The 55,774-nt window shown below is 68.4% G+C and carries 54 protein-coding genes (1 of these 54 cut by a window edge); 10 read left to right on the top strand and 44 right to left on the bottom strand.

What is annotated here, in order from left to right; translation table 11 throughout:
* The 5 genes from H0523_RS17710 to H0523_RS17690 form a co-directional block, all read right to left on the bottom strand.
* Positions 1-858, bottom strand: the 5' portion of a protein-coding gene (locus H0523_RS17710; protein ID WP_054431624.1) for an NAD(P)/FAD-dependent oxidoreductase. 435 nt of this gene lie to the left of the window's left edge; the window shows 858 of its 1,293 coding nt (coding positions 1-858); the start codon lies at positions 856-858; its stop codon lies off the left edge, out of view.
* A 47-nt stretch (positions 859-905) separates the two neighbouring features.
* Entirely contained in the window at positions 906-1,595 is a 690-nt protein-coding gene (locus H0523_RS17705; RefSeq protein ID WP_054431625.1) for an amino acid ABC transporter permease, read from the bottom strand.
* A gap of 2 nt (positions 1,596-1,597) precedes the next feature.
* Entirely contained in the window at positions 1,598-2,290 is a 693-nt protein-coding gene (locus tag H0523_RS17700; protein WP_054431626.1) for an amino acid ABC transporter permease, read from the bottom strand.
* A gap of 37 nt (positions 2,291-2,327) precedes the next feature.
* Positions 2,328-3,119 (bottom strand): ABC transporter substrate-binding protein, encoded by a 792-nt coding sequence (locus tag H0523_RS17695; protein ID WP_054431627.1) that lies wholly within the window; start codon positions 3,117-3,119, stop codon positions 2,328-2,330.
* A gap of 197 nt (positions 3,120-3,316) precedes the next feature.
* On the bottom strand, positions 3,317-4,072 hold the full coding sequence (locus H0523_RS17690) for an amino acid ABC transporter ATP-binding protein (RefSeq protein WP_054431737.1): 756 nt from the start codon (positions 4,070-4,072) through the stop codon (positions 3,317-3,319).
* Between the two features lie 128 nt (positions 4,073-4,200).
* On the opposite strand from H0523_RS17690, the gene amaB reads away from it, so the two are divergent.
* Positions 4,201-5,703, top strand: coding sequence for an L-piperidine-6-carboxylate dehydrogenase (amaB, locus tag H0523_RS17685; protein ID WP_054431628.1), 1,503 nt, complete (start codon positions 4,201-4,203; stop codon positions 5,701-5,703).
* A gap of 67 nt (positions 5,704-5,770) precedes the next feature.
* Here amaB and H0523_RS17680 read toward each other — a convergent pair whose 3' ends face one another.
* Positions 5,771-7,216, bottom strand: coding sequence for an amidase (locus H0523_RS17680; RefSeq protein WP_054431629.1), 1,446 nt, complete (start codon positions 7,214-7,216; stop codon positions 5,771-5,773).
* A 33-nt stretch (positions 7,217-7,249) separates the two neighbouring features.
* Positions 7,250-8,758, bottom strand: a complete 1,509-nt coding sequence (locus H0523_RS17675) for an alanine/glycine:cation symporter family protein (protein WP_180180108.1) — start codon at positions 8,756-8,758, stop codon at positions 7,250-7,252.
* A 265-nt stretch (positions 8,759-9,023) separates the two neighbouring features.
* On the opposite strand from H0523_RS17675, the gene H0523_RS17670 reads away from it, so the two are divergent.
* Complete coding sequence (locus H0523_RS17670; RefSeq protein WP_054431631.1) at positions 9,024-10,307, top strand: phospholipase A; 1,284 nt, start codon at positions 9,024-9,026, stop codon at positions 10,305-10,307.
* A gap of 28 nt (positions 10,308-10,335) precedes the next feature.
* On the opposite strand, the gene H0523_RS17665 is transcribed toward H0523_RS17670, so the two are convergent.
* The 4 genes from H0523_RS17665 to H0523_RS17650 are packed head-to-tail and all read right to left on the bottom strand — an operon-like array spanning position 10,336 to position 14,528.
* Positions 10,336-11,271, bottom strand: coding sequence for a dihydrodipicolinate synthase family protein (locus tag H0523_RS17665; RefSeq protein WP_054431632.1), 936 nt, complete (start codon positions 11,269-11,271; stop codon positions 10,336-10,338).
* Positions 11,272-11,276: 5 nt separating this feature from the next.
* Positions 11,277-12,449, bottom strand: a complete 1,173-nt coding sequence (locus tag H0523_RS17660) for an L-rhamnonate dehydratase (RefSeq protein WP_054431633.1) — start codon at positions 12,447-12,449, stop codon at positions 11,277-11,279.
* A 56-nt stretch (positions 12,450-12,505) separates the two neighbouring features.
* Positions 12,506-13,546 carry a 4-hydroxythreonine-4-phosphate dehydrogenase PdxA gene (locus H0523_RS17655; protein WP_054431634.1) on the bottom strand — a complete coding sequence of 347 codons (1,041 nt, stop codon included), beginning with the start codon at positions 13,544-13,546 and terminating at the stop codon, positions 12,506-12,508.
* A gap of 7 nt (positions 13,547-13,553) precedes the next feature.
* A complete protein-coding gene (locus tag H0523_RS17650) occupies positions 13,554-14,528 on the bottom strand; it encodes a Bug family tripartite tricarboxylate transporter substrate binding protein (RefSeq protein ID WP_054431635.1) in 975 nt (324 codons plus the stop codon).
* A 120-nt stretch (positions 14,529-14,648) separates the two neighbouring features.
* Between H0523_RS17650 and H0523_RS17645 the strand changes: the two genes are divergently transcribed.
* Positions 14,649-15,575, top strand: a complete 927-nt coding sequence (locus H0523_RS17645; RefSeq protein ID WP_054431636.1) for a LysR family transcriptional regulator — start codon at positions 14,649-14,651, stop codon at positions 15,573-15,575.
* Positions 15,576-15,948: 373 nt separating this feature from the next.
* On the opposite strand, the gene H0523_RS17640 is transcribed toward H0523_RS17645, so the two are convergent.
* From H0523_RS17640 to H0523_RS17595, 10 genes are all read right to left on the bottom strand, one after another.
* On the bottom strand, positions 15,949-16,185 hold the full coding sequence (locus tag H0523_RS17640; protein WP_026383281.1) for a hypothetical protein: 237 nt from the start codon (positions 16,183-16,185) through the stop codon (positions 15,949-15,951).
* Between the two features lie 19 nt (positions 16,186-16,204).
* On the bottom strand, positions 16,205-16,441 hold the full coding sequence (locus H0523_RS17635; RefSeq protein WP_054431637.1) for a FixH family protein: 237 nt from the start codon (positions 16,439-16,441) through the stop codon (positions 16,205-16,207).
* Between the two features lie 22 nt (positions 16,442-16,463).
* Positions 16,464-17,954, bottom strand: coding sequence for a cytochrome c oxidase accessory protein CcoG (ccoG, locus tag H0523_RS17630; RefSeq protein WP_054431638.1), 1,491 nt, complete (start codon positions 17,952-17,954; stop codon positions 16,464-16,466).
* Between the two features lie 74 nt (positions 17,955-18,028).
* Positions 18,029-18,982 (bottom strand): cytochrome-c oxidase, cbb3-type subunit III, encoded by a 954-nt coding sequence (ccoP, locus tag H0523_RS17625; RefSeq protein WP_054431639.1) that lies wholly within the window; start codon positions 18,980-18,982, stop codon positions 18,029-18,031.
* On the bottom strand, positions 18,979-19,155 hold the full coding sequence (locus H0523_RS17620) for a cbb3-type cytochrome oxidase subunit 3 (protein ID WP_080977556.1): 177 nt from the start codon (positions 19,153-19,155) through the stop codon (positions 18,979-18,981). The genes ccoP and H0523_RS17620 overlap by 4 nt, the downstream gene beginning before the upstream one ends.
* Positions 19,155-19,883, bottom strand: coding sequence for a cytochrome-c oxidase, cbb3-type subunit II (ccoO, locus tag H0523_RS17615; RefSeq protein WP_054431640.1), 729 nt, complete (start codon positions 19,881-19,883; stop codon positions 19,155-19,157). Before ccoO ends, H0523_RS17620 begins: the two co-directional genes overlap by 1 nt.
* Before the next feature lie 10 nt (positions 19,884-19,893).
* Positions 19,894-21,381 carry a cytochrome-c oxidase, cbb3-type subunit I gene (gene ccoN, locus H0523_RS17610; protein ID WP_054431641.1) on the bottom strand — a complete coding sequence of 496 codons (1,488 nt, stop codon included), beginning with the start codon at positions 21,379-21,381 and terminating at the stop codon, positions 19,894-19,896.
* A 206-nt stretch (positions 21,382-21,587) separates the two neighbouring features.
* Positions 21,588-21,749 carry a cbb3-type cytochrome oxidase assembly protein CcoS gene (gene ccoS, locus H0523_RS17605; RefSeq protein ID WP_006390533.1) on the bottom strand — a complete coding sequence of 54 codons (162 nt, stop codon included), beginning with the start codon at positions 21,747-21,749 and terminating at the stop codon, positions 21,588-21,590.
* Positions 21,746-22,720 (bottom strand): P-type ATPase actuator domain-containing protein, encoded by a 975-nt coding sequence (locus H0523_RS17600; RefSeq protein WP_054431642.1) that lies wholly within the window; start codon positions 22,718-22,720, stop codon positions 21,746-21,748. The genes ccoS and H0523_RS17600 overlap by 4 nt, the downstream gene beginning before the upstream one ends.
* 127 nt (positions 22,721-22,847) lie before the next feature.
* A complete protein-coding gene (locus tag H0523_RS17595; RefSeq protein ID WP_054431643.1) occupies positions 22,848-24,116 on the bottom strand; it encodes an adenosylmethionine--8-amino-7-oxononanoate transaminase in 1,269 nt (422 codons plus the stop codon).
* A gap of 113 nt (positions 24,117-24,229) precedes the next feature.
* On the opposite strand from H0523_RS17595, the gene bioF reads away from it, so the two are divergent.
* From bioF to bioD, 3 genes are read left to right on the top strand one after another with little or no spacing between them, the layout of a single operon-like run.
* On the top strand, positions 24,230-25,414 hold the full coding sequence (gene bioF, locus H0523_RS17590; protein WP_054431644.1) for an 8-amino-7-oxononanoate synthase: 1,185 nt from the start codon (positions 24,230-24,232) through the stop codon (positions 25,412-25,414).
* On the top strand, positions 25,414-26,079 hold the full coding sequence (locus H0523_RS17585) for an alpha/beta fold hydrolase (protein ID WP_054431645.1): 666 nt from the start codon (positions 25,414-25,416) through the stop codon (positions 26,077-26,079). Before bioF ends, H0523_RS17585 begins: the two co-directional genes overlap by 1 nt.
* Positions 26,076-27,503: a dethiobiotin synthase gene (bioD, locus tag H0523_RS17580; protein WP_054431646.1), complete on the top strand. Its 1,428-nt coding sequence runs from the start codon at positions 26,076-26,078 to the stop codon at positions 27,501-27,503. Before H0523_RS17585 ends, bioD begins: the two co-directional genes overlap by 4 nt.
* A gap of 37 nt (positions 27,504-27,540) precedes the next feature.
* Here bioD and H0523_RS17575 read toward each other — a convergent pair whose 3' ends face one another.
* Positions 27,541-28,305 (bottom strand): alpha/beta fold hydrolase, encoded by a 765-nt coding sequence (locus tag H0523_RS17575; RefSeq protein WP_054431647.1) that lies wholly within the window; start codon positions 28,303-28,305, stop codon positions 27,541-27,543.
* 126 nt (positions 28,306-28,431) lie between these two features.
* Here H0523_RS17575 and H0523_RS17570 point away from each other — a divergent pair, with 126 nt between their 5' ends.
* Positions 28,432-29,211: an AraC family transcriptional regulator gene (locus tag H0523_RS17570; RefSeq protein WP_054431648.1), complete on the top strand. Its 780-nt coding sequence runs from the start codon at positions 28,432-28,434 to the stop codon at positions 29,209-29,211.
* A gap of 127 nt (positions 29,212-29,338) precedes the next feature.
* Here H0523_RS17570 and aceA read toward each other — a convergent pair whose 3' ends face one another.
* Complete coding sequence (gene aceA, locus H0523_RS17565) at positions 29,339-30,658, bottom strand: isocitrate lyase (RefSeq protein ID WP_006390545.1); 1,320 nt, start codon at positions 30,656-30,658, stop codon at positions 29,339-29,341.
* A 322-nt stretch (positions 30,659-30,980) separates the two neighbouring features.
* On the opposite strand from aceA, the gene queF reads away from it, so the two are divergent.
* On the top strand, positions 30,981-31,805 hold the full coding sequence (queF, locus tag H0523_RS17560) for an NADPH-dependent 7-cyano-7-deazaguanine reductase QueF (protein ID WP_054431738.1): 825 nt from the start codon (positions 30,981-30,983) through the stop codon (positions 31,803-31,805).
* 75 nt (positions 31,806-31,880) lie between these two features.
* On the opposite strand, the gene H0523_RS17555 is transcribed toward queF, so the two are convergent.
* Positions 31,881-32,885, bottom strand: a complete 1,005-nt coding sequence (locus H0523_RS17555; RefSeq protein WP_054431649.1) for a cytochrome-c peroxidase — start codon at positions 32,883-32,885, stop codon at positions 31,881-31,883.
* Between the two features lie 182 nt (positions 32,886-33,067).
* Positions 33,068-33,976 (bottom strand): LysR substrate-binding domain-containing protein, encoded by a 909-nt coding sequence (locus H0523_RS17550; RefSeq protein WP_054431650.1) that lies wholly within the window; start codon positions 33,974-33,976, stop codon positions 33,068-33,070.
* Between the two features lie 139 nt (positions 33,977-34,115).
* On the opposite strand from H0523_RS17550, the gene H0523_RS17545 reads away from it, so the two are divergent.
* Positions 34,116-35,192, top strand: a complete 1,077-nt coding sequence (locus tag H0523_RS17545; RefSeq protein WP_054431651.1) for a tartrate dehydrogenase — start codon at positions 34,116-34,118, stop codon at positions 35,190-35,192.
* A gap of 105 nt (positions 35,193-35,297) precedes the next feature.
* On the opposite strand, the gene H0523_RS17540 is transcribed toward H0523_RS17545, so the two are convergent.
* From H0523_RS17540 to H0523_RS17485, 12 genes are all read right to left on the bottom strand, one after another.
* Positions 35,298-36,584, bottom strand: a complete 1,287-nt coding sequence (locus H0523_RS17540; RefSeq protein WP_054431652.1) for an MFS transporter — start codon at positions 36,582-36,584, stop codon at positions 35,298-35,300.
* Between the two features lie 196 nt (positions 36,585-36,780).
* Positions 36,781-37,353 carry a CDP-diacylglycerol--glycerol-3-phosphate 3-phosphatidyltransferase gene (gene pgsA / locus H0523_RS17535; protein ID WP_006390551.1) on the bottom strand — a complete coding sequence of 191 codons (573 nt, stop codon included), beginning with the start codon at positions 37,351-37,353 and terminating at the stop codon, positions 36,781-36,783.
* Between the two features lie 80 nt (positions 37,354-37,433).
* The gene (uvrC, locus tag H0523_RS17530; protein ID WP_006390552.1) at positions 37,434-39,263 is read right to left on the bottom strand and encodes an excinuclease ABC subunit UvrC; all 1,830 of its coding nucleotides are present in this window, start codon (positions 39,261-39,263) and stop codon (positions 37,434-37,436) included.
* Complete coding sequence (gene nagZ, locus H0523_RS17525) at positions 39,226-40,281, bottom strand: beta-N-acetylhexosaminidase (protein ID WP_054431653.1); 1,056 nt, start codon at positions 40,279-40,281, stop codon at positions 39,226-39,228. Before nagZ ends, uvrC begins: the two co-directional genes overlap by 38 nt.
* A 43-nt stretch (positions 40,282-40,324) precedes the next feature.
* On the bottom strand, positions 40,325-40,762 hold the full coding sequence (gene acpS / locus H0523_RS17520) for a holo-ACP synthase (RefSeq protein ID WP_054431654.1): 438 nt from the start codon (positions 40,760-40,762) through the stop codon (positions 40,325-40,327).
* 35 nt (positions 40,763-40,797) lie between these two features.
* Entirely contained in the window at positions 40,798-41,538 is a 741-nt protein-coding gene (locus H0523_RS17515; RefSeq protein ID WP_054431655.1) for a pyridoxine 5'-phosphate synthase, read from the bottom strand.
* Positions 41,535-43,028 carry an efflux transporter outer membrane subunit gene (locus H0523_RS17510; protein WP_054431656.1) on the bottom strand — a complete coding sequence of 498 codons (1,494 nt, stop codon included), beginning with the start codon at positions 43,026-43,028 and terminating at the stop codon, positions 41,535-41,537. Before H0523_RS17510 ends, H0523_RS17515 begins: the two co-directional genes overlap by 4 nt.
* Positions 43,025-46,246, bottom strand: a complete 3,222-nt coding sequence (locus H0523_RS17505; RefSeq protein ID WP_054431657.1) for an efflux RND transporter permease subunit — start codon at positions 46,244-46,246, stop codon at positions 43,025-43,027. Before H0523_RS17505 ends, H0523_RS17510 begins: the two co-directional genes overlap by 4 nt.
* A 63-nt stretch (positions 46,247-46,309) precedes the next feature.
* Positions 46,310-47,584, bottom strand: coding sequence for an efflux RND transporter periplasmic adaptor subunit (locus H0523_RS17500; protein ID WP_180180107.1), 1,275 nt, complete (start codon positions 47,582-47,584; stop codon positions 46,310-46,312).
* A 293-nt stretch (positions 47,585-47,877) separates the two neighbouring features.
* Positions 47,878-48,318: a helix-turn-helix domain-containing protein gene (locus H0523_RS17495; protein WP_054431659.1), complete on the bottom strand. Its 441-nt coding sequence runs from the start codon at positions 48,316-48,318 to the stop codon at positions 47,878-47,880.
* Positions 48,319-48,473: 155 nt separating this feature from the next.
* Entirely contained in the window at positions 48,474-49,670 is a 1,197-nt protein-coding gene (locus tag H0523_RS17490; RefSeq protein WP_054431660.1) for a DUF3734 domain-containing protein, read from the bottom strand.
* A 19-nt stretch (positions 49,671-49,689) separates the two neighbouring features.
* The gene (locus tag H0523_RS17485) at positions 49,690-50,286 is read right to left on the bottom strand and encodes a DUF4136 domain-containing protein (protein ID WP_082385459.1); all 597 of its coding nucleotides are present in this window, start codon (positions 50,284-50,286) and stop codon (positions 49,690-49,692) included.
* 197 nt (positions 50,287-50,483) lie between these two features.
* Between H0523_RS17485 and H0523_RS17480 the strand changes: the two genes are divergently transcribed.
* Positions 50,484-51,278, top strand: coding sequence for a TOBE domain-containing protein (locus H0523_RS17480; protein WP_054431661.1), 795 nt, complete (start codon positions 50,484-50,486; stop codon positions 51,276-51,278).
* An 89-nt stretch (positions 51,279-51,367) separates the two neighbouring features.
* Here H0523_RS17480 and H0523_RS17475 read toward each other — a convergent pair whose 3' ends face one another.
* The 7 genes from H0523_RS17475 to H0523_RS17445 form a co-directional block, all read right to left on the bottom strand.
* Complete coding sequence (locus tag H0523_RS17475) at positions 51,368-52,054, bottom strand: ATP-binding cassette domain-containing protein (protein ID WP_054461018.1); 687 nt, start codon at positions 52,052-52,054, stop codon at positions 51,368-51,370.
* Positions 52,051-52,734, bottom strand: coding sequence for a molybdate ABC transporter permease subunit (modB, locus tag H0523_RS17470; protein WP_054431662.1), 684 nt, complete (start codon positions 52,732-52,734; stop codon positions 52,051-52,053). Before modB ends, H0523_RS17475 begins: the two co-directional genes overlap by 4 nt.
* A 31-nt stretch (positions 52,735-52,765) precedes the next feature.
* The gene (modA, locus tag H0523_RS17465; protein WP_006390565.1) at positions 52,766-53,524 is read right to left on the bottom strand and encodes a molybdate ABC transporter substrate-binding protein; all 759 of its coding nucleotides are present in this window, start codon (positions 53,522-53,524) and stop codon (positions 52,766-52,768) included.
* 119 nt (positions 53,525-53,643) lie between these two features.
* Positions 53,644-53,994 carry an adenosylmethionine decarboxylase gene (speD, locus tag H0523_RS17460; protein WP_054431663.1) on the bottom strand — a complete coding sequence of 117 codons (351 nt, stop codon included), beginning with the start codon at positions 53,992-53,994 and terminating at the stop codon, positions 53,644-53,646.
* The gene (locus H0523_RS17455; protein ID WP_180180106.1) at positions 53,991-54,164 is read right to left on the bottom strand and encodes a hypothetical protein; all 174 of its coding nucleotides are present in this window, start codon (positions 54,162-54,164) and stop codon (positions 53,991-53,993) included. Before H0523_RS17455 ends, speD begins: the two co-directional genes overlap by 4 nt.
* A 3-nt stretch (positions 54,165-54,167) precedes the next feature.
* The gene (locus tag H0523_RS17450) at positions 54,168-55,637 is read right to left on the bottom strand and encodes a DUF4178 domain-containing protein (protein WP_054431664.1); all 1,470 of its coding nucleotides are present in this window, start codon (positions 55,635-55,637) and stop codon (positions 54,168-54,170) included.
* Between the two features lie 13 nt (positions 55,638-55,650).
* A partial coding sequence (locus H0523_RS17445) for an SHOCT domain-containing protein (protein WP_180180105.1) occupies positions 55,651-55,774 on the bottom strand: 124 nt, incomplete at its 5' end.

The raw sequence follows: 55,774 nt of genomic DNA, 5'->3' as shown, positions 1-55,774 counted from the left end.
GCCGGCGCGGCGGTCGTCGCCGATGGCGGCCTGGGTGCGGATGGCCTCGCGCACCCGCTCGCCCAGCGGCTCGGTCAGCATGATGTAGGTGGCGATCGGCAGCATCGCCCGGCGCAGCGCCGGCACCACGTCGCCGGTATAGCCGCCGGTGGCCAGCACCACGGTGCGCGCGTCGACCTGGCCGGCGGCGGTCCGCAGCTGGCGCGACGGCCCCTCGAAACGCGCCTGGGTGACGGGCGAATCCTCGTGGATGCGCACGCCCAGCCGCGCGCACTCGCGCGCCAGGGCGCGGGCGTAGTTCAGCGGATGGAAGTGGAACGACGACAGGTCCTCGATGCCCTGGAAGTAGGCGTCCGACAGCAGCCGCTCGCGCACCTCGGCGCGGCCCAGCAGGCGCACGTCGCGGCCGAAGTCGCGCCACTGGTCCTCGCAATAGCGCCGCAGCGCGTCGCTGGCCTCGTAGCGCACCACCCGCAGGCGGCCGTCGACCTTGTGGGCGTCGGCGATGCGCAGGTCGCGGATGTTGTCGCGGATGATGTCGACGCCCTCCATCGACAGCCGGTACAGCTGGCGGTAGTGGTCTTCGTCCACGTGCTTGCGGATGGCGTCGGCGCCGGCCGAGAACGCGGGCGACACCGAGCCGCCGTTGCGGCCCGAGGCGCCCCAGGCGATGCGGCGCCCTTCCAGCAGCGTCACGGCGTGGCCGCGGCGGGCCAGTTCCAGCGCCGTGGTCAGGCCGGCCAGCCCGCCGCCCACGACGCAGACGTCGGTCTCGGCCGCGCCCGCCAGCGGCGGGTAGTAGGTCTGCGCATCGCCCAGCGTGCGCTTGTAATAGGTGTCGATGTACTCGGTAGCCATGGTCGTGGGTCAGGGCCCGTGCGGGACTCTCGTCGATATGGGCGGGCCTAGTTCAGCCCGGCGCCCTGCAGCCCGCCGGTCAGGCGCTTCTCCAGCCAGGTGGCCAGGCGCAGCAGCGGATAGCAGTACAGGAAGTAGATGGCGGCGATCATGCTGTAGATGAACAGCGATTTCGCCGGGAAGGTGATGATGAAGACCTCGCCCTGCCGCGTCAGCTCGGTGATGCCGACCACCGACAGGATGGCGGTGCTCTTGATCAGCATGACGTAGACGCCGCTCATGGGCTGCACGATCAGGCGCATGGCCTGCGGCAGGATCACCAGCCGCAGGATCTGCAACGGCCGCAGGCCCAGCGTCATGGCGCCCTCGGTCTGGCCGCGCGGCACGGCGCGGATGGCGCCGCTGACGATCTCGGCCACGTAGCACGAGGTGTAGACCGACAGCGACACGAACGCGGCCGTGCCCGACTCCCAGTGCAGCAGCTCGATGCCGGTGCTGGGCAGCACGAAGTAGAAGATGTAGAGCTGCACCAGGAACGGCGTGCCGCGCAGCACGTGGATGTACAGCCCCAGCAGCTGGTGCAGGCCGCGGATGCGGTAGCTGCGGATGACGCCGATCACGAAGCCCAGCAGCGAGCCCGCGATGATCGCCATGAACGAGATCTTCAGCGTCTCCCAGAAGCCCTTGAGCAGGAACGGCAGCACGACGCCGGCGGTGGACAGGTAGGAATCCAGCATGCTTACCTCGCGTTCCAGGCGGGACCGGCCAGCCACAGGCTCACGCCGCGCGACAGCATCAGCATCACGGCGTAGATCAGCAGATAGCCGGCGGCGATGGTCAGGAAGCTCTCGGTGGGCACGATGCGATCGCTGTTCATCTGCACGCCCGCGGCCACCAGTTCGAACACCGTGATCAGCGACAGCAGCGAAGTGTCCTTGATCAGCACGGCGGTCTGCCCCAGCAGCGGCGGCAGCGTGTTGGCGAAGGCCTGCGGCAGCACCACGTAGCGCAGGCGCTGGTGGTAGTTCATGCCGCAGGCCTTGGCGCCTTCGATCTGGCCGCGCGGCACCGACTCGATGCCGACGCGGATGATCTCGCTCATGTAGGCGGCGTGGTGCAGCGTCATGGCCAGGATGCCCAGCAGCATCTCGCTCCAGCCCTTGGCGCCGGGCACCAGCATCGGCACCGCGTAATACACCAGGTAGATCTGCACCAGCAGCGGGGTCGAGCGGATGAACTGCACGTAGCCCGCCACCGGCCGCCAGACCGCGGCGCGCGGCGACATGCGCGCCAGCGCCAGCGGAATGCCGGCCAGCACCGACAGCACCAGGCTGACGCCGGCCGCGATCAGGGTGTTGGCCAGCCCGGTGGCGAACTGGCCCGTGTACTGGCTGACGATGCGCCAGTTGTAGTAGTCGATCAGCCAGTCCATTCAGGTCCTGTCGGTCAGTGGTGGGAAGCGCGCGCGATCAGTGGTCTTTCTTCCAGTCGGTCGAATACCAGTACTTGACCTGTTCCGGCAGCGTGTTGTCGGCGGTCTTGAGCGTCTGCCAGTTGTCGAGCCAGAACTTCAGGCGGAAGGCGTTGGGGCCGACGGCGAAGGCCAGCGGCTCGCGCACCATGATGCCGTCCAGCACCCGCAGGTTGCCGAAGTCGACCAGGAACTGGTTGGCGGTGGACAGGGACATGATGCCGGCGTCCAGGCGGCCGGTGGACAGCGCCTGGCCGACCGGCGCGCTGCCGCCGGAGAATTCCTTGAGCGTGGCCTTGGGCAGCATCTTCTTGCCGACCTCGGCATAGGTGCTGGCGCCCAGCGCGCCGACGGTCACGCCGTCCTTGTCCAGCTCCGCGTACGACTTGTACGGCGAATCCTTGGGCACCACGGCGACGGTGTCGGCGTAGAACATCGGCGCCGAGAACAGCACCTGGGCGGCGCGCGCCGGGGTCGGCGTCATGTCGGCGGCCACCATGTCGGCCTTGCCCGACAGCAGCGCCGGGATCAGGCCCTTCCATTCGTAGTCCTGCAGCACCAGCTTGACGCCCAGGTCGTCGGCCATGCGCTTGGCCACCTCGACCGCCAGGCCGGTGCGCTTGCCGCTCTTGTCCATGAAGCTCATCAGCGGGCCGGAGGTCTGCACCGCCACCCGCAGTTCGCCGCGCTTGATGATGTCCGACAGCTCGTCGGCCCGGGCCGGCTGCGCGATCGCGGCCACGGCCAGCGCGACGCCGGCGGCTCCCAGCCATTGTTTGATTTTCAGCATTTGCTTCCCCTTCTGGATGAATGACGTGTGTCGTTCCGGGCGTACACCTGATGCCGGCGGCGCCCGGTCAGGCCGGGCCGGCCCTGCTTGCTGCGTACTGCGGTTGCTGCGTGATGCGGATGCGGCGTGCTGCGTGAAGCGAAGACTGCGTGATGCGTAGATACGAACGGCCACGCGGGCCCGGCGCCGCCGGCCCGCTACAGAATCTTTTCCAGGAAGGCGCGGGTGCGCGCCTCTTTCGGCTGGCCGAAGACCTCGGCCGGGGTGCCGGACTCGACGATGCGGCCGGCGTCCATGAACAGCGCGCGGTCGCCCACGTCGCGGGCGAAGCCCATCTCGTGCGTCACCACCGCCATGGTCATGCCGTCGCGCGCCAGGGCGTGCATCAGCTCCAGGATGCCGCAGACGGTCTCCGGATCGAGCGCCGAGGTGGCTTCGTCGAACAGCATCAGCTTGGGATCCATCGCCAGGGCGCGGGCGATCGCCACGCGTTGCTGCTGGCCGCCGGACAACTGGCTGGGATAGCGCGCGCCGAAGTCGGCCATGCCGACCCGGTCCAGCAATTCGAGCGCGTAACGCTCGGCCTGGGCCCGGTCGCGGCCGCGCACCACGCGCTGCGGCAGGGCCACGTTGTCGAGCGCGGTGCGATGCTGGAACAAATTGAAGTGCTGGAACACCATGCCGACGTCGGTGCGCCAGCGGTTGACGTCGGTGGCCGGGTCGGTCAGCGACACGCCGTCGACCCGGATGGTGCCGCTGTCGATGCGTTCCAGGCCATTGAGGGTGCGCAGGAAGGTGCTCTTGCCCGAGCCCGACGGCCCCACCACCACCAGCACCTCGCCACGGTCCAGGCGGCAGTCGATGCCCGCCAGCGCCAGATGATCGGGCTGGCCTTCGCGCTGATAGGTCTTGGTGACCGACTCGACTAGCAGCAGGGGTTCTGACACGCGCATCGCCTTCAAAAAAAGGTTTCGCATTTCACGCTGGAGTTTCGTATAGTAAATTTATTTCCAGAATCGCCACTTAGGCATAACCCTTAAGCGAAGGCTCGCCCCTTCGCCGGCATCTCCAAGGAACCGGTATGGACACGCCCCAAGACATCCTGCGCGCACTCGGCCTCAATCCCGCGACCCTGACCGGCGGCACGCTCGTCGCCCGCAGCCCGATCGACGGCGCCGAGCTGGCCCAGGTCCACGAGCACACGGTGGCGCAGGCCCATGCGGCCATCACCCGCGCCCGCCAGGCCAGCCTGGCCTGGCGCGACGTGCCGGCGCCGCGCCGCGGCGAACTGCTGCGCCTGTTCGGCGAAACGCTGCGCCAGCACAAGCGCGAGCTGGGCCGCCTGGTCAGCCTGGAAGCCGGCAAGATCGTGGCCGAGGGCGAAGGCGAGGTCCAGGAAATGATCGACATCTGCGACTTCGCCGTGGGCCTGTCGCGCCAGCTGTACGGCCTGACCATCGCCTCCGAGCGCCCCGGCCACCGCATGATGGAAACCTGGCATCCGCTGGGCGTGGTAGGCGTCATCAGCGCCTTCAACTTCCCGGTGGCGGTGTGGTCGTGGAATGCCGCGCTGGCGCTGGTGTGCGGCAACGCCGTGGTCTGGAAGCCGTCGGAAAAGACGCCGCTGACCGCGCTGGCCTGCCAGGCGCTGTTCGCGCAGGCGGTACAGCGCTTCGGCGACGCGCCGGCCGGCCTGTCGGAAGTGCTGATCGGCGGCCGCGACATCGGCGAGGCGCTGGTGGATTCGCACGCCGTGGCGCTGGTGTCGGCCACCGGCTCGACCCGCATGGGCCGCCAGGTCGGCCCGCGCGTGGCGCAGCGCTTCGGCCGCGTGCTGCTGGAACTGGGCGGCAACAACGCCATCATCGTCGGCCCCACCGCCGACCTCGACATGGCCGCGCGCGGCATCGTCTTCGGCGCCATCGGCACCGCCGGCCAGCGCTGCACCACCACGCGCCGCCTGATCGTGCACGAAAGCGTGGCCAACGACCTGCTGCAACGCCTGCACAAGGCCTATGCCAGCGCGCCCATCGGCAACCCGCTGGACGGCAAGAACCTGGTCGGCCCGCTGATCGACCGCGCCTCGTTCGACGCCATGCAGGCCGCGCTCAAGGCCGCCGGCGAACAGGGCGGCAAGGTCACCGGCGGCGAACGCGTGCTGGCCGACCAGTACCCGGACGCCTGGTACGTGCGCCCCGCCATCGCCGAGATGCCCGGCCAGACCGACGTGGTCTGCCACGAGACCTTCGCGCCGATCCTGTACGTGATGCGCTACAGCGACTTCAACCAGGCGCTGGCGCTGCAGAACGGCGTGCCGCAAGGCCTGTCGTCGGCCATCTTCACCAACGACCTGCGCGAGGCCGAGACCTTCCTGTCGGCCTCGGGTTCGGACTGCGGCATCGCCAACGTCAACATCGGCACCTCGGGCGCCGAGATCGGCGGCGCCTTCGGCGGTGAAAAGGAAACCGGCGGCGGCCGCGAGTCGGGTTCGGATGCCTGGCGCAACTACATGCGCCGCGCCACCAACACCATCAACTACTCGCGCAACCTGCCGCTGGCGCAGGGCATCAAGTTCGGCGAATAAGCCGCGTGGTACGTGGCCCCATGACCCGTGCAGGCAACGCCGTGCGGGCATCATGGGGCCACCGGCGTCAATCGCCGAACGCGAAGGGCATCCTGGCGTGATGCTCGATGTCCTCGGCCACCTGCATGCACAGGTCCGCGCGGAAGTCGGCGGCGAACAGTTGCACGCCCTGGGGCACATGGCCATCACGCAGTCCCGTCGGCACGCTCATGGAGGGATAGTTCAAGGCCACCAGCGACAGCAGGGGAATCTGCGCCGGGAGCAGCACATTGCGGAAGTGGTCGGCGCCTTTCAAGTCATCCCCCCACCGGAACGGCTCCTGCCCCGAGATCGGCAGCATGATCACGGGATACACCGCCAGGATCTCGTTGTAGCGCCGCCTCAGTTCATCGCGCTTGGCAATGGCGAGGATGTATTCGCGCAGGTCCTTGGCGCCCCCATACACGTCGCACATATCCCGCCATGCCCGCTGGATGTCGCGGGAACCCAATTCGGCAACGACCTCGCCCATCATGGTGGTTTTATCGGCGACCACGATCTTGCTCCAGACTTCCGTCGCCAGCAGGAAATCCGGCAGCGTTATCTCTTCGACCACATAGCCATCCTGCTCCAGCCAAGCCGCGGTCTTGCGCAGATTGTCCTTGATGACGGGTTCGATCCGCATGCCCTCTATTTCCGTCACCAGCGCGATGCGCTTGATCCTGTGTTCGTCATAGGTCAGCGGCGCGGGCACCCAGGCCTGATCCCGGATGCTCTTGCGTGACAGCACCTCCAGCCCCAGGCGGATGTCATTGACGCAACGCGCCAGGGGGCCTTCGACCGAAAAGAACGCACTGGCAAACGCCCGGCCGCCGGGACTGCCGGGATCGAATTGCGGCACCGTGCCCCAGGTCGGGCGCAACCCGTACACCCCGCAGGCATACGCCGGATAACGAATCGAGCCGCCGATATCGTTGCCATGCCCGATGAAACCCATGCCCGAGGCCACGGCGCTTGCCGCGCCGCCGCTGCTGCCGCCGGGCGTCAATGCCTCGTCCCAGGGATTCAGCGTGCGTCCGAACAGCGGATTCTCGGAGAAAAAACGCAGCGCGAATTCCGGCAGATTGGTCATGCCGAGCGTGACGCAGCCCGCGGCGTTGAAGTTTTCCGCGATCGTGCTGTCGTGCTGGCTGACACGATTCCTGAAGACGCCGCCGTTGGTGTTTCTCTCGCCCTTCACATCGACGTTGTCCTTGATCGTGACGGGAACGCCATGCAGGGGCGACAACAGCGTTCCGCGCGCCAACAGCTCGTCGGCCTGCCTGGCCTGAAGCAGCGCCTTGTCCGTCATCAGGTTGATGATGGCATTCAGCCGCGGATTGACCTGCTCGATGCGATCGAGCACGCTTTGGGTCGCCTCGACCGAACTGACCGCCTTGTGGCGAATGGCCCGCGCGATTTCGGTGGCCGTCCACTGCCAGAGCGGCGTGGCGGGCAGGCTTTTCCTGACTGCCGTGGTGTCGTTGAAATGCATGACGGACTCTCCTTGTCCTGACGATCGATCTTCTCAGTCCCAGCATTCCGCGTTTTCAATGCCAAGTTTCCTGGCGCTGAAGGTCGGATTGATGCCCTGTCTCTTTTGGTTCAGAAAGTCATCCACGCTGACCTTCACCACCTTGAACAACAGAAACACGGCGACGATATTGATGGTGGCGCACAGGCCCATCACCACATTGGCCGTGTTCCATGCCAGGTCCAGCGAGGCCTGCGCGCCGATGAACAGGACCCCTATCGTGACGATCCGGTATGCGTTCACCGTCAGGCGCTTATCCGAGATGTACTTGAGGTTCATCTGGCCGATGTAATACGAACCCACCAGCACCGTGGCGGTCAGCACCACGATCAGGAAGGTCATGTAGTAGTTGCCGAACACGCCCAACGACTCGCGCATGGCGGATTGCACCAATGGCAGGGCCGTCAGCCTCTGCCCGTCCGCATCGGTCAGCGCATTGCCGTAACTGTCGCTGAACAGCACGAAAAGCACGCTCAGCGAGGCAATCAGCGTATCGACGAACACGCAGAATGCCTGGACGATCCCCTGCTTGACCGGATGGCTGGTATGCGCGGCCGCGGCCGCCCCCGGCACGGAGCCCAGCCCGGCCTCGTTGGCGAACATCGCCCGCTTGATGCCGATGACGAGCACGCTGCCGGCAAAGCCGCCCAAGATGCTGCCGACGTCAAAGGCGCTGTCGAGTATCTGTCCGAGTATCCGTCCGGCCTTGTCCCAGTGGATGGCGATGCTGTACAGGGCGATCAGGATGAAACCCACGGACATGAACGGCGTGACATAGCTGGTGAATCTCGCGATGTACCTGCCGCCGCCAAAGAACATGATCGACGCGAACACGACGATGCCGGCGCCCACGTACAGGCTCAGATGGCTCGCGCCGGCGGCCGCCGCCGGCACCCAGGGTTCGAAGGAGGTGTAGATGGTGTAGCTGAACAGCACGGAAAACGACCAGCCTGTCAGGATCATCAGCGCGCTGCTGACAATGGCGAGCTTCCTGGCGCCCAGTCCTTTCGCCAGGTAGTACGGCGCCCCGCCCTTGAAGCCGTCGCCATCGCGGCTCTTGTAGACCTGCCCCAGGGTGTTTTCCGCCACGGAAATGGCGCCGTTCAGGAACGCCGCCAGCCACATCCAGACGATCACGCCCGGGCCTCCCTGCACCACGGCGACCGCCATGCCGACGATCGTGCCGATGCCGACGCGCGTCCCCATGGAGATCATCAAGGCCTCATAGGGCGAAATATGGCTCTTGTTCCCTTTTGCGCCGTGGTCTTTTTCGGTAATCACGGAGAGCGCATATTTCGCCATCAAAACCTGGGGAAACTTCAACCGGATGCTGTAATAGATGCCGACAGCCAGCAGGATCACGATGAAATAGCGGCCCCAGATGATGTCGTCGAGCCAGTTGATGTATGCCTCCAGATGGAGCAAGCAGCCATGGCAGACGGAGGATTCCATGTTCAGCGCCCGTTTTTCTAGTGATTTTCTTGATGGCCATTCGGTGCGCATGGCCAATCGTTGGGGACCGAGGAACCTGGCGACGACGCGACGGAATGCGAAGACACGCTTGAATCCGGCGATCCCGGACATTCATGCGTTGAAGTCTATCTTCAAAGCATTTGGCTGCTAGCCGGCATAAGTCTTATAAGCGGGCGGGTGATGCGGCGCCCCGTTCCCCCGCGCATGTTGCAAGTCCTACATTCGATAAGCCCGACTTACAAAATGTAGGCCGGGGCGATGCTACATTGCTTCGTCACAATTCAAACGGCCTTCCATGACCATGTCCCGACGCATCGCCCTTCCCTTGCGCACCCTCACCGCCGCCCTGGCCCTGGGCCTGGGCGGCACCGCGGCCGCCGGCGTGTCGTACCGGCTGGACCGGCCGTCCGCCGCCCCCGGCGACACCGTCACCATCGAGGCCGTGTATTTCAACGAAGGCAATGCCCGCGCCACCTGGGAAGCGCCGCCCGAGCTGGTGCTGCAGTGGCGCGGCCAGGATGGCCAGATCGTGCGCAGCCTGGCCAAGCTGCAGGGCGGCAAGGCCAATTACAGCGTGCCGGTCAACAATTTCGCGCGGATGGCCTGGAGCGCGGAAGTGCCCGCCAGCGCGCGCGGCCTGCAGGCCGTGTCGATCGAGGGCCAGCCGGCCATGATGGCGCTGGACGCCACCGGCCGCGACAGCGGCACGCTGGCCAGCACGCCCGCGCCCGGCCCGGTGGTCGACCCGCGCACCGGCCAGCCCGTGCCGCCGGCCGCGGTGGCCGCGGCCGGCGCGTCGCCCGAAGGCGGCCCGGCGCCAGACACCGTGGCCGTCTCGAGCTACCAGCAATCGGCCTTCGATCATTTCCGCAGCGCGATCTCGGAATACAAGCCGGTGTACTTCGACATCGGCACCCGCGGCCAGACCACCGCGCGCTTCCAGATCAGCGCCAAGTACCGCCTGTTCAGCCCGTCCGGCAACCGCCCGGCGACCTGGGGCGAGAATTTCTACCTGGGCTATACCCAGACCTCGCTGTGGGACCTGCAGGGCGATTCCATGCCCTTCATCGACACCACCTTCAACCCGAGCCTGTTCTGGCTGTCGGACAACATGTGGCAATCGGAGAACCAGAGCTGGCGGCTGGGCATGAACACCGGCGTCGAGCACAACTCCAACGGCAAGGCCGGCGACGACTCGCGCTCGGTCAACGACGCCTACATCCAGCCGCAGTTCAACTACCGCTTCGACGGCGGCAGCACGCTGACCTTCGCGCCCAAGGTCAAGGCCTATTTCGGCGTGGCCAGCGAGAACTCCGACTACGCCGACTACGCCGGCCGCGTCGACTGGAACCTGCGCTGGGCGCAGGACAACGGCGCGGTGGTCTCGGCCATGTACCGCCAGGGCGACCAGCGCCGCCGCACCACCCAGCTCGACTTCGCCTGGCCGCTGCAGCGCACCTGGCTGAACATGAACGGCTACCTGCACCTGCAGTACTTCAACGGCTACGGCGAAACGCTGCTGGGCTACAACCAGCGCAACGAATCGCAGTTCCGCATCGGCCTGTCGCTGGTGCCGTAACGCCTGCGCCCGTCCCCGGCCGGGCGCCCTAGCGCGCCCAGCGCAGCACCAGCGGATCCAGCCGCCGCGCCACCTCCAGCAACCCCTGCCGCACCTCCGGCCGCATGGCCGGGAACGGATGGCGCGGCGCGTCGCAGGCGATCACGCCGCCGGCCTTCATGAGGGCCTTGGCGGTCAGGATGCCGCCCTGGCGGTTCTCGTAGTTGATCAGCGGCAGCCAGCGCTCGTACAGGGCATAGGCCTCGTCGCGGCGGCCGGCGCGATGCGCCTCGATGATGGGGCGCAGCCCATCGGCGAAGCCGCCGCCCGTCATGGAGCCGGTGGCGCCGGCATCCAGGTCCGGCAGCAGCGTGATGGCCTCTTCGCCATCCCACGGCCCTTCCACCGCGGCGCCGCCCAACGCGATCAGGTCGCGCAGCTTGCTGGCCGCGCCCGCGGTCTCGATCTTGAAGTACGACACCTGCGCGATCTCGCGCGCCATGCGCGCCAGCAGCGCGGCGGACAGCGGCGTGCCGGCGACCGGCGCGTCCTGGATCATGATGGGGATGTCGATGGCGTCCGAGACCTGCTGGAAGAACCCGACCACCTGTTCCTCGGCAACGCGGAGGGTGGCGCCGTGGTACGGCGGCATGATCATCACCATGGCCGCGCCCTGCTCCTGCGCCCGGCGGCTGCGCGCCGCGCACACCTGGGTGCCGTAGTGCGTGGTGGTGACGATCACCGGCACCCGGCCCGCCACGTGTTCCAGCAGCGCGCGCGTGAGGATCTCGCGTTCGTCGTCCGACAGCGAGAACTGCTCGGAGAAATTGGCCAGGATGCACAGGCCATCCACGCCGCTGTCGATCATGAAATCGACGGCGCGCTTCTGGCCCGGCAGGTCCAGCCCGCCCGCTTCGGTGAAGATGGTGGGCACCACCGGGAAGATGCCGCGATAGCGCGGCGCCGGCACAGTCGTCGTGGTCATGGCGCTCACTCGATGATGTTGAAGTCTTTCAGGTATTCGGTCTTCAGGCTCAGGCCCAGGCCCGGCTTGTCGTCGTCCAGGTCGATGAAGCCTTCCCTGGCCACCGGCTCGCCGTCGAAGATGTAGTAGAAGAGTTCGTTGCCCACTTCCACGTCGAACATCGGGAAGTACTCGCTCATGGGCGAAGCCAGCGTGCTCATGGTCAGGTGGTAGTTATGCATCTGGCCGGCGTGCGGGATCACCGGCACGCTGTAGGCCTCGCACAGGGCGTTGATCTTGTGCGCGGCGGTGATGCCGCCGACGCGGTTTGTGTCGTACTGCACCACCGACACCGCCTTGCGGTCCAGCAGCTGCTTGAAGCCGTACAGTGAGAACTCGTGCTCGCCGCCCGAGATGGGGATGGACGTCAGCTGGTTCAGCTCCGCATAGCCGTCGATGTCGTCGGCGATGACCGGTTCCTCCAGCCAGCGCGGCTCGAACTTCTCCAGCTTGGGCAGCATGCGCTTGGCGTATTCCAGGTTCCAGCCCATGTAGCATTCGAGCATCAGGTCGGTGTCGTAGCCGATCACCTCGCGCACCGCCTCGACCGACTTCAGGTTCTCCGACACGCCGCGCTGCAGGTGCGCCGGGCCGTAGCCGAAGCGCATCTTGAAGGCGGTGAAGCCCTGGTCCAGGTAGGTCTGGGCCTCTTCCTGCATGGCCTTCAGGTCGGTGCGGTAGAGCTTGGAGTAATAGACCGGGATCTTCTCCTTGGTGCGCCCGCCCAGCAGCTTGAAGACCGGCTTGCCGACCGACTTGCCCAGGATGTCCCAGATCGCCAGGTCCACGCCCGAGATCGCCGCCATGGTCACGCCCTTGCGGCCCCAGGCGTGGGTGGCGCGGTACATGCGCTGCCACAGGTATTCGTAGTCCCACGGGTCCTGGCCGATCACCAGCGGCGCCAGGTACTGGTCGATGATGGCCTTGGCCACCCGTGGCGCCAGCGCCACGTTGCCCAGCCCGACGATGCCGTCGTCGGTCTCGACCTCGACCACGGTCCAGCCATGGAAGCGGAAGGTGCTCATGGTTTCCTGCGGCGAATACAGCAGGTCCATGGCGTTGGAGCAGAAGTTGCCTTGTGGCGGCACGGTCTTGCCGGTCCATTCAAAGACGCGCGCGCGGACGGATTTGATCTTCATGGGGGATTCCTGCGAAAAGAGTCGAACGATGCGATGAACGGGAAAGCGCGGCCGCCTCAGGCCGCCGCGCGCGCGGCGCGGTGCGACAGCCCCATGCGGCAGGCGATGCGGAAGGCCTGCCAGGTGGCGTCGACGTTGGCGCGTCCCTGGCCGGCGATGTCGTAGGCGGTGCCGTGGGCCGGCGTGGTGATCGGGATCGGCAGGCCGCCCTGCACCGTCACGCCGCGCGAGAAGCCCAGCAGCTTGATCGCGATCTGGCCCTGGTCGTGGTACATGGTGACGATGGCCTGGAACTCGCCCGCCTGCGCCTTCAGGAAGATGGTGTCGGCCGGGAACGGGCCCTGCGCCGGCAGCCCTTCCTGGTTCAGCTGGCGCACGGCCGGGGCGATGATGTCGACCTCTTCGCGCCCGCAGGTGCCGCCGTCGCCGCCATGCGGATTGAAGGCCGCCACGGCCACCCGCGGCGCGGCCACGCCATTGGCCTGCAGGGATTGGTAGATCAGCCGCGTGGCGGCCTTGATGCCGTCGATGCTGAGCGCGGCGGCGGCGTCCTTGAGCGGAATGTGCGAGGACACGCGCGAGGTCCACAGCTCGCCGAGCGTGTTGAACTCGCAGAAGTAGCCGGTCACGCCCAGGTACTGCGCGAAGTGGTGCAGCTCGTCGTCGTGGCGCAGGCCGCCCTGCTTCATCGCGTGCTTGTTCAGCGGCGCGAAACAGATGGCGTCGATATGGCCGGCCAGCGCCGCGTCCATGCAGGCGTCCAGCACCCGCAGCACCGAGGCGCCGCCGGGCGCCTGCGCCTGGCCCAGGTTGACGTCCTCGCGCCGCACGGTCTGCATCGCCAGCCACGCCGGCACGCCGGTGTCCGGCCGCGCCCGCACGGCGTCGAAGCCGGCCACCGGCTGCGTGGCCACCTGCACGCCGGCCACCCGCTGGCCTTCGCGCCACAGCCATTCATCGCCCACCAGCACGATGTTGGCCAGTTGCGTCGCCTCGGGCCGCGCCAGCAGGCGCGCGATCAGTTCGGGGCCGATGCCGGCGGGGTCGCCCAGCGTCAGGGCGATGACGGGCTTGGCGGAGTTGCTGTCGATGCTCATGCTGCGTTCATTCCACGGAAATATGGTTCTTCTTGATGATGGCGGCGTAGCGCTGGTTCTCGGCCTGGTGGAACTGCGCGAACTGCGCCTGGCTCATCGGGCTGATGTCGGCGCCGATGGCCAGCAGGCGCGTCCGGGTCTCGGGCATGGCCAGCACCGCGTTGACCGAGTCATGCACGCGCTGCTGCACCGCCGCCGGGGTGTTGCCGGGCATGTAGATGCCGTACCAGGCGCTCATCTCGACGCCGCTGACGCCGGCCTCGGCCATGGTCGGCACGTCGGGCAGCTGCGGGTTGCGCCTGGCGCTCAGCACCGCCAGGGCGCGCACCTTGCCGCTCTTGATGTGCGGGATGACGGACGACGCGGTCTCGAAGGCGATCTGCACCTGGCCACCCATCAGGTCGACCATCGCCGGACCGCTGCCGCGATAGGGAATGTGCGTCATCTGCACGCCGGTGGCGTCCTTGAACAGCTCGGCGGCGATGTGCTGGGTGCTGCCCGAGCCGCTGCTGGCGAAGTTGTATTCGCCCGGCTTGCGCTTGAGCAGCGCGATCAGCTCCTGCACCGATTGCGCCGGCAGCTGGTTGTTGACCACCAGGATGTTCGGCACCGCGCCCACGAACACCACCGGCGTCAGGTCGCGGTCGTTGTCGTAGCCCAGCTTGAGCAGGTGCGGCGCGATCGCGTGCGCGGTGGACACGCCCATCACCATGGTGTGGCCGTCGCCCGACTTGGCCGCCAGGTCCGCCGCCAGCGTGTTGGACGCGCCCGGCTTGTTCTCCACCACCACGGTCTGCTTGAGCATTGGCCCGAGCTTGTCGGCCACGGCGCGCGCCATGGCGTCGGTGCCGCCGCCGGGGGCCGAGCCCACCAGCAGGCGCAGCGGCCGGGTCGGCCAGTCGGCGCTCTGCGCCTGGGCGGATGCGGCGGCGGACAGGCACAGCACGCCCGCCGCCAATGCGGCATAAAGCCGAGTCTTCATGGTTGTCTCCTTGGGGGCTTATGGCCCGTAGCGGGCTTTGTTATGCCTGCATCTTAGAAACAACCGCTGTTTCCGTAAAATGAAACTTTTGCACCAACCGTTCACTACAGGCGATCAATCATGGAACGCGTCCCGAACGTCCCCGCGCTGCTTTCGCGCCTGCGCATGCGGCAGATCGTGCTGCTGCTGGCCATCGAGGAACGCGGCACCCTGCGCGCCGCCGCCGCGCAGCTCAACATGACCCAGTCCGCCGCCAGCAAGATGCTGCACGAGCTGGAACTGGCCATCGGCCAACCGCTGTTCGAACGGGTCGGCCGCGGCCTGGCGCTGACCGCCGCCGGGGAATGCGTGATGGAGTATTTCCGCGGCATGCGCGGCACGGTGTCGTCGCTGGCGCGCGAACTGGAAGAATTGCGCCTGGGCAGCGCCGGCAAACTTTTCATCGGCAGCATCATGGCCGCCTCGCCGGGCCACCTCACCGACGCCCTGCTGCGCCTGAAGCAGACCTACCCGCTACTGGCCGTGGAGATCTCCACCGGCACCAGCGACCTGCTGATCGAACGCCTGAACGAGGGCAAGCTCGACGTCGTCATCGGCCGCATGCTGACCCTGTCCGAAAGCCACTACGTCTTCCGCCCCATCGGCGACGAGGCCCTCTCCGTCATCGCCGCCGTCGACCACCCCCTGACCCGCCGCAAGCGCATCAGCTTCGACGCGCTGCAGGCCTACCCCTGGATCCTGCAACCCCACGGCAGCCCCATGCGCGACGTCCTGGAACAGGAATTCCGCGCCCACGACACCGCCCTGCCCAAGGGCCTGATCGAGTCCGCCTCGATCCTCACCACCACCAACCTGGCCATGAAGTCCGACATGCTGGGCGTCATCCCCGACTCCGTCGCCAGCCGCTACGCCCGCCACGGCCTGCTCGCCATCATCCCCTACCAACTCCAGCACACCCTGACCGCCTTCGGCAGCATCATCCCCAAGGACCGCCCGCTGAGCGCGCCCGCCAGGCACTTCGTGGACCTGCTGCACGACACGGAATAAAGGCGCGCCACACCCAGGGCAAATACCACCAGCCCCCGACGCAACACACCGCGTAAGCCCCAAAAGGCCGCCCGCGCGGCCGACCTGGGGCGGGCCCCGCAAACCTCTCCATGCCCCCGCCGATCTGACAACGCGACGCCCCAAGACTCTCGCAGCCCCTCGCGGCGGGCGAGTCGGTGGCGGGCAACCTCGATGCGCCCGAGGGAATCCGAAGGAGTCGCCGCAGGCGAGGACGAGGATGACAACGGGGCAGTCCGGAGCGAACGCTCCGGACCGCAATCGTGGGCGCCCGCCACCGACTCGCCCGCCGCGAGGGGCGACCTACGAAGCCCTCCCCCGCAGCACCAAACCAAAGCCCCCAGATAACCCAAGCCTAAAGATCCGGATCTTCCTCCACCTTAGGCATCAAATAAGCCGTCAACGCACTCGACGCCCCCGCCATCCCCCAAAGCAGAAAGAACGACACCGTATAAAACCCCACCCGCCCCGTCGGCACATACCCGAACACCGCCACATCCAGCGGATCGATCAGGGCAAAGACAATCGCGCTGCCCACGGCCGCCGCCAGGAACGACGGCCACAGTATCCACATCAACGACCTCAACCCCATGGCGCGCCTCCGGAAATCATCAACGAACGCCGATCGCGGCCGGCGGCGTCGGCAGCGTGTCCGCCTGCTCGATCACCAGACCGCGCTTGACCACGCCTTCCTGGATCGGCTGGTTGCCGAACTGGGTATAGGCCAGGTAGATCGTGATCGAACAGCCGACCACCGCCAGGAACGGCCCCGCCATCAGGAACCAGGGCCAGAATTCGCGGTACCAGGGTTTGACCGGCATCGGCGCGGCGACATGGGCAGTATTCATCGTTGGCATCCTTTATTCGGAATCAATCGGGCACATAGAAACTTGCGGCTTCATCGGTCTCGACGGGCCGGTTCTCCTGGTCGTGGGCGCGGGCCCGCAACGTGATCGGGTGGGCGCCCGGCTCGGCGCCGGCCGGCGCGCGGATCACCATCGGCACCAGCTTGTTGGCGGCCGCCTCCACTTCCACCACGTCCGACTCGCTTTGTCCGGCGCGCACCGCCAGCCCGGGCATGCCGTCGGCCGACAGCCGCAGCCGCAGCGGCGAATCCGACGTATTGATGATCTGCAGCCGGTACACGTTCTCGATCATGCCGCCGGCCACCTCGCGGCCCAGCGCGCCGCGATCGCGGATTACGTCCACCCGCAGCGGATTGCGCATCGCCAGCGAGGCCACGAACGCCACCGCCAGCACCAGGATCAGCGAGCCGTAGATCAGCACCCGCGGCCGCAGCAGGTGCGAACGCGCGCTTTGCGTCGACAGCCCGTCCAGCATGGCCCGCTCGGAGGTGTAGCGGATCAGTCCGGACGGATACTGCATCTTGTCCATCACCTGTTCGCAGGCGTCGATACAGGCGCCGCAACCGATGCACATGTATTGCAGGCCCTCGCGGATGTCGATGCCGGTCGGGCACACCTGCACGCACAGGCTGCAATCGACGCAGTCGCCCAGCCCCGCGGCCTTGTGGTCGACCTTGCGCGAACGGCCGCCGCGCGGATCGCCGCGGCGCTTGTCGTAGGTCACGACGAAAGTGTCGGGGTCGACCATCACGCTCTGGAAGCGGGCGTACGGGCACATGTACTTGCACACCGACTCGCGCATGAAACCGGCGTTGCCCCAGGTGGCGAAGCCGTAGAACACCATCCAGAACCATTGCCACGGCCCCAGCTGCAGCGTGAACAGTTCATGGCCCAGCTCGCGGATCGGCGCGAAGTAGCCGATGAAGGTGGAGCCGGTCCACCAGGCCAGCGCGATCCACAGGAAGTGCTTGGTGACCTTCAGGCGCGCCTTGCGCCAGGTCCAGGGCGATTCATCGAGCCGGATGCGGGCGACGCGGTCGCCTTCGACCTTGCGCTCGATCCACATGAAGATCTCGGTGTAGACCGTCTGCGGACAGGCGTAGCCGCAGAACAGCCGCCCCGCCACCGCGGTGAACAGGAACAGCGCCAGCGCCGAGATCACCAGCAGCACCGCCAGGTAGACCACGTCCTGCGGCCACAGCACCAGGCCGAACAGGTAGAACTTGCGCGCGCCCAGGTCGAACAGCACCGCCTGGCGGCCGTTCCATTGCAGCCACGGCAGGCCGTAGAAGATAAGCTGGGTAAGGAAGACGAAGGCGATGCGCCAGCGCGCGAAGATGCCGCTGACCGAACGCGGATAGATCTTGCTGCGCACGCCGGCCAGGGTCTGCTCCAGCGTCTCCTGGCCAGGACGCGGCGGCCGCGTGTGCGGCCGCCAGGGTGGCGGGTCGCCGCCAGGCGAACTGCTGACGCTTGCGGTTGACCCATCATCCATGTGCTGCTCCGTGCGGTAAGTCCATGTGATATGGGGGCTGCCGTCGCGGCGCGCCCCCACCTATGTGGCGAGGCCTACTTGGCCGAGGCGGCGGCCGTGGCCGGTTGCGCCTGCGCGTCCGGCTTGTTGGACAGGCCCCAGACCCAGGCGGTCAGGATCTTGATCTGTTCCGGGCTGAGGATGTCGCCGTGCGCCGGCATGCGGTTGTCGCGGCCGTCCAGGATCGTCTTGACGATGGTGGCCTCCGAGCTGCCGTAGAGCCAGACGTCGTCCGTCAGGTTGGGCGCGCCCAGCGCCTGGTTGCCCTTGCCGTCGACGCCGTGACAGGCGACGCAGAAGTTGGCGAACTCGCGCTGGCCGCGGAACACCCGCACCGGGTCGGCCGTCAGGCCCGACAGCGAACGCACGTACTGCGCGATGTCGCCGGCGGTCTTGGGGTCGATGGCCGATTTCCAGGGCGGCATCATGCCGATGCGGCCGTTGGTGATGGTCTGCATGATGGCCTCGGGCGAGCCGCCGTGCAGCCAGTCGCTGTCGGTCAGGTTGGGAAAGCTGGGGCCGCCCTTGGCGTCGGAGCCATGGCACTGCGCGCAGGTGTTCAGGAACAGGCGCTGGCCGATTTCACGGGCGCCCGGGTCCGCGGCGATCTGCGGCACCGTCATGGTTTCGAAGCGCGCGTAGATGGGACGCACCGCCGCGGCCATCTTGGCCTGCTGCTGCGCCACTTCGTCGGCGCTGCTGTAGCCCAGCTGGCCCTTGTACTCACCCAGGCCGGGCATGAAGAACAGGTAGCCCAGCGCGAAGGCGCAGGCCAGCAGGTACATCCAGGTCCACCAGCCGGGCACCGGGTTGTTCAGTTCCGTGAGGTCGCCGTCCCAGACGTGGCCGGTGTCCTCGACCTGGCCGTTGGCCGGCTTGGTGCTGAGCCAGCGGCGCTGCGTGTACAGCAGCCACACACACCAGACCACGCCGCCGACCGCGACGATCGAGATGAAATACCCCCAGAAGCCATTGACGAAATCGCTCATGACCGATCCGCTCCATCTTGTTGTGCCGGCCCGAATTCATCGGGCAGCGCGAACGGCAGCATGGCCGATTCGCTGTTGGCATGCTGGCGGCCGCGCGAGCAGGCCCACCAGACGATGCCGAAAAAGGTTGCCATCGAAATGGCGGTGACGATTGCGCTCAGCAGGGCCATGATCAGCCTCCGGTGGCCGCGGGTTGCGCGGCGGCGGCCGGCTGCTGCGCGGCCTTCCTGGCTTCTTCGGCCTTTTTGGCCTCTTCCGCCTTTTTGGCCTGCTGCGCCTTGCGCACGCCGACGCCCAGCCCTTGCAGGTAGGCCACCAGCGCGTCCTCTTCGGTCTTGCCTTCGATGGCCTTGGGCGCCGCGGCGATCTCCTCGTCGGTGTAGGGCACGCCCAGGGCGCGCAGCGCGCGCATCCGCTGGTCGACGTTCTGGCCGGTGATCACGGTCTTTTCCAGCCACGGATAGGCGGGCATGTTGGACTCGGGCACCACCTTGCGCGGGTTGCGCAGGTGGATGCGGTGCCAGTCGTCGGAATAGCGTTCACCCACGCGCGCCAGGTCGGGACCGGTGCGCTTGGAGCCCCACAGGAAGGGATGGTCGAACACCGATTCCGAGGCCAGCGAGTACGAGCCGTAGCGCTGCACTTCGGCGGCCAGCAGGCGCACCTGCTGCGAGTGGCAGCCGACACAGCCTTCGCGGATGTAGACGTCGCGGCCCATCAGGCGCAGCGGGCTGTAGGGTTCGACCCCCGCCACCGGCTGCGTGGTGCTGTGCTGGAAGAACAGCGGCACGATCTGCACCAGGCCGGCGAAGGACACCACCAGGATGCTGGCGATGATCATCCAGCCGATGTTCTTCTCGAGCGTCTGGTGGGAAAAAAAGCCTTGTTGCTTGTTGGCCATGATGTCCTCGTCAAACGGTGGCCGGCGCGGGCGCGGCGACAGCCGGCGCGCGGGTGGTGTGGGGATCGTCCTGCGGGATGGCGGGGTTGACCGCCTGCGCGCCGCGCACCGTCTTCCACACGTTCCAGGCCATGACCAGCACGCCCGACAGGAACAGCGCCCCGCCCAGCAGACGGATCAGGTAGTACGGCACCCGCGTCTTGAGTTCCTCGACGAAGCTGTAGACCAGCGTGCCGTCGGCGGCGGTGTCGCGCCACATCAGGCCCTGCTGCACCCCGGCGATCCACATCGCGGCGATGTACAGCACCACGCCGATGGTGGCGATCCAGAAGTGCAGTTCGATGGCCTTGACGCTGTACATCTTCTCGCGGCCATACAGGCGCGGGATCAGGTAGTAGAGCGAGCCGAACGAGATCATCGCGACCCAGCCCAGCGCGCCGGAGTGCACGTGGCCGATGGTCCAGTCGGTGTAGTGCGACAGCGCGTTCACGGTGCGGATCGACATCATCGAGCCTTCGAACGTCGCCATGCCGTAGAACGACAGCGCGGTCACCATGAACTTCAGGATCGGATCGGTGCGCAGCTTGTACCAGGCGCCCTGCAGCGTCATGATGCCGTTGATCATGCCGCCCCACGACGGCGCCAGCAGGATCAGCGAGAACGTCATGCCCAGCGACTGGGTCCAGTCGGGCAGCGAGGTGTACAGCAGGTGGTGCGGACCGGCCCACATGTAGGTGAAGGCCAGCGCCCAGAAGTGGACGATGGACAGGCGGTACGAGTAGATCGGACGGCCGGCCTGCTTGGGCACGAAGTAATACATCATGCCCAGGAAGCTGGTGGTCAGGAAGAAGCCGACCGCGTTGTGGCCGTACCACCACTGCACCATGGCGTCCTGCACCCCGGCGTAGGCCGAGTACGACTTCCACAGCGTCACCGGCATCTCGATGTTGTTGAAGATGTGCAGGATGGCGATGGTGAGGATGTACGAGCCGAAGAACCAGTTGGCCACGTAGATGTGCTTGGACCGGCGCTTGATGATGGTGCCGAAGAACACGATGGCGTAGGCCACCCAGACCAGCGTGATCAGGATGTCGATCGGCCATTCGAGTTCGGCGTATTCCTTGCTGCTGGTGTAACCCAGCGGCAGCGTGATGGCGGCGGCGACGATGACCGCCTGCCAGCCCCAGAACGTGAACGCGGCCAGCTTGTCACAGAAAAGGCGGGTCTGACAGGTGCGCTGGACCACGTAGTACGAGGTCGCGAACAGCGCGCTGCCGCCGAAGGCGAAGATCACGGCGTTGGTGTGCAGCGGGCGCAGGCGGCCGTAGCTCAGCCAGGCGGTGTCGAAATTCAACTGAGGCCAAATCAGCTGCGCGGCGAGAAAAACGCCCACAGCCATGCCGACAATGCCCCAGACCACCGTCATGAGCGCGAACTGCCTCACGATGCGATAGTTGAAGGTATCGGCCTTGCTTGCGATTGCGGCGCAATCGTTCATCACCCTTCCCCCAAAAGAAACAATTAGCTTCAGGTTTCAATGATGGGGGGTCGCGGGTAAACCGGGGTTGATGTGAATCAAACCCTATTGGCCGTGCAGGGGAACCCGCAGCGCCGGCGCAACGTCCATGGCGCGGCGGCGGCCACGGCGGAGCGGGCGGCTGCCTGATGGCCGCCGCCCGCGGAATCCTGAATGCCGGAGGGATGCTAGCCGCGCGAGGCCGGGCCGCTGTCGTCGTCGCGCAGGATGGCGGTGCCGGCGTTGTCGGTATCGTCGTACTGGCCGTTGAACACGGCCCACCACAACGACACGCCGATGGCCAGCACGAACAGCAGGGACAGCGGCAGGAGCAGGTACAGGATGGTCATGGCGCGGCCTCCAGCGCGCCGCCGGGCGCCGCGCTGCCCGACCAATCCTGGCGCGACAGGCGCCAGGAGTTGTAGGCCACCGCCAGCGACGACACCAGCATGGTGATGGCCGCCAGCCAGGGCGTGACCCAGCCGACCAGCGCCAGAGGCGTCATCAGCAGGTGCCAGGCCAGCGAGCCGTGCAGGTTCTGGCGCGCCTTGCGTTGCGCCTGGGCCAGCAGCGCGTCCAGCGCCGCGTCGGGCATGGACGGATGCGCCGCCAGCGCCGAATGGGCCGACGCCATGGAGGTGGGCACCGCCATCGACATGGCACAGGGACAGCTCATGACCAGCAGCGCCACCATCACCGGGATGCTGTGGGCCGGGTCGATATAGGCCCAGACCGCCGCCGCGCCCAGCGCCAGCGCCACCTGCGCCATGACGAAGCGCGACGCCAGCCGGTCGGCGCCCGCGCCCAGCAACTGGCGCTGGGCCTCGACCCGCGCATGGCGCTGGCCGCCGGCGCTGCCGCCGAACGACTGGCGCGCGCACAGTTCCAGGTAGCGCGCGGTCAGCAGGAAGGCGACGAACATCGTGACCGAATCGAAATAGACCTCGCCGTGGCCGCTGTAGGTGGCGTGCACGCTGGGAATGAAGGCGGCGACGATGCCCAGCGCCACCGGCACGTCCATGCCGGCGCGGCCCTGGCGCAGGTTGGCGCCGGCGTGGCGCCAGATCGGCCAGGCCGAATACAGCACCACCGGCACCGTCAGGGCCAGGCTGGCCCAGTTCATCAGCACGATAGCCCAGTCGAGCGTGTCCAGGGCATCCTTGGGAATGCCCTCGTGGCGCAGGTAGCCGGGCCAGGCGAACATCATCACCTGCATCATCGCCAGCCACGCCAGCGACAGGCGCACCAGCGCGTGCCGGCGCTGCTGGCGCTCGGCGTCGGACAGGGTCGTGGGGACGGCGAAGATGGATTTTGCTCGCATGCGCCGATGCTACCCAGCGCCGCGCGCGGTCGCCTTGACCTGGATCAAGCCGGCCGGAGCGCCTTGCCGGGACACCGCCCGGCGGGTCCGGCGGCGGCCGGCGCCTCCGCCTGCGGGCGCCGCGGGCTCAGGGCCGCTGCGCCCGCAGCACGGCCACCACCGCCCGCATCAGGGTATCCAGCTCGTCCGGCGCGATGGTCAGCGCGGGCGTCAAATACACCACGTTGCCGAACGGCCGCACCCAGACGCCGGCCTCGACCAGGCGCCGCTTGAGCGCCTCGCGGTCGTCGATCCGGTCCAGTTCGACCACGCCGATCGCGCCCAGCACCCGCACGTCGCGCACCCAGGCCAGCTCGCGGCACGGCGCCAGCCCCGCCGCCAGGGCGGACGACAGCGCCCGCGCCTGCGCCAGGCGCGGCTCGCTCTCGAACAGGTCGAGCGACGCGTTGGCGGCGGCGCAGGCCAGGGCGTTGCCCATGAAGGTGGGGCCGTGCATCAGGGCGTGCGAGGGGTCGTCCGACCAGAAGGCGTCGAACACCCGGCTGCTGGCCACCGTGGCGGCCAGCGGCAGCGTGCCGCCGGTCAGGGCCTTGGACAGCGTGATGATGTCGGGGCGGATGCCGGCCTGCTCGAACGCGAACATCGTGCCGGTGCGGCCGAAGCCGGTGAAGATCTCGTCGAAGATCAGCAGCAGGCCATGGCGGTCGGCCAGCTGGCGCAGCCGCCGCAGCACCTCGGGCTCATGCAGCAGCATGCCGCCGGCGCCCTGCACCAGCGGCTCGACCAGGATGCCGGCCAGTTGCGGGCCGCGCGTCTCCAGGAAGGCGTCGAGCCGCGCCATGGCGGCGTCGTCGCGCGGCAGGTCGACGATGTCGTGCTCGGCCAGCATGCCGCGGAACAGACTATGCATGCCCTCGTCGGGGTCGCATACCGCCATGGTGCCGAAGGTGTCGCCGTGGTAGCCGCCGCGGAAGGCCAGGAAGCGGCTGCGGCCGCGCTCGCCCTGGTTGAGCCAGAACTGCACCGCCATCTTCATGGCGACTTCCACCGCCACCGAGCCGGAATCCGTATAGAACACCCGGTCCAGCCCGGGCCCCAGCAGGCCGGCCAGGCGCCGCGCCAGGGTCAGCGCCGGCTCGTGGGTCAGGCCGCCGAACATCACGTGCGGCATGGCGTCCAGCTGCGCCCGCACCGCCTGGGCGATGTGCGGGTGGTTGTAACCGTGGCAGGCGGTCCACCAGGACGCCACGCCGTCGATCAGCTGGCGGCCGTCGGCCAGTTCCAGGCGGCTGCCGTGGCTGCGCACCACGGGCAGCGGCGGCGTCGCGGTCTTCATCTGGGCGTAAGGCTGCCAGATATGCGGCTGGCCCCGGGCCATCCAGTCGGGGGTATGCATGTTTCACCTCCACTACAATGGCTCGCATTCTACGGCCGGGGGCCTGACGGCGCGCTTCGCGGCCGCGGCTCCGGGGCGGGGCACCCCGTCGCCGGCCGCCGCAGGAAATCGTCATGTCCAAGCTGGATCCCCTCTTTCATTCCGAACTGGCGCAAGCCGAATCGCGCCGCGTGCGGCGCCGGCTGCGCACCGCCGCCGCCGCGCCCGCCGGCCGCATCGCGCTGGACGGCGCCCCGGTGCTGAACTTCTCCAGCAACGACTACCTGGGCCTGTCCAAGCACCCGCTGCTGATCGACCGGGCGCGCGAATGGGCCGCCCGCCACGGCGCCGGCGCGCAGGCCTCGCGGCTGGTGTGCGGCAATCTCGACCTGCACGAGCAGGTCGAGGCCAAGCTGGCGCGCCTGAAGGGCACCGAGGCCGCGCTGCTGCTGGCCTCCGGCTGGCAGGCCAACGCCGCCGTGCTGCCCGCGCTGCTGCGCGCGGCCGCCGGCCAGGGCGAGGTGCAGGTCTACGCCGACAAGCTCAACCACGCCAGCCTGCACCACGGCTGCCAGGCGGCCGGCGTGCGGCAGATCCGCTTCCGCCACAACGACCTCGACCACCTGGAATCCCTGCTGGCGGCGCGCGCCGGCCCGTCGGCGCCGCCCGCGGTGCGCTTCATCCTGACCGAAAGCGTCTTCAGCATGGACGGCGACCGCGCCGACGTGGCGCGGCTGGCGGCGCTGGCCGAGCGCTACCAGGCCTTCGTCTACCTGGACGAGGCCCACGCCACCGGCGTGCTGGGACCGGCCGGCATGGGCCTGGCCGGGCTGGCGCCGGGCGGCGTCGACCTGGCCATGGGCACCTTCAGCAAGGCGCTGGGCGGCTTCGGCGCCTACGTGGCCGGCTCGCGCGCGCTCTGCGACTACCTGGTCAACGCCTGCTCCGGCTTCATCTACACCACCGCCCTGCCGCCCGCCGTGCTGGGCGCGATGGACGCCGCGCTGGATCTGGTGCCGACGCTGGACGCCGAGCGCGCCCGGCTGGCGGCCTCGGGCGAGCGCCTGCGCCTGGCGCTGCGCGGCCTGGGCGTGGACACCGGCGACTCGTCGACCCAGATCGTGCCCGCCATCGTCGGCGACGAGGCCCGCGCCCTGGCGCTGGCGGCGGCGCTGGAACAGCGCGGCCTGCTGGCCGTGGCGATCCGCCCGCCCACCGTGCCGGCCGGCACCAGCCGCCTGCGCATCGCCCTGAGCGCGGCGCACCGCGACGCCGATATCGACCAACTGATAGACGGCCTGACGGCCACGCTCGCCTGATGCCGGCCGCCGCTTCTGTCCGCCCCACCCTGCTGTTCGTGCACGGCTGGGCCTTCGACGCCGCGTTCTGGGCGCCGCTGGCCGCCGCGCTGGCCGACTGGCCGCAGGCCGTGGCCGACGCCGGCTATTTCGGGCCGGCCCGCACGCCGGCGCCGGCCGGCCCGGTGCTGGCCATCGGCCACTCGCTGGGCGCGCTGCGCCTGCTGGGCGAACCGCCGCCCGCCTGCCTGGGACTGGTGGCGATCAACGGCTTCGCCCGCTTCGGCGCGGCCGACGACTTCCCCGAAGGCGTGCCGGCGCGCATGCTGGACCGCATGCTGAACCGGCTGGCGGCGCAACCCGACGCGGTGCTGCGCGATTTCCGCCAGCGCTGCGGCGACGCCAGCGCCTTCGGCGCGCCCCAACTCGAAGCGCTGACGCGCGACCTGCGTATCCTGCGCGACGCCGACCAGCGCGCCGCGTTGGCGACGCTGCCGATGCCGCTGCTGGCGCTGGCCGGCGCGGCCGATCCGATCGCGCCCGCGCCGATGACGACGGCGGGCTTCGGCGCCGCCGCCGACCTGCACTGGCGCGAGGCCGGCGGCCACCTGCTGCCGCTGACCGACACCGACTGGTGCGCGCAGCGGATCCGCGCCTTCCTGGCCCGCGTGGCGCCCGCCGCATGAGCGCCGATCGCCGCAATGCCCGGGTCGGCGCGCGCTTCGGCGCCGCCGCCGCGCGCTATGACGACCACGCCCCCGCCCAGCGCATCACCGCCCAGCGGCTGGCCGATGCGATCGGGCGGCTGCCGCTGCCGCCGCGTCCGCGCATCCTGGAGATCGGCTGCGGCACCGGCCTGCTGACGCAGGCGCTGGCCGCCCGGCTGGGGCCGGCGGACTGGACCGTCACCGACATCTCCCCCGCCATGCTGGCGCGGGCCCAGGAAGGCCCGGCGCTGCCCGGCGCCGCGCGCTACCAGGTGCTGGACGGCGAGCATCCGCGGGACCTCCCGGGGGGCTACGACCTGATCTGCTCCAGCCTGGCGGTGCAGTGGTTCGCCGACCTGAACGGCGGCCTGGGCCGCCTGGCCGGCCTGCTGGCGCCTGGCGGCCACCTGGCGGTGGCGACGCTGGCCGAGGGCACGTTCGCGGAATGGCGCGCCGCCCACGACGCCGCCGGCGCGACCGCGGCCACCCCGGCGTATCCGCCAAGCGGGGCCATCCGTCCGGCCATGGCCGATCTGGCCGGTGGCGTGCACAGCGAGCGGCTGATACAAGATCATCCTGACGGCCTGCACTTCCTGAAGGCGCTCAAGGGCATCGGCGCCACCACGCCCGCGCCCGGCACGGCGCCGCTGGGCGCGGCCGCGTTGCGGCGGGTGCTGGCGCAGTTCGACAAACAAGGCGCCACGGTGACCTACCACCTGGCCTACGGAATCTGGAAAAACATGACTGACTCCCCCGCCCAAGGCGTATTCGTCACCGGCACCGACACCGGCATCGGCAAGACCCTGGTCTCGGCCATCCTGGCGCGCGCCTGGCAGGCCGATTACTGGAAGCCGGTGCAGACCGGCGTGGCCGAGGAACCGGGCGACACCGAGACCGTCGCCCGCCTGGCGCAGCTGCCGCCCGAGCGCCTGCACCTGCCGGCCTATGTGCTGCAGGCGCCGCTGTCGCCGTGGGCCGCCGCGCCGCTGGAAGACGCCGAGATCGACGCCACCGCCATCGTGCCGCCCGTCACCCGCGCGCCGCTGATCGTCGAAGGCGCCGGCGGCCTGTACGTGCCGATCGACGACAGCCACATGATGATCGACCTGATCGCGCGCCTGGGCATGCCGGTGGTGCTGGCCGCGCGCAGCGGCCTGGGCACCATCAACCACACGCTGCTCAGCCTGGAAGCGCTGCGGCGCCGCGCCATCCCGGTGCTGGGCGTGATCATGAGCGGCCCGTTGTCGGCCGGCAACCGCGAGGCGATCGAACGCTTCGGCAATGTGCGGGTGCTGGCCGAGATCCCGCCGCAGGACCGGGTCGACGCGGCCGCCGTCGAGGCGCTGGCGCGCACCGTGCCGCCGCTGGCGGAATGCCTGGCGGCGATGCGCGCCGCGGGTTGACGGCAGCGGACTGCGCGCAACGCCGCGTGCGCCGCGCTCAGTCCCCGGCGGCTGTCCGCAGGAAGCGCTCGATGGCCGCCGCCAGCGCCAGCGGCGTTTCATTCATCGGATAGTGCCCGGCATTGCCCAGCACCTCGACCGTCGTGCGCGGATAGCGCCGCGCATAGGTCGCGGCCATCAGCGCCGGCGTGAACACCGGATCGTGCTCGCCCACCAGGGCCAGCACCGGATGGCGGCCGTCGATGCGGTCGCTGAAATCGGTCCCGACCCAGGCGGGCAGATAGGCGGCGAAGGCCATGGCCGATGAATGCGCGGCGGAATAGGCCGCTTTCCACGCCACCCACGCCGCCGGCAGGCGTCCGCCGGTGCTGCGGTCGATGATGGCGCGACGCGCGGCCAGGTCATCGGCCGCGCCGTCGAACAGCGCGCGCGTGGCCGTCGCCATGGCGATGCCGCCGCACGGCACCGGGGCCACCGGCACCAGCGCGCGCACCCGCTCGGGCGCCAGCGCCGCGACCCACTCGATCGCCATGCCGCCCATCGAATGGCCCACCAGGCTGAAGCGCTCGAATCCCAAGGCGTCGGCCAGCGCCAGCGCATCGGCGGCGATCTCGTCGATCGAATGCTCGCCGGCCACCTCGCGCATGCCGCCGTAGCCGCGATAGTCCATGAAGACGTAGCTGAAGTCCGCGCCCGACAGCCAGGGCTCGATCGGTTCGAAGGCGCGCGCGTCGCCGAACCAGCCGTGCAGCACGATGACGGGATGCGGGCCGTGGCCCACGCGATGGAAAGTGTTGGCCATGTCGGCTCCTGGGGGTCTGGCGATGCGTCGCCGGGGACAGCGGACGCGATTGGCAATGCCGGCATCCTAGGCCCGGCGCGGCCGGCCCGCCTTCGACATAGGGTCATCCGCTGTAGAATCCGGGCCATGCGCAATACCCTGGTCGATCCCTACGAGGACATTCCGCGCGACGTGGTGGTGACGGCCTGCGACTATCCGGCCGGTCTGACCTTCCCGCCGCACGCCCACCGCCGCGGCCAGTTCGCCTACGCCGCACGCGGCGCCATCAGCGTGGCCACGCCGACAGGCCACTGGCTGGTGCCGCCGCAACGCGCCTGCTGGGTGCCGGCGGGCATGGATCACCAGATGACCATGGGCGGCGTGGTGACCATGCTCAACACCTTCCTCACCGACGCAGCCGCGCGGGCCTTGCGCCTGCCCGCGCAATGCCAGGTCCGCGCCGTCTCGCCGCTGCTGCGTCACCTGCTCGACGAAGCCGTCGACCTGCCCGCGCTCTACGACCTCGATGGCCGCGCCGGCAAGCTGATGGCATTGCTGGCGGCCGAAATCGCCGCCATGCCGGCGCTCTCGCTGCACGCGCCGCTGCCCGCCGACCCGCGCCTGGCGCGCGCCTGCCGCGCGCTGTTCGCGGCGCCGTCGATCACGGCGGACCTGGATACGATGGCGGCCGCGGCCGGCATGAGCCGGCGCACCTTCACCCGCCAGTTCCGCGCCGAGACCGGCGTCAGCTTCGGCGCCTGGCGCCAGCAGGCCTGCCTGCTGACCGCGATCGAGCGCCTGAGCCAGGGCCAGCCCGTGACCCGCGTCGCGCTGGACCTGGGCTACGCCAGCCCGAGCGCGTTCACCAGCGCGTTCCGGCGCGTGCTGGGCCAGGCGCCCGGCGCCTACCTGGCGGCGCAGCGCTAGCGCGCCCGCGGCGTGAACCGCTGGCGACCAGCCGCCCCCGCCGCAAAAAAAGAGGGTGCCCGCAGGCACCCTGAATCCACCCTACAACAGCACTACAACAGCAACTGCAAAATCAATCCCGTCCGGCTCAGGCGGCCTTCTGCTCCTTGCCGTGCTCGAACTGCGCTTCCTCGGTCGAGCCGGTCAGCGCGGTGGTCGAGGACTTGCCGCCCTCGATGGTCTGGGTGACGGCGTCGAAGTAGCCCGTGCCCACTTCGCGCTGATGCTTGACCGCGGTGAAGCCCAGGTCGGCGGCGGCGAATTCCTTCTGCTGCAGTTCGACGAAGGCGCTCATCTGGCGGCGGGCGTAGCCGTGGGCCAGCTCGAACATGCCGTAGTTCAGCGCGTGGAAGCCGGCCAGCGTGATGAACTGGAACTTGTAGCCCATGGCGCCCAGCTCGCGCTGGAACTTGGCGATGGTGGCGTCGTCCAGGTTCTTCTTCCAGTTGAACGACGGCGAGCAGTTGTACGCCAGCAGCTTGCCCGGGAACTGGCGATGGATCGCGTCGGCGAACTTGCGGGCGTATTCCAGGTTGGGCGTGGACGTTTCGCACCAGATCAGGTCGGCGTACGGCGCGTAGGCCAGGCCGCGCGAGATCGCCTGATCGATGCCGGCGCGGGTGCGGAAGAAGCCTTCCACGGTGCGCTCGCCGGTGATGAACGGGCGGTCGTTGTCATCGACGTCGCTGGTCACCAGATCGGCGGCATCGGCGTCGGTGCGGGCCAGCAGCAAGGTGGGCGTGCCCATCACGTCGGCCGCCAGGCGCGCCGAGACCAGCTTGGCCACGGCTTCGCGGGTCGGCACCAGCACCTTGCCGCCCATGTGGCCGCACTTCTTCACGGACGCCAGCTGGTCCTCGAAGTGCACGCCCGAGGCGCCGGCCTCGATCATGGCCTTCATCAGCTCGAAGGCGTTCAGCACGCCGCCGAAACCGGCCTCGGCATCGGCCACGATGGGCGCGAAGAAATCGATGTAGCCCTCGTCGCCCGGGTTCTTGCCTTCCATCCACTGGATCTGGTCGCAGCGGGTCAGCGAATTGTTGATGCGGCGCACGACCTGCGGCACCGAGTTGGCGGGGTACAGCGACTGGTCGGGGTACATCTCGCCGGCCAGGTTGGCGTCGCCGGCCACTTGCCAGCCCGACAGGTAGATGGCCTTGAGGCCGGCCTTGACCTGCTGCATGGCCTGGTTGCCAGTCAGGGCGCCCAGCGAATTCACGAAAGGCTCGCTGTGCAGTTGCTCCCACAGGCGGGTCGCGCCGCGGCGGGCCAGGGAATGCTCGACGGCGATCGAGCCGCGCAGGCGGATGACATCCTCGGCGCTGTAGTCGCGCTTGATGCCCTGCCAGCGGCTGTTCTCGGCCCAGTCTTTCTGCAGATTGCGGATTTCGGTTTCGCGGTTGCTCATGGTCATGCTCCTTGGTCTATGGCTGAAAAGGCAAGAAAACTTCGGGGTTGCATTGCGTGAATCGTTGGAGAAAGTCTATGCCTGTGCTGCGGAGCAATGTGGCCGCGCCTCTTATATAAGAGGAAAAATATTATTTATATAAATCAATAAGTTATTTCGCTCATTCCGCATTGCGGAACGCAATTGTCATCCGTGAAATGCCCTTGCGCGGCGGCGCAGCACGAACTTTCACATGCCGGGAGCGGCGTTTCATGATGCGAAAAATGAAGCGTTCGTGACCGCCTACAATGCGGTCATCTCCACGTTTTCCGACGACCTTTCCATGACGCTGTCTCACGGCCCGCTGGGCCAGAGCGTGACCTACGTCTCGCAATACGACCCCTCGCTGCTGTTCCCCATCGCCCGCGCCCACAACCGCGAGGCGCTCAACCTGGCGAGCGGCCCGCTGCCATTCACCGGCGTCGACCTGTGGAACGCCTATGAGTTGTCCTGGCTCGACGCCAAGGGCAAGCCGCGGGTGGCGATGGCCACGTTCTCGGTGCCGGCCGACAGCCCCAACATCATCGAGTCCAAGTCGTTCAAGCTGTACCTGAACTCGTTCAACCAGACCCGGCTGGTCAACTCGGCCGCGTTGCGCGGCCGGCTGGAGCGCGACCTGAGCGCCGCCGCCGGCGCCCCCGTGGGGCTGGACTTCATCCTGCCGCAGCGCTTCGGCGAACTGCGGATGGGCGAACTCGACGGTATCTATATAGACAAGCTCGACATCGAGATCGACACCTACGAGCCGGCGCCGCAGCTGCTGCGCAACCGCCCGGGCGACGTGGTCGAGGAAACCCTGTGCTCGCGCCTGCTGAAATCCAACTGCCCGGTGACCGGCCAGCCCGACTGGGCCAGCGTGCAGGTCCGCTACCGCGGCAAGCCGATCGACCGCGAGTCGCTGCTGCGCTACGTGATCTCGTTCCGCCAGCACGCCGAGTTCCACGAGCACTGCGTGGAACGCATCTTCACCGACATCATGCAGGCCTGCGCGCCCGAGCAACTGACGGTCTATGCGCGCTACACGCGGCGCGGCGGGCTGGACATCAACCCGTGGCGCAGCAACGTCGAGACGACGCCGCCGGCCGACGTGCGCACGGTGCGCCAGTAAAAAAGCAGGCGTCGTCCGCCCCGAGGCGAACGACGCCCTTCACAGGCGGCGCCCCCGACGGCGCCGCCCCCCTCCCTACTTCACGAACGGCGCCGGCCGCGGCGTATCGTCCGCCGATGGCGGCAGCAGCGGATACTGGATCGCCGGCTGGTCGCCCGTCAGCGTCTTCAGGAACGCCACGATCTGCGCGTTCTCGTCCGGCGTGAAGGTGCGGCCCAGCTGCAACCGGCCCATCACGTCCACCGCCTGCGTCAGCGTGGCGGCCTCGCCGTCATGGAAGTACGGATAGGTCAGCGCCACGTTGCGCAGCGTCGGCACCTTGAAGTTGAAGCGGTCGGCATCCTTGCCGGTGACGGCGGCGCGGCCCTCGGCCTTGTTGTCGGTCTGGTACGGCGCCACCAGCCCCATCTTCTGGAACGAGTTGCCGCCCACCGCCACGCCGTTGTGGCACGCCACGCAGCCGCTGTTCTTGAACAGCGTGTAGCCGGCCAGCTCCTTCACCGTCAGCGCCTTGTCGTCGCCCTTGAGCCACTGGTCAAAGCGCGAGTTCGGCGTCACCAGCGTTTCCTCGAAGGCGGCCAGCGCGCCGGTCACCTCGTCGATGGTGATGTCGTCCTTGCCGAACACCTGCTTGAATTCGGCGCGGTAGCCCGGAATGGAATTGAGCACCTGCACCGCCAGTTCATGGGTGGAGGCCATTTCCATCGGATTGGCGATCGGGCCGCCGGCCTGCTCGCGCAGGTCCTTGGCGCGGCCGTCCCAGAACTGGGCGATGTTCAGGCTGGAATTGAGCACCGTCGGCGAATTGATCGAACCCTGCTGCCACTTGTGGCCGATCGACGCCTTCAGGTTGTCGGAGCCGCCCATGCCCAGGTTGTGGCAGGAATTACAGGAGATCGCGCCGGAGCGCGACAGGCGCGGGTCGAAGAACAGCTTCTTACCCAGCTCCACCTTGGCCGGGTCCTTGATCACCGCCGCCTCGATCGGCTGGATCGGTTCCTGCCGCGGCGCGCCCGACGCCTGGCCCGCCCACAGCGCAATGACGACACCCGCCGCGAGCATCGCGTGCTTCTTTCTCATGGCTTTCTCCTGTTGAATAACCTTGTCGTTCTCAAGGTCATTACAGCGGAGCGGGCCGCCAGGCGGCTTGCGATGCGTCAAGCGCGCCGGCGCCCTGCCGCGCCCCGCCATGGAGGCTTGACCTGACGCAAACCGGGCAGGCCGGCCTGTCGCCGCGCGGTGTCCGGCGCGGGGTTCAATTGTCAGACGCCAGCATCCAGCTGGCGCAGATGCGCCTCCAGGAAATCCACGCACACCCGCACCTTGGCCGAGGCGTTCAGCCGCGCCGGGTACACCGCCCAGATGTTGGCCTCCTGGCGGTACTGCGGCAGCACCGGCACCAGCTTGCCGGCGGCGATCAGCGGGCCCACGTCCCAGGCCGACCGCAGGATGATGCCGCGCCCGTCCACCGCCCACTGCACCACCATCTCGCCATTGTTGGCCGACAGCGGCCCGCGCACCTTGACGGTGTGCTCGCGCTCGCCGCGCCGCATGCGCCAGACGCCGAAGGGATGGTCGCGCTCCTTGATCACCAGGCAATCGTGCGCCGCCAGATCGTCCAGCTTGCGCGGCGCGCCGCGCTCGGCCAGGTACGACGGCGCCGCGCACAGCAACCGGTGATTGGCCGCGAGCTTGCGCGCGATCACGTGCGGCGCGATGTCGTCGCCGACCCGCACGTCCAGGTCGTAGCCCTCGGCCGCCACGTCGACCAGCCGGTCGAACACCTCGAAGCGCACCTGCACCGCGGGATGGCGCGACACGAACGCCGACAGCGCGGGCGCCACCACCCGCCGCCCGAAGCCGAAACTGCTGCAGATGCGCAGCAGCCCGCGCGGCTCGCGGCGCGTGACGCCGACCTCCTCGACCAGGTGATCGACGTCGTCGAGGATGCGCTGGGCCCAGTGGTAGACGCGCTCGCCCGCCTCGCTCACCACCACGCGGCGCGTGGTGCGGTGGAATAGGGGCGTACCGAGGCTGGCTTCGAGCAGCCGGATGCGCTTGGTGACGTAGGCGGCCGACATGCCCAGGTCTTCGGCGGCCCGGGAAAAGCTGGAGGCGCGCACCACCGCGTTGAAGACGCGCAGGTCGGCGGGCAGCAGGTCATTATTCATGATTCGTGCATATTCATTTCACGCGACGGGTCATTGTAGATGGACTGTAGGCACGCCTACCATGGCTGCCATCCCCCGCAACGCGCCCGATGGCGCGGCGCGGGACGCCCTTTCCCCTTCCCTTTTCAGGTCCCTCTCCATGTCCCACGTCCACAAAATCGCAGCCATCGCCGGCGACGGCATCGGCAATGAAGTCCTGCCCGAAGGCCTGCGCGCCGTCGAGGCCGCCGCCCGCCGCTTCGGCCTGACGCTGCAGATCGACACCTTCCCCTGGGCCAACTGCGAGTACTACGCGCAGCACGGCGAGATGATGCCGGCGGACTGGAAGGAACAGTTGCAGGGCTACGACGCCATCTTCTTCGGCGCGGTCGGCTGGCCCGCCACGGTGCCGGACCACGTCTCGCTGTGGGGCTCGCTGCTGAAATTCCGCCGCGAATTCGACCAGTACATCAACCTGCGTCCGGTCCGATTGTTCGAGGGCGTGCCCTGCCCCCTGGCCGGCCAGCGCCCGGGCAACATCGACTTCTTCATCGTGCGCGAGAACACCGAGGGCGAATACACCAACCTGGGCGGCCGCCTGTTCTCCGGCACCGAGCGCGAGATCGTGATCCAGGAATCGGTCTTCACCCGCCACGGCACCGACCGCGTCATGCGCTACGCCTTCGAGCTGGCCAACCGCCGCCAGCGCAAGCAGCTCACCATCGCCACCAAGAGCAACGGCATCGCCATCAGCATGCCGTGGTGGGACGAGCGCGCCGACGCCGTCGGCCAGCAGTATCCGGACGTCAAGACCGACAAGCAGCACATCGACATCCTGGCCGCGCGCTTCGTGCTGCAGCCGCAGCGCTTCGACGTGGTGGTGGCGTCCAATCTGTTCGGCGACATCCTGTCGGACCTGGGTCCGGCCTGCACCGGCACCATCGGCATCGCGCCGTCGGCCAACCTGAACCCGGAACGCGCCTTCCCCTCGCTGTTCGAGCCGGTGCACGGCTCGGCCCCGGACATCTACGGCAAGGGCATCGCCAACCCCATCGCCATGATCTGGTCGGGCGCGCTGATGCTGCAGTTCCTGGGCAGCCAGGACGCGCACGACGCCATCCTGGCGGCCATCGAGCACTGCCTGAAGGACGGCCCGCGCACGCCCGACCTGGGCGGCCAGGCCCGCACCGAGGACATCGGCCGCGCGATCGCCGCCCATATCGAGGCGCGCGGCTGATCCGGCCGCGACCAGCGCCCCTTTGCGGGCGATGGCGGATCCGCCGCGCCCAAGAAAAAACGCCGCCCGAGGGCGGCGTTCTGCTTGATGCGACGACGCTCGGCGTCAGGAACGCGCCGGCACCGCGGCGGCGGGATCCGCCCGGCGCGCCTGCACCGCGATCCACTGCGCCAGCAGCGCGGCGGCGGTGAACGCCACGCCCGCGCCGATCCACGGGCCCTGGCGCAGGCCGGCGTCCAGCAGCAGGCCGAAGGCCAGCGGCCCCAGCGCCGAGCCGACGTCCATGCCGGAATACACCAGGCCATAGACCGAGCCGGTCGAGCCCTTCGGCGTCACCCGCCGGATCAGCATGTCGCGCGACGGCGCGGCCACGCCCGAGCAGAAACCGGCCAGCGCCACCACCGGCGCGGCGAACAGCGCCGGCACCAGGCCCAGCGCCAGCACCACCAGCGTCAGGCCGGCCAGGATCAGCGCCACCATCACCGTGCGTTCGGTGCGCGGATTGGCCGACACCAGGAAGCCGCCGGCCGCCATGCCCACCGCCGACGCCACCATGTAGCCGGACAGCGCCGAGCTGGCCGCCACCTTGGACAGGTCGTACAGCTGGCCCAGCAGCGGAATGGTGTAGTTCTGCACCGACGACAGCGCGATCGAGGTGCAGGCGAAAAACAGGAACGCGCCCCACAGCGCCGGCTTGGACAGCAGCGTGGCCAGGGTCGTCAGCACGCCCTCCTGCGGCTTGGGCACGGCGCGCGCGCCAGCCTTGGCGTCGTCCGCCTGGGCCGGCTCCGCGCCGCCCAGCAGGTGGCGGCCCAGCACGGTCAGCAGCAGCACGAAGGCCACCAGCGCGGCGGCGCTGTAGGCCGCCACGCGCCAGTTGGCCAGCAGCGTGATCGAGGTCATGAACACGGGCGTGAGGGCCCAGCCCAGGTTGCCGGTCAGGCCGTGGGCGGAAAAAGCGTGGCCCAGGCGCGGCGCCGTGATGCGGTGGTTGATGATGGAATAGTCGGCCGGGTGGAATACCGAATTGCCGATGCCGCCGACCACGGCGGCCGCCATCAGCATGGTGTAGCCGGTGGCCGAGCCGATCAGCAGGCCCGACAGCACGAAGCACGACAGGCCGAACCACAACACCGGCCGCGCGCCGATGCGGTCCACCACGAAGCCGGACGAGGCCTGGCCGATGCCCGAGACCACGTAGAAGGTCGACACCAGCAGGCCGAGACGGGCGAAATCCAGCCCGAACTCGTTGCCGAGCGACACATACAGCGACGGCAGGACCAGTTGGAAGAAGTGCGACGAAGCGTGGGCCACGCCGATCAGCAGGATGATCTGCCAGTCGCGGCGGCGGACGGCGGCGTCCGAGGCCAGGTTGGATGCAGCGGTAGTCATTGCGCAAGGCCGCGGGCAGCGGCGAAAGGCGGCCGCCCCGGGGCGGCTCGCGGGTTGTCTCCAGCAACGTCCGGCCTGGCCGGCGTTGTCCCTTTGGCGAATGCGGCGCATGGCCGGGCCGGTCGCGGTCTTTGCCCCGCCGGCATCGCTCTTGGTCTGTCCCGACGGCCCCGGGCGCGAGCCGGGCCGCCGTGGTTTACTGCGCTTTCTCGCGGATCGCGGGCCAGGCGCGCTGCAGGTAATACAGCATCGACCAGACCGTCAGCACCGCGGCCACGATGATCAGCACGTCGCCCAGCATCTTGGTGGAAATGCCGTGGATCGGCTGGTTGTACAGCAGGCACGGAATCGCCACCATCTGCGCGGCGGTCTTGAACTTGCCCAGCCGGTGCACCGCCACGCTGGCGCTGGCGCCGATCTTGGCCATCCACTCGCGCAGCGCCGAAATGGTGATTTCGCGGCCGATGATGATGAGCGAAATGAAGGCGTCGACGCGGCTCAGGTCCAGCAGCACGATCAGCGCGGCGCAGACCATCAGCTTGTCCGCCACCGGATCCAGGAACGCCCCGAACGCCGACGTCTGGTTCCAGCGGCGCGCCAGCCAGCCATCGAACCAGTCGGTCAGCGCGGCGATGATGAACGCCCAGGCGGCGAAGGTATCGCGCACCGGCACGGACAACCAGCTTTCAGGCAGGTAGAACAGCCCTACCACCAGCGGAATCATGGCTATCCGCAGCCACGTCAGAATTATGGGTACGTTAATTGGCATAGTGTCCGTATGCTACATCAGCCGGGTTGCACTGGCTGTCTCGCGGCCGCCGGACGGCCGTGAAACGGGCGTTCCGGGCCTTATCCGCGCAGCGCCTCATAGATCCGTTCGGCCAGGTCCTCGGAAATCCCGTCCACCGACGCCAGATCCTCGATACTGGCCGACGCCACCCCCGAAAAACCGCCGAAACGGGCCAGCAGGCGCTGCCGCCGGCGCGCCCCGACCCCTTCGATCTCCTCCAGCCGCGACACGTTGCGGGTCTTGGCGCGGCGCGCCCGCATGCCGGTGATGGCGAAACGGTGGGCCTCGTCGCGCACCTGGGCGATCAGCATCAGCGCGGCCGATTCGCCGCCCAGCGCCACCGGCGGGCGGCCGTCGGCGAATACCAGGGTTTCCAGGCCGACCTTGCGCCCTTCGCCCTTGGCCACGCCCACCAGCGCCTGGATGTCCAGGCCCAGCTCGGCGAACACCTGGCGCGCCACCTCGACCTGGCCCTTGCCGCCGTCGATCAGCACCAGCCCGGGCATTTGGGCCTCGCCGTCGGCCACCTTGGCGAAGCGCCGCGTCAGCACCTGGCGCATGGCGGCGTAGTCGTCGCCCGGCGTGATGCCGGCAATGTTGTAACGGCGGTACAGCGACGGCTGCATGTCGTGGTGCTCGAACACCACGCAGGAGGCCTGGGTGGCCTCGCCGGCGGTATGGCTGATGTCGAAGCACTCGATGCGCAGCGCGTCCAGCGCCGCCTCGTCGGTATCCAGGTCCAGCGTCTCGGCCAGCGCCAGGGTGCGGGCGGCGCGGGCGCCGGATTCAGTCAGGGCGCGGGCCAGCGCCATCTCGGCGTTCTTGACCGCCTGCTCCAGCCAGGCGCGGCGGGCGCCCTGCGGCCGGGTCAGCACGCGCGACGGACGGCCGCCGGCCTGCTCCACCAGCAGGTCGATCAGGCCGGCGTCGGGCAGCGCGTGCGAACAGACCAGCACCGGCGGCAGCGCGTTGTCGGTGTAGTGCTGCGCCACGAAGGCTTCCAGCACCTGCGGCGCGGCCTCGCCCTCGGCATGGGTCGGGAAGAACGGCTTGTCGCCCAGGTGGCGTCCGCCCCGCACCATGGCGAGGTTGACGCAGACCTTGCCGCCGGCGATGGCGACCGCGACGATATCGGTGTCCTCGCCGCTGACGTTTTCCATGGTCTGCTGATGCAGCACCCGCGCCAGCGAGCCCATCTGGTCGCGCAGCGCGGCGGCTTCCTCGAAGCGCAACGCCTCGGCGGCCTCCAGCATGCGGGCCTCGATCTCGCCCATCACGTCCTTGGCCTCGCCGTTCAAAAAGCGCACCGCGCGCTGCACGTCCGAGGCGTAGTCCTGCGCCGCGATGGCGCCGACACAGGGCGCCGAGCAGCGCCCGATCTGGTGCAGCAGACAGGGCCGCGAGCGGTTGGCGAAGACGGTGTCCTCACAGGTCCGCAGGCGGAACACCTTCTGCAGGATCTGGATGGTCTCGCGCACCGCCCAGGCGTTCGGGAACGGGCCGAAATACTGGCCGCGCTTGTTGGTGGCGCCGCGGTAATAGGCGATGCGCGGCCAGTCGTGGCCGGTGATCAGCAGGTACGGGTAGGACTTGTCGTCGCGGAACAGGATGTTGTACCGCGGCTTCAGGCTCTTGATGAGGTTGTTTTCCAGGATCAGCGCTTCGGCTTCGGAGCGCGTCACCGTGACCTCCAGCCGCGCCACCTTCGCCACCATCTGGGCGATGCGCGGGCTGGCCAGGTTCTTCTGGAAATACGACGAGACGCGCTTTTTCAGGTCGCGCGCCTTGCCGACATACATGACCTCGCCGGCCGCATCCAGGTGCCGGTAGACACCCGGAAGATGCGGCAGGTCAGCCAGGAACGATTTGAGATTGAAGTCGTCGGGCATTCTGGTAACGGCTTTCGGCCTGCAGGGAGTCCCAGTCGAGCGCGTCGAAACGCGGCATCAACCGGCGGATGCGGGCCACGGACTCGGGCGCATGGTCGAACTCGAGCCGCGCCAGCAGCTCGTCGGCCAGGTCGGGCCGGTTGCACACCAGCACCATGTCGCAGCCGGCGCCGAGCGCGGCCTGGGCACGCGCCAGGATGTCGCCGGCGACGGACGCGCCTTCCATGGTCAGGTCATCCGAGAACACCACGCCATCGTAGCCCAGGCGGGTGCGCAGGATGTCCTGCACCCAGCGCCTGGAGAAGCCGGCCGGATGCTTGTCGACCTTGGGGTAGATCACGTGCGCCGGCATCACCGACGGCAGCACCGCGTCGCCCAGCCAGGCGTAGGGCGCGGCGTCGTCCTTCAGGATGCGTTCGAGCGGGCGCGGATCGACCGGGATCTCGTGGTGCGAATCCGCGCCGACGAAACCGTGCCCCGGGAAATGCTTGCCGCAGGCCGACATGCCGGCCAGCGCCAGGCCCTGGATCAGCGCGCGCGACAGCATCGTCACCACCCGCGCGTCATGGTGGAAGGCGCGGTTGCCGATCACCTTGCTGACGCCGTAGTCCAGGTCCAGCACCGGCGTGAAGCTCATGTCCACGCCGCAGGCGCGCAGTTCGGCGGCCAGCACGTAGCCGGCCTCGGTCGCCAGGCGCATGGCGGTCAGCGGATCGCGGTCCCACAGCACGCCCAGGTCGCGCATCGCCGGCAGCGGCGTGAAGCCGTCCTCGCGGAAGCGCTGCACCCGGCCGCCCTCGTGGTCGACCAGGATCAGCAGGCGCTCCTTGCGCGCTTTGTGGATCTGGCGGGTCAGCTCGGTCAGCTGGCGGCGGTTCTCGAAATTGCGCGCGAACAGGATCACGCCGCCCACCAGCGGGTGGCGCAGGCGCTTCTTTTCTTCCTTGGTCAGCACAGTGCCGGCCACATCGACCATCACGGGACCGGGCGGCAGCGCCCGGGATTTCTTCTTGGCCATCGGCGTGTCCTTCTGTCTGTGTCTTGCAGGCCGGCCCGCGGGCTCAGGGCTTGCGTTCGACCACCACATAGGCGGCGGCCATGTCGGATTCATCGGTGATGGAAACGTGCGCGGCGCCGAAGCGCTGCACGTACCATTCCAGCAGTTCGGGCGCGATCACCAGCACCGGCCGGCCGCCGGGCGCGTTCAGGGTCTGCACCCGGCGCCAGGTCATGGGCATGCGCATGCCCAGCCCCACCGCCTTGGAGAAGGCTTCCTTGGCGGCAAAGCGCGTCGCCAGGAAGCGCACGCCGCGCACCGGGTCGCGGGCGCGGCGGGCGTGGAACTTGGCCAGTTCCTCGGGTCCCAGGATCTTCTCGGCGAAGCGGTCGCCGTGGCGCGCCAGGGCGCGCTCGATGCGGTCGATGCGCAGCAGGTCCATGCCGATGCCGCCGATGGCGGCCGGCGCGGGGACGGCGGGAGGGGCTTCGGGCTGGGACATCGCTGCGGCGCCGTGGGAAGGGATCGGGCCCGGGCTCAACGGCCGCGCAGCGCTTCCAGGCGGGCCTGCACCATCAGCGCCTTCATGTCGCGCACCGCCTTTTCCCAGCCGTCGAACACCGCCTGCGCCACGATGGCGTGGCCGATGTTGAGCTCGGAAATGCCGTCCAGCGCCGCCACCGGCTTGACGTTGCCGTAGTGCAGGCCATGGCCGGCGTTGACGCGCAGGCCATGGCGCAGCCCTTCGGCCACCGCCACGCGGATGCGCTCCAGCTCGGCCAGGGCGGCTTCGCCCTCGGCTTCGGCGTAGGCGCCGGTGTGCAGCTCGATGACCGGCGCGCCCGCGCGGGCGGCGGCTTCGATCTGCGCGGGGTCCGGATCGATGAAGAGCGACACGCGGATGCCGGCCTCGGCCAGCAGGCCGACGGCGTCCGACACCGCCGACATGGCGCCCGCCACTTCCAGTCCGCCCTCGGTGGTCAGCTCGGTGCGCTTTTCCGGCACCAGGCAGACGTCATTGGGCTTGACCGCGCAGGCGATCTCCAGCATCTCGGGCGTGACCGCGCATTCCAGGTTCATGCGCGTGCGCAGCTGCGGCCGGATCGCGTAGACGTCGGCGTCCTGGATGTGGCGGCGGTCTTCGCGCAGATGCAGCGTGATCAGGTCGGCGCCGGCGTCCTCGGCGCGCAGCGCCGCCGCCACCGGGTCGGGATAGGTCGTGTGACGCTGCTGCCGCAGGGTCGCGACGTGATCGATGTTTACACCAAGTTCTATCATTGCACTTTCGTTGTTTCTTCCCAGCCGCCGCCCAACGCCTTGTAGAGTTCCACACGGTTGATCAGCGCGGCCAGGCCGGTTTGCACCAGCGCCAGCTGGGCATTGAAAAAGTCCACTTGCGCGGTCTGCACCTGCAGGTAGCTGTCGACCCCATTGGTATACCGCAGATTCGACAGTTCCAGGGTGCGCGCCGACGAATCCTGCAGCGCGCGCTGGGCGTCCAGCTGCGCGCCATAGGTGGCCTCGCCCGCCAGCGCGTCCGAGACTTCGCGGAACGCCTGCTGGATGGTCTGCTCATACTGCGCCACCGCGATATTGTCGCGCGCCTTGGCGAGATTCAGGCCTTCGCGGATGCTGCCGCCCGCGAACAGCGGCGTGGTGATCGACGGCGAGAAGCTCCAGTACCCCTGCCCGCCCTTGAACAGCGTATCCAGCGACGGGCTCGACACGCCCAGCAGGCCGGTCAGCGAGATGGTCGGGAAGAACGCCGCGCGCGCCGCGCCGATGTTGGCATTGGCCGACTTCAGGTTGTTCTCGGCGGCCAGGATGTCCGGACGGCGTTCCAGCAGGTCGGACGGCAGGCCGGCCGGCACGCTCGCCAGCAGCTGGTCGCGGCCGAACGGCGCCGGCGCCGGCAGGTCATCGGGCAGCGGCGTGCCCAGCAGCACCACCAGCGCGTTGATCGCCTGCGCACGGGCGCGGGCCAGTTGCGCCAGGTCGGCCGAGGCCGTGTCCAGCAGCGACTTGGACTGGTTCAGGTCGAGCTCGGACGCCACGCCGCCGTCGAAGCGGCGCTTGACCAGGTTGTAGGATTCCTGGCGCGAGGACAGCGTGCGCTGCGTCAGTTCCAGCTGGACCTCGGCCGCGCGCAGGTTGAAATACGACTCGGCCACCGACCCGATCAGCGTGATGTGCGTGCTCTTCTGCGCCTGCTCGGTCGACAGGTACTGCTGGTATGCCGCTTCCGACAGGCTGCGCAGCCGGCCGAACAGGTCGATCTCGAACGTGGTCAGGCCCAGACCGGCCTGGTACGAGCTGCTGATCGAGGTCGAATCGGGACCGCCCGGGCGCATGTTGCGCGGCAGGTGCTGGCGCTGGCCCTGGATGCCGGCGCCGATGCTCGGCCACTGCGCGCCGCGCTGCACGCCGTACTGGGCGCGCGCCTCTTCGACGCGCTGCACCGCCACGCGCAGATCGCGGTTGTTGACCAGCGCCAGTTCGATCAGGCGCTGCAGGCGCGGATCGTGGAAGAACTCGCGCCAGCCCAGGTCGGCGGCGGCCGTGGCCGCCTGCGGCGCCACCGCGGACGCGGGCTGCGTGCCCAGCGTCATCGGATTGGCATACGCGCCGTACTGCACCTTGGGCTGGTCCGGCCAGTTGCCGGAGACCGGCGCGTCGGGACGCTTGTAGTCGGGCGCCAGCGAGCAGCCGGCCAACGCCACCGCCACGAAGGCGGACAAGGCGGTCTGTTTGAACATCAGGGCGCTCATTCCTTGCCCTCCTGGCCACCGTTGGGTTGTGCGGGAGCGTCCGGCGGGGTCTGCCCCGCGGCCGCCTTCTTGGCCGCCTGCTCTTCCTCGAAGGCGCGCAGCTCGGCGCCCAGCAGGCGCGGCTTGGTCTTGAACAGGCCCAGCACCACGACGAAGAAGGTCGGCACGAAAATCACCGCGAACGGCGTGGCGGCCAGCATGCCGCCCAACACGCCCAGGCCCACCGCGCGCTGGCTGGCGGCGCCGGCGCCGGTGGCCATGGCCAGCGGCACCACGCCCAGGATGAAGGCCAGCGAGGTCATCAGGATCGGCCGGAACCGCAGGCGCGCGGCTTCCACCGCCGCCTCGTAGAGACCCATGCCGCGCGCGTACTGGTCCTTGGCGAATTCCACGATCAGGATGGCGTTTTTGGCCGCCAGCCCGATCACGGTCACCATGCCCACCTGGAAGTACACGTCGTTGGACATGCCCAGCGCGCTGACCAGCGCCACCGCGCCCAGCATGCCCAGCGGCACCACCAGCATCACCGAGATCGGGATGGCCCAGCTTTCATACAGCGCGGCCAGCACCAGGAACACCACCAGCAGCGACAGGCCCATCAGGATCGGGGCCTGGTTGCCGGCCTGGCGCTCCTGGTAGGACAGCCCGGTCCACTCGTAGCCGAAGCCCTGCGGCAGCTGGCCCACCAGCTTCTGCATTTCCTCCATGGCCTGGCCGGTCGTGTAGCCGGCCGCGGCGCTGCCGCCGATCCGCATGGATTCGTAGCTGTTGTAGCGCACCACCTGCACCGGGCCTTGCGACCACTTGGCGGTGACGAACGTCGACAGCGGCACCATGCCGCCCTGCGCGTTGCGGGCGTTGAGCTTGAGCACGTCGGACAGCTGCATGCGGTACGGCGCATCCGCCTGCACCCAGATGTTCTGCATCCGGCCCAGGTTGGGGAACTTGCTCAGGTAGGCCGAACCGACCGCGGTGGAAATCAGCGAGGCGGCCTCGTCGAAGTTCACCCCCAGCGCGGCGGCCTTGTCGCGGTCGATATCCAGCGTCAGCTGCGCGCCGGCCGACAGGCCGGTGATGCGCACCTGCGACAGCACCGGGCTCTTCATCGCCATGCCCATCAGCTGGCCCGTGGCCGCGGCCAGCGCGTCGGTGCCGGCCGAGCCGCGATCCTGCAGGCGCAGGTCGAAACCGGTGGCGTTGCCGAGCGACGAGATCGCGGGCGGCACCAGCGTGAACACCATGGCGTCGTGCACCCCCATCAACTGCTTCTGGAAGGCATTGAACGCGATGGCGCCGGCGGAATCGCCCTTGCCCTTGCGGTCCTTGAAGTCCTTGAGCGTGGTGAAGGCGATGGCCGCGTTCAGGCCGTTGCCGTTGAAGCTGAAGCCCTGCACGGTAATGATGTTCTCGACCGCGGGGATCTGGCGGAAATAGGCCTCGACCTCCTCGATCACCTCCACCGTGCGGTTGGCGCTGGCGCCCGTGGGCAGCTCGATGTTGCTGATGACGTAGCCCTGGTCTTCTTCCGGCAGGAACGACGACGGCAGGCGCAGGTACAGCCAGCCCAGCAGGATCACCAGCACCAGGAACGCCAGCATCATGCGGCCGCCCTTGTGCAGGATGCGCGAAACCCAGTTCTGGTAGCCGTGCGTGGTGGCGTCGAACTTGCGGTTGAACCAGCCGAAGAAGCCCTTCTTGTCGTTGTGGTGTCCCTTGGGCACCGGCTTCAGGATGGTCGCGCACAGCGCCGGCGTGAAGGTCAGCGCCAGCAGCGCCGAGAAAAAGATCGACACGGCCATGGCCACCGAGAACTGGCGGTAGATCACGCCCACCGACCCGCTCATGAAGGCCAGCGGCAGGAACACCGTCACCAGCACCAGCGTGATGCCGATGATGGCGCCGCTGATCTGCGGCATGGCCTTCTTGGTCGCTTCCTTGGGCGGCAAGCCTTCGGTCGCCATGATCCGCTCGACGTTCTCGACCACCACGATGGCGTCGTCCACCAGAATACCGATGGCCAGCACCATGGCGAACATGGTCAGCACGTTGATGGAGAAGCCCAGCCCCAGCATCACCGCGAACGAGCCCAGCATGGCCACCGGCACCACCAGCGCCGGGATCAGGGTGTAGCGCACGTTCTGCAGGAACAGGTACATCACCAGGAACACCAGCACCATGGCTTCGGCCAGGGTGTGCAGCACCTGCTCGATCGAGACCTTGACGTAGGGCGCGGTGTCGTAGGGGATGGCGTAGGTGATGTTGCCCGGGAAGTACTTGGACAGCTCATCCATCTGCTGGCGCACGCCCTGAGCGGTGGCCAGCGCGTTGGCGTCCGGCGACAGCACGATGGCGAAGGCCGCCGTCGGCTTGCCGTTCAGGCGGGCGCCGAACTGGTAGTTGTCGGCGCCGACCTCGATGCGGGCGACGTCGCGCAGCAGCACCTTGGAGCCATCGGTGTTGGCGCGCAGCACGATCTTGCCGAACCCCTCGACGGTGCTGAGCTGGCCGTTGGCCACCACGGTGGCGGTGATGCGCTGCGATTCGGGGTTGGGCGGCGCGCCGATGCTGCCGCCGGACACCAGCACGTTCTGCGCGGCGATGGCCTGGTTGACCTCGGCCATGCTCAGGCTGAAGCCCACCAGCTTGGCCGGATCGACCCAGATGCGCATGGCGCGCGGCGCCGCGAACAGCTGGAACTGGCCCACGCCGGACACCCGCGACACCGGGTTCTGGATGTTGCGGGTGATGTAGTCGGCCAGCGCCGTCTGGTCGAGCGAGCCGTCGGTGGACGACAGCGTCACGATCATCAGGAAGCCGGTACTGGTCTGCTCGTACTTCAGGCCCTGTTGCTGCACCGCGGAGGGCAGCTGGGCGATCACGTTGGACACGCGGTTCTGCACGTCCACCTGCGCCAGGTCGGGATCGCGGCCAGGCGCGAAGGTGGCGGTGATGGTCGAGGTGCCATAGGAATCGCTGACCGACTCGTAGTAGATCAGGCCCTTGGCGCCGTTGAGCTTGTCCTCGATGATACTGGTGACCGATTCGGCCACTTCCTTGGCCGACGCGCCGGGATAGGTCGCGGTGATGGTGATGGCCGGGGGCGCCACGTCGGGATACTGCGATACCGGCATGTTGGGGATGGCCAGCACCCCCGCCAGCAGGATGAACAGGGCGACTACCCAGGCGAAAATTGGTCGATCAATAAAAAATTGCGGCATGTGGGCTGACTCTGAAAGCGATGCTCACCAAAGAGGAACGCAGCGCGTTGCGCTGCGAGCCGCTTACGATTTCTGGCCGGCGGCCGGGGCCTGCTGCGCCGGCTTGGCGGGGTCCGCGGGGGCGCCCGCCGCGGGATCCGCCGGCTTGGCGCCAGGCTGTGCCGGCGGCTGGCCGCCCGCGGCGGGCGCCCCGCCCGCCTTGTCCTTGTTCCAGGGACTGGCCTGCACCGGGGCGCCGGGACGGATCTTCTGGAAGCCTTCGACCACGACCACGTCGCCGGCCTTCAGGCCGCTGGTGACGATCCAGCTGTTCTTGACGGCGCCGCCGGTGGTGACGGGCAACTGTTCGATCTTGTTGTCCTTGACCAGCATCAGGCTCTGCGAACCGTCGGCGGTGCGTTGCAGCGCCTGCTGCGGCACCACCAGGGCCTGGTCGTCCACGCCCTGCTCCAGCCGCACGCGCACGTACATGCCGGGCAACAGGATGCCGTCGGGGTTGGGCACCTCGGCGCGCAGGTTGACCTGGCCGGTGCTGGGATCGACCGTGATGCCGGTGAACAGCAGCTTGCCCGGCTTGTCGTATTCGGAACCGTCTTCCAGCACCACCGTGGCGCGGGCGGCGTCCTTGCCGACCTGCTGCAGCTTGCCGCTGGCGAAGGCGCGGCGCAGCGCAGCCAGGTCCGCGGTGGACTGGGTGAAGTCCACGTAGATCGGGTCGAGCTGCTGCACGGTCGCCATCTGCGTGGCCGAGGTCGCCTCGACCAGCGCGCCTTCGGTCACCAGCGGCTTGCCGATGCGGCCCGTGATGGGCGAGGTGACATCGGTGTAGCCGAGGTTGATGGAGGCGTTGTCCTGCGCCGCCTTGGCGGCGGCCACGGTGGCATCGGCCTGGCGGTAGGCCGCCACGGCGTTGTCGTATTCCTGCTTGCTGACGGCGTTGGCCTTGACCAGCGGCGCGTAGCGGTCGGCCAGCAGCTTGGCGCTGAACAGGTTGGCCTGCGCCTGCTTGAGCTGCGCGGTGGCCTGATCGTAGGCGGCCTTGTAGGGCGCCGGATCGATCTTGAACAGCAGCTGGTTTTCCTTGACGTCGCCGCCCTGCTCGAAGGTGATCTTCTGGACGATGCCGGTGACCCGCGAGCGGATCTGGGCGTCGCGCACCGCGTCGACGCGGCCGGGCAGTTCGGAAACGATGGGGGTGCGCTGCGGCTGCACCGTGATGACGCTGACCTGCGGCATGCCGGGATTCATCTGCGGCTTTTCACCGCAACCCGCCAACAACAGCGCGAGGACGCCGCCGGAAAAAGCCAGACCTGAGACACGTTTAGGCGAAAACCGCATTGAAACCCCCGCGAAGTTAACCGCGTCAAGCGACCGCAACAATGTAACGGCGACGATGCCCGCCGTGTCCCGTTGCCGAAGGACGGTCGCGGGTTTGCGCGGCCGTGTCCGACCGCCGTATTTGACCGCAATCCGTGATTGCGATCAAAGCAAAATCCTGCGCCCCGCCACTGACACGTGAATAGCCCGTTAATGTAACTCAGTTATTGGGGAAATCACTGATTTTCACGACGGCGCGCAACATGGGGAGCGGCGAAAAACAAACGGATCCGGGGGAAATCCACTTGCCACGATCACACATCGGCAACCTCTTGCAGGTTGCCCAGGAATACATAGCCCACGCCATGCACCGTATGCAGCGGCAGGCGGCCGCCGGCCTGGCGCACCTTGCGCCGCAGGCGGCAGATCGCCACGTTCAGGGCGCGCAGGTTGGTGCTCTGGCGCGGCAGCATCAATTCCTCGCGCAGCAGCGCGAGTTCTTCGCGCAACAGCTCCTTGCGCGGATTGCGCAGCAGGCACTGGAAGCAGGCGCGTTCGACCTCGGTCAGGTCCAGCCGCGTGCCTTGCGGCGTCAGCAGGGTCCAGCCGTGGTACAGCAGGCTCCACCAGCCATCGAGCCGCACCGGAAAGGAGCCGTCGGCCGGTTCGGCCGTGGCGGCGGGCGCGGCGCCGGCGGGGGCCGACGGCGCGGACTGCGGGCCACGGAAGGAGGTTTCGGGAAAAGCGGTGGTCATGTCGGCGTCTCCAGCGGGCGCGGGCGCGGCGTGGAAGACGGCGGCCCGGACCCGGAACAAGGTTTCAAGTCTTGCCGAAAGACTACCGTTGCTGACGCCATTGTGCGGCGGGTTTCCCTTGGAATCAGACGGATCCCAGCCTGGCCCGTGGCGGCTCAGGCCGTGTGCTTGCCATTGCGATGGATGTCGTGGGCCACGAAGCAGCTGTCCTGCGTCGGGCGCGCCAGGATGCCCGGCTTGGCCAGCGTCTGGCGGATGTCGGCCAGGCCCGACTCCCAGTGCTCGCGCATGGCCTCGGTGCCGAACTCGTAGTCCTTGGAAAAGCGCTCGCGGTGCTTGGACTCGTAGATCAGGTTGATGATGTTGGTGGCCGGGGTCTTGGCCAGGCGGCGGATCTCGGCCAGTTCAGGCGCGGCGCGCTCCTTGTCGGGCAGGCGTTCCAGCAGCTGCTGCAGGCCATGGCGCAGCTTGAGCACGCGCCGCAGCTGGTCGGTGACCATGCGGGTCCGGCTGGAGTACTGGATGTCCTTCTGGCGCTCGGCCACTTCCTCGAGCGTGGTCGGCAGCCCGCCGCGCGCCGGCCACAGGTCGACCTGGAAGGCCAGCGTGTCGCGCATCGTCTCGCTGGTCAGCACCTGCGCCAGCGGCGTATTGGACACCACGCCGCCATCCCAGTAGTGCTCGCCGTCGATCTCCACCGACGGGAAGCCGGGCGGCAAGGCGCCGGACGCCATGATGTGCTCGGGCCGCAGGGTGTCCTTGAGGCTGTCGAAATAGGCGAAATTGCCGCTGCGCACGTTGACCACGCCGAAACTGGCGCGCACCGCGCCGGAATTGAGCAGGTCGAAATCCACGTACTCGCGCAAGGTCGCGGCCAGCGGCGTGGTGTCGTAGAAACTGGTGGACGCCGCGCCCTTGCCGTGCACCCAGTACGGCGGCGGGAAGCGCGGCTTGAAAAAGCCCGGCTGCCCCGAGAACAGCGCCTGGAACGCCGACAGCTGGCCGTTCATGGCGGGCGAGCCGAAGCCGAACGGGATGCCCTCGAACATGCCCGCCAGCGTGTCGCCCCAGGGCACCGAGGCGAAGCCCGCGGGCCGGCAGATGCTTTCCCAGAAACCGCGCAGCCGTTCGATGCGCTCGTCCTCGCGGGAGCCGGCGATGATGGCCGCGTTGATCGAGCCGATGGAGATGCCGGAGATCCAGTTGGGGCGGATGCCGGCCTCGTGCAGGCCCTGGTACACCCCCGCCTGGTACGAGCCGAGGGCGCCGCCGCCCTGCAGCACCAGCGCCACGGTGTCATAGGCCGGCGTCGCGCCGGTGTCGGGGGAAGCGGCCTTGCGGCGAGTACTCATGCGGGTTTCCTTGCGAAAGCTAGGGTTTGGTCTTGTCCGGCAATTGCGGCGCCGCGACGCCGGCGCGGAACGGATACCTGGCGAAGATCTCCGCCACGGCCTTGTCGACGTTCTCGGCCGAGGTCGCCATCTCGGGGTTGCGCACCTCGCCGACCGCGACGCCCTCCCACACCAGCTGCTTGCGGCGCGGATCGACCAGATCAATGTTGAGCGTGCCCTCGGTGTACTGATAGACGGTGTCGCCCCAGCCGTAGCCGGGCCAGCCGCCATAGAAGCCCGAGCGATAGCCGTAATACGGCCCCATCGGCGGCGGCGCCTCGGTCACCTGGGTCTTTTGCTGCAGCTTGCCATTGAAATTGACCAGCAGGTCGGGGTTGGCGGCGCTGTAGACATAGCCGCGCATTTCCATCTGGCCGCGGGTGGCGTCCTTGAGCCGCTCGGTCAGCAAGGTGCTGTAGCCGGCCTTGTCGGTGCCCAGCGGCGACATGTAGCCGAAGGTCCGGTAGCGGGAGAAATCCGCCTGGTGGTCGTAATCGCTCTTGACGGTGGGGCCGGAGGCGCAGGCCGCCAACAGCGCCGCCATGGAACCCGATGCCAGCATTTTCAGCGCTTTCATGTCGATCTCCAAGAAGCGGAGCCGCGAGCCGGCCCCGGTGCCTACATGCATCAACACAGCTTGAGCGCGTCCATAGTGCCGCGAAGCGGATAAAGTTTCAACAGCATCTCATTCTCATCCGATATATCTCAAACGCCGGCGACATCCGCTCCATTACACTCGGGGTTACTTCCAGACCCTGACCACACCTGATACCGATGTTGGAACTCGACGGCTCGATTTGGTTTCGTTCCGGCGCCCAGAACTGGGGCGGCAAGAACCGCATAGACCTGCTGGCGCAGATCGACGCCACCGGCTCGATCACGGCCGCCGCGCGCGCGGTCGGCATGAGCTACAAGGGCGCCTGGGACGCCATCGACGCCATGAACAACCTGGCGGGCGAACCGCTGGTGCTGCGCGCGGCCGGCGGCAAGGGCGGCGGCGGCACGCGCCTGACCGACCGGGCGCGCGGCCTGATCGCGACATTCCGGGCGCTCGAGTCCGAGCACCGCAAATTCATGGACAACCTGACGCGCGCCGGCCTCGATGCCAGCGGCGACATCGACTTGATGAGGCGATTTATGTTGAAAACCAGCGCACGCAACAAACTCATGGGCACCGTGATGGAAGTCCGCACCGGGGCCGTCAACGACGAGATCCTGCTGCGCATCGCCGGCGGCCAGGTCATCACGGCCACCATCACCCGCGAAAGCACCCAGGAACTGGAACTGGCGCCCGGCAAGGAAGCGCTGGCGCTGGTCAAGGCCTCGTCGGTGATCGTCGGCGCGCCCGGCCCCGGCCTGCGGCTGTCGGCCCGCAACCAGCTGCCCGGCACCATCACGGCGGTGCGCACCGGCGCGGTCAACAGCGAGATCCTGATCGGACTGGAAGGCGGCACCACGCTGGTGGCCATCGTCACCAACGAAAGCGCGCAGGACCTTGGACTGGGCGAAGGCGCCGAAGCGGTGGCCGTGTTCAAGGCCTCGAGCGTGATCCTGGGCGTGCTCGACTGATCGTGGCCCGCCGCGGCCAGGCGCCCGCCCGGCGCGGCATACGCCCTCGGGCGGCAGCGGCATTCAAGATCTGAACGCCGCCCTGGCCTTCAAACGCCCACGTCCTCGTCGCGGCGGCGCACCTTGCCGTCCCGAACTTCGAAGACCTCGTCGGCCAGCGCCTCGACGTCGGCCGGATCGTGGGTGATCAACAGCATCGGCACGTCCAGCTGGCGTTGCAGCGTGTTCAATTCCTGGCGCATCTTGCCGCGCAGTTGCGAGTCCAGCGCCGAGAACGGCTCGTCCAGCAGCAGGATTTCCGGCTTGAGCATCAGCGCGCGCGCCAGCGCCACGCGCTGCTTCTGGCCGCCCGAGATCTCGTGCGGATAGCTGCCCACGATGGCGCCCAGCTCGAACGCGTCGACCCAGCGCCGCGCGTCGGCCGACACGGCCCGCCGAGGCGGATTGAGCCAGCCGCGGCGCGAGCCGAAGGCGATGTTCTGCGCCACCGTCAGGTGCGGGAACAAGGCATAGTCCTGGAACAGGTAGGCCACTCGGCGGGCCTGCGGCGCGACGCTCAGGCGCGCATCGGAATCGAACAGCACCCGGCCGTTGACCTCGATGCGGCCGGCATCGGGCCGCAACAGGCCGGCCACCGCGCGCAGCGTCAGGCTCTTGCCGGCGCCCGACGGCCCGAACAGCGCGATGCGCTTGGAGGCCGATGAGAACGCCACGTCGAGCGAGAAGTGCCGGTCGCCGGACACCATGCTCTTGCGGATGCGCAGATCGACGCTCATTGCCCGTCTCCGCTGCGCCGGCCGCGGATCGGCACCAGCTTGCCGGCCGCCAGCAGCACCGCAACGCAGGTGATGGAGGTGACCATCACCAGGAAATTGGCGGTGGCGTCATCGCCCGCCTGCACCGCCTCGTAGATGGCGACCGACAGCGTCTGGGTGCGGCCCGGCAGGTTGCCGGCGATCATCAGGGTGGCGCCAAACTCGCCCAGCGCGCGGGCAAAGGCCAGCAGCACGCCGGCCACGATGCCGCGCGCCGCCAGCGGCAGCGTCACGCGGAAGAACACCCCGGCCTCGCACACGCCCAATACCCGAGCCGCGCTTTCCAATTGGGGATCGACGTTTTCGAAGGCGGCGCGGGCCGACTTGAAGACCAGCGGGAAGGCCACCACCGACGCGGCGATGACCGCCCCCTGCCAGGTGAACACCAGCTCGATGCCGATTTCAGCCAGCTTTTCGCCGAGCACGCCGCGCCGGCCCAGCAGCACCAGCAGGTAGTAGCCCAGCACCGTGGGCGGCAGCACCAGCGGCAGGGTCAGGATCGCATCCAGCAGGTCCCGCCCCGGCCAGCGCCAGCGGGACAAGCCATAAGCGGCCCCGGCGCCGGCCACGGTCGCCAACAACGTTGCCCAGCCTGCCACTTTCAGGGTAAGCAGCAGGGGCACCCATACTGGATCGCTCATCACTGACCGCGATTGAATACCGGCCGCGGCCTCAGGGCTTCTGGAAACCGTAGCGCGACAGGATTTCCTGTCCGGCGGGCGACATCACGTAGGCCACGAAGCTCTTGGCTTCCTTGGCGGCGGTATCGCGCGCCGTCACGGCGATCGGATAGGTGACGGGCGTCTGCGACGGCACGCGCACCGCGACCTTGACCTTGTCCGGCATCACGGCGGCGTCGGTGGCGAACACGAAGCCCGCGTCCACTTCGCCGCGCGACACGTAGTCCAGGCTCTGGCGCACGTTCTGCGCCAGCACGCTCTTGGCCTGCACCGCGTCCCACAGGCCGGCGGCCTGCAGCGCGCCCTGCGTGTAGCGGCCCACCGGCACCGAGGCCGGGTTGCCGTAGGCGATGCGCTTGACGTCGTCGCGCGTCAGGTCCTTGAGCGCGGTGATGTTGGCCTTGCTGTCCGTCGGCACGATAAGCACGATCTGGTTGGCGGCGAAATCCACCCGCGATTCGGGCTTGACGGCCTTTTCCTCGACGGCCTTGTCCATCGCCTTCTGGTCGGCGGACGCGAACACGTCGGCGGGCGCGCCCTTGACGATCTGCTGCAGCAGCACGTCGGAGGCGCCGAAGTTCAGGATGACCTTGGTGCCGGCATGCTCCTTCTCGTATGCCTGGGCCACGTCCTTGAACGCGTTGGTCAGGCTGGCGGCGGCGGACACGACCAGGTCGCCGGCGTGGGCGCTGGGGCCCCAGACGGCGGCCAGGGCCAGCGATACCGCCAGGATCGGGTGTTTGCGGAACATGACTCTCTCCTCGGACAAGATCAATCTCGGTAACGAAATATATATAGGTATATAACGCCCGTCAATTTGCGGCAGACGGCCCGCTTGCGCCAGATCAACGCCGAAAGGGAAAGCGGCGTTCAGCCGCGGTCGACCGTGGTGACGCGGACGGTCTCCGGCCCCAGCGCGGCCCGCAGCCGCTCGAGCGCCAGTTCGGGCCGGGCGGCCCCGCACATGAAGATGTCCAGCGCGGCGAACCGGTGTTCGGGCCAGGAATGGATGCTGATGTGCGATTCGCTCAGCATGACCACCCCGGTCACGCCGGCGCCCTCTCCGAAATGGTGGAAGTGGGCGCCCAGCACCCGCGCCCCCGCCGCCTCGGCGGCCAGGACCAGCTCGCGTTCGAGCGCCTGGGCGTCGGCCAGCAGGCGGGCGGACACGCCGCGGAAATCGGCCAGGATGTGGCGGCCGGGCGTGGCGTGCGGCGTCACTTGTGCGAACCGCCCGATGACCAGCCCGAGCTGCCCGACGAGCCGCCGCCCCAGCTGCTGCTGCTGCCGCCGCTGCCGCCGCCGCTGGTGAAGCGGGCGCCGGGCGAGCTGGCGCCGGTGGCGGCCATGACCACGATCAGGGCGTAGATGGCGTAGATGAACTTGCCCATGCCTCAGTCGTCCTTTGCGGACATCTTGTCCGCGAGGCTGGCCGGCAGCCACAGGAAGGCCAGGCCGATCACGAGCGGCAAAATGCGGCCGCTGAAGATGTTGCCCATGTTGAGGAACCCCATGGCGATGGTGGCGAACCAGGCCCACTTGCGGTAGCCGCCGCCCGAGGCCGCCGACGCCATCGCCTTCTGCTTGGCCAGCTCGGGATTACCGAACCATTCCGCCAGCTGCGCCGGCGCCACCGGCGCGGACGCCGACCAGCCCAGTTCGGCCGGCCCCTGCTCGCGGGTCAGCTTGAGGTTGCCGGCCTTGAAGTCGGTGATCTTGGTGCTGTCGCCGACCTTGACGCGCCAGTTGAAGGCGCCCAGCGCCAGCTCGACGCGCGAGGTGTAGTCGTACAGCTTCTGGTACAGCTTGGAACGCCAGCGCACGCTGGTGGCGTTGTTGTAGCTGGGCCAGGTGTCGCAGACCTGCACCCGTTCCCAGCCCTCGTCCGTCTCCACCAGCCAGATGAAACCCTTGGCCGGGTTGAACAGCAGGTATTCGATCCAGTCCGAGGGCTCCTCGGGATCCGGGTCGGCGCATTTCATCAGGCCGATCAGGGTGAAGGCGGCGCCATCGATCTTGGCGGTGGCGCCCAGCGCCAGCGTGGTCTTGATGGCCTTGACCTTGCGCGCCTTCTCGATGACCTCGGCGGTGTCGCCGGCGCAGTCGACCGTGGCGGCGCACGAGGGGCACACCACCTGGGTCGCCATGGCCGCGACGAAGCTGATCGGCGCGCCGCAGCTGGGGCAGTCCAGCGCCTTGATCTGGCCGCGGAAGCGTCCGGCGGTCTCCTCGACCTGGTCGTTCGGGCGCAGCGAGGCCGCCTGCATGCCCGCCAGGTCGAAGGCCTTGCCGATATAGAGTTCGGGCTCGGGACCGTCGGAGAAGTCCAGCGTCAGGAACGCGTCCAGGCTGCGGAAGTCGGCCACCTTGGCTTCCCAGCCGTCGCCCGGCACGAATGGCAGTTCGCCCTGCGCGCCCCCGGCGCGGCAGCGGCGCACGTCCGAGGCGGTGAAACGCTGGCCGTCCAGCTTCATGTCGTCGCCGGGCGCGATGTCGGCGAAGGCCGGCAGGCCCTGCACCGTCTTGGCCTTGCGACGGCGGGTGATGGCGTACTGGCCGGAGGCGTCCGACAGCCAGCCGTCCGAGCCGTCGTCGAACCACAGATACCACTCGTTCCAGAAGCCGTCCTCGTAGCGCAGCTGGATGCGGCCGATCAGGTCGAAGCGCTTGCCTTCGAACTGGCCGGCGGCGCCCAGGCACAGCGGCGAATAGTCTTCCAGCACGTCGGCGGTCTCGCCGATGCGCCTGACCGAGTCGGCGTCCTTGAGCAGCGTGCTGCGGCAGGCGCCGCAGACCGCCATGACCGATGCCGTGGAGGTGAACTTGACGGGCGCTCCGCACTGCGGACACAGGACCTGCTGCATGGGCGTTCGGCGCTCAGCTGGTGAGTTTCTTCAGGACTTCCGCCTTGGCCGTGTCGTAATCGGCCGGCGTGATCAGGCCCTTGTCGAGCAGGTCCTTGAGCTGCTGCAGGCGCTGCACCGGATCGGCGCCACCGGCC

Source organism: Achromobacter insuavis (assembly GCF_902859645.1).
Taxonomy (GTDB): Bacteria; Pseudomonadota; Gammaproteobacteria; order Burkholderiales; family Burkholderiaceae_B; genus Achromobacter; species Achromobacter insuavis.
The sequence above is the reverse complement of the archived record's forward strand: the minus strand, read 5'-3'. Positions and strand labels throughout refer to the sequence as shown.

Bases quoted from the DNA above. Each gene is read 5' to 3' on its own strand.
- H0523_RS17705 (WP_054431625.1), bottom strand. From the start codon at position 1,595: ATGCTGGATTCCTACCTGTCCACCGCCGGCGTCGTGCTGCCGTTCCTG.
- H0523_RS17700 (WP_054431626.1), bottom strand. From the start codon at position 2,290: ATGGACTGGCTGATCGACTACTACAACTGGCGCATCGTCAGCCAGTAC.
- H0523_RS17695 (WP_054431627.1), bottom strand. From the start codon at position 3,119: ATGCTGAAAATCAAACAATGGCTGGGAGCCGCCGGCGTCGCGCTGGCC.
- H0523_RS17690 (WP_054431737.1), bottom strand. From the start codon at position 4,072: ATGCGCGTGTCAGAACCCCTGCTGCTAGTCGAGTCGGTCACCAAGACC.
- amaB (WP_054431628.1), top strand. From the start codon at position 4,201: ATGGACACGCCCCAAGACATCCTGCGCGCACTCGGCCTCAATCCCGCG.
- H0523_RS17680 (WP_054431629.1), bottom strand. From the start codon at position 7,216: ATGCATTTCAACGACACCACGGCAGTCAGGAAAAGCCTGCCCGCCACG.
- H0523_RS17675 (WP_180180108.1), bottom strand. From the start codon at position 8,758: ATGCGCACCGAATGGCCATCAAGAAAATCACTAGAAAAACGGGCGCTG.
- H0523_RS17670 (WP_054431631.1), top strand. From the start codon at position 9,024: ATGACCATGTCCCGACGCATCGCCCTTCCCTTGCGCACCCTCACCGCC.
- H0523_RS17665 (WP_054431632.1), bottom strand. From the start codon at position 11,271: ATGACCACGACGACTGTGCCGGCGCCGCGCTATCGCGGCATCTTCCCG.
- H0523_RS17660 (WP_054431633.1), bottom strand. From the start codon at position 12,449: ATGAAGATCAAATCCGTCCGCGCGCGCGTCTTTGAATGGACCGGCAAG.
- H0523_RS17655 (WP_054431634.1), bottom strand. From the start codon at position 13,546: ATGAGCATCGACAGCAACTCCGCCAAGCCCGTCATCGCCCTGACGCTG.
- H0523_RS17650 (WP_054431635.1), bottom strand. From the start codon at position 14,528: ATGAAGACTCGGCTTTATGCCGCATTGGCGGCGGGCGTGCTGTGCCTG.
- H0523_RS17645 (WP_054431636.1), top strand. From the start codon at position 14,649: ATGGAACGCGTCCCGAACGTCCCCGCGCTGCTTTCGCGCCTGCGCATG.
- H0523_RS17640 (WP_026383281.1), bottom strand. From the start codon at position 16,185: ATGGGGTTGAGGTCGTTGATGTGGATACTGTGGCCGTCGTTCCTGGCG.
- H0523_RS17635 (WP_054431637.1), bottom strand. From the start codon at position 16,441: ATGAATACTGCCCATGTCGCCGCGCCGATGCCGGTCAAACCCTGGTAC.
- ccoG (WP_054431638.1), bottom strand. From the start codon at position 17,954: ATGGATGATGGGTCAACCGCAAGCGTCAGCAGTTCGCCTGGCGGCGAC.
- ccoP (WP_054431639.1), bottom strand. From the start codon at position 18,982: ATGAGCGATTTCGTCAATGGCTTCTGGGGGTATTTCATCTCGATCGTC.
- ccoO (WP_054431640.1), bottom strand. From the start codon at position 19,883: ATGGCCAACAAGCAACAAGGCTTTTTTTCCCACCAGACGCTCGAGAAG.
- ccoN (WP_054431641.1), bottom strand. From the start codon at position 21,381: ATGAACGATTGCGCCGCAATCGCAAGCAAGGCCGATACCTTCAACTAT.
- ccoS (WP_006390533.1), bottom strand. From the start codon at position 21,749: ATGACCATCCTGTACCTGCTCCTGCCGCTGTCCCTGCTGTTCGTGCTG.
- H0523_RS17600 (WP_054431642.1), bottom strand. From the start codon at position 22,720: ATGCGAGCAAAATCCATCTTCGCCGTCCCCACGACCCTGTCCGACGCC.
- H0523_RS17595 (WP_054431643.1), bottom strand. From the start codon at position 24,116: ATGCATACCCCCGACTGGATGGCCCGGGGCCAGCCGCATATCTGGCAG.
- bioF (WP_054431644.1), top strand. From the start codon at position 24,230: ATGTCCAAGCTGGATCCCCTCTTTCATTCCGAACTGGCGCAAGCCGAA.
- H0523_RS17585 (WP_054431645.1), top strand. From the start codon at position 25,414: ATGCCGGCCGCCGCTTCTGTCCGCCCCACCCTGCTGTTCGTGCACGGC.
- bioD (WP_054431646.1), top strand. From the start codon at position 26,076: ATGAGCGCCGATCGCCGCAATGCCCGGGTCGGCGCGCGCTTCGGCGCC.
- H0523_RS17575 (WP_054431647.1), bottom strand. From the start codon at position 28,305: ATGGCCAACACTTTCCATCGCGTGGGCCACGGCCCGCATCCCGTCATC.
- H0523_RS17570 (WP_054431648.1), top strand. From the start codon at position 28,432: ATGCGCAATACCCTGGTCGATCCCTACGAGGACATTCCGCGCGACGTG.
- aceA (WP_006390545.1), bottom strand. From the start codon at position 30,658: ATGAGCAACCGCGAAACCGAAATCCGCAATCTGCAGAAAGACTGGGCC.
- queF (WP_054431738.1), top strand. From the start codon at position 30,981: ATGACGCTGTCTCACGGCCCGCTGGGCCAGAGCGTGACCTACGTCTCG.
- H0523_RS17555 (WP_054431649.1), bottom strand. From the start codon at position 32,885: ATGAGAAAGAAGCACGCGATGCTCGCGGCGGGTGTCGTCATTGCGCTG.
- H0523_RS17550 (WP_054431650.1), bottom strand. From the start codon at position 33,976: ATGAATAATGACCTGCTGCCCGCCGACCTGCGCGTCTTCAACGCGGTG.
- H0523_RS17545 (WP_054431651.1), top strand. From the start codon at position 34,116: ATGTCCCACGTCCACAAAATCGCAGCCATCGCCGGCGACGGCATCGGC.
- H0523_RS17540 (WP_054431652.1), bottom strand. From the start codon at position 36,584: ATGACTACCGCTGCATCCAACCTGGCCTCGGACGCCGCCGTCCGCCGC.
- pgsA (WP_006390551.1), bottom strand. From the start codon at position 37,353: ATGCCAATTAACGTACCCATAATTCTGACGTGGCTGCGGATAGCCATG.
- uvrC (WP_006390552.1), bottom strand. From the start codon at position 39,263: ATGCCCGACGACTTCAATCTCAAATCGTTCCTGGCTGACCTGCCGCAT.
- nagZ (WP_054431653.1), bottom strand. From the start codon at position 40,281: ATGGCCAAGAAGAAATCCCGGGCGCTGCCGCCCGGTCCCGTGATGGTC.
- acpS (WP_054431654.1), bottom strand. From the start codon at position 40,762: ATGTCCCAGCCCGAAGCCCCTCCCGCCGTCCCCGCGCCGGCCGCCATC.
- H0523_RS17515 (WP_054431655.1), bottom strand. From the start codon at position 41,538: ATGATAGAACTTGGTGTAAACATCGATCACGTCGCGACCCTGCGGCAG.
- H0523_RS17510 (WP_054431656.1), bottom strand. From the start codon at position 43,028: ATGAGCGCCCTGATGTTCAAACAGACCGCCTTGTCCGCCTTCGTGGCG.
- H0523_RS17505 (WP_054431657.1), bottom strand. From the start codon at position 46,246: ATGCCGCAATTTTTTATTGATCGACCAATTTTCGCCTGGGTAGTCGCC.
- H0523_RS17500 (WP_180180107.1), bottom strand. From the start codon at position 47,584: ATGCGGTTTTCGCCTAAACGTGTCTCAGGTCTGGCTTTTTCCGGCGGC.
- H0523_RS17495 (WP_054431659.1), bottom strand. From the start codon at position 48,318: ATGACCACCGCTTTTCCCGAAACCTCCTTCCGTGGCCCGCAGTCCGCG.
- H0523_RS17490 (WP_054431660.1), bottom strand. From the start codon at position 49,670: ATGAGTACTCGCCGCAAGGCCGCTTCCCCCGACACCGGCGCGACGCCG.
- H0523_RS17485 (WP_082385459.1), bottom strand. From the start codon at position 50,286: ATGAAAGCGCTGAAAATGCTGGCATCGGGTTCCATGGCGGCGCTGTTG.
- H0523_RS17480 (WP_054431661.1), top strand. From the start codon at position 50,484: ATGTTGGAACTCGACGGCTCGATTTGGTTTCGTTCCGGCGCCCAGAAC.
- H0523_RS17475 (WP_054461018.1), bottom strand. From the start codon at position 52,054: ATGAGCGTCGATCTGCGCATCCGCAAGAGCATGGTGTCCGGCGACCGG.
- modB (WP_054431662.1), bottom strand. From the start codon at position 52,734: ATGAGCGATCCAGTATGGGTGCCCCTGCTGCTTACCCTGAAAGTGGCA.
- modA (WP_006390565.1), bottom strand. From the start codon at position 53,524: ATGTTCCGCAAACACCCGATCCTGGCGGTATCGCTGGCCCTGGCCGCC.
- H0523_RS17455 (WP_180180106.1), bottom strand. From the start codon at position 54,164: ATGGGCAAGTTCATCTACGCCATCTACGCCCTGATCGTGGTCATGGCC.
- H0523_RS17450 (WP_054431664.1), bottom strand. From the start codon at position 55,637: ATGCAGCAGGTCCTGTGTCCGCAGTGCGGAGCGCCCGTCAAGTTCACC.